We start from the raw sequence: 56,966 nt of genomic DNA, 5'->3' as shown, positions 1-56,966 counted from the left end.
GCCCGCGCCGATAGGCCCCGTAGGCGATCGCACCACCGACCAGCGCATAGAAACCCCAGGCGAACGGCCCCCAATGGAAGATCGTCTGCGCCAGGGAATCCTTCATCGCGTTGACCGTCTCCGGTGCTGCCGAGAACCCCGGAGGAGGGTCCACGAAGAACGACAGCGGCTCCAACGGCCCGTAGAACAGCAGCCCGATGCCCATTCCCGCGGAGAAGAGCATCGCCACCCACGACGTGGTGGAGAACTCCGGTTTCTCGTCATCGGCACCGAGCCGGATGCCACCTGTCCGGCCATACCCGACCACCAGCATGAATCCGAGCACCACGATTGCTAGTGCCGAGAAGAGCCATCCGAATCCCTGTGTCTCCCACGCCAGCAGGTAACCGCCGACGGCAGAGAGGTTCTCCGGCGCCACCAGCGCCCAGATCACGACACCGAGCACGAGCACTCCGGCCGTCACGAAGACGGCGACGTTGGTGGAGAACTTCCTGCCGGTGTGCTCCACGCCGATACCCGGGATCAGCGCAGGGTGGATTCCGCGCCCCAGCGCCGGGTCGTTCACCTCACGTATGACTCGGGCAACCGCCCGGGGTGGTACGGGTGGCTGGTCGCGCGTGGTCATCGAGGTCTCCCCGGTTACGTATCAGTCGTTCGTCACGTATCGTCTTCGCCTCCACGCTAAGGGGATTGCGCGGCGTAGGCTAGGTGGCTGTCGTGACCTCAGAAGGGTCGCGGCCGATTCGGCCGCCATCATGCGGCATCCACCACCCGAGCCTGGGAGCAACCGAAGTGCCTGGAGAAAACCTCACCCGCATCGAAGCGCAAGAGCGCCGGGCGATCCTCGACACGCAGTCGTACGAGGTCATCCTCGACCTGACGACCGGCGCCGAGGTGTTCCGTTCCACGACGACCGTGCGCTTCACCGCCACCGAGGGCGCGGCGACGTTCATCGACCTGATCGCCCGCGACGTGCATCGCATCACGCTCAACGGTCGCGACATTCCCACGTCGGCATTCGCGGACTCCCGCATCGCTCTGACCAACCTCGCTCCCGAGAACGAACTCGTCGTCGACGCGGACTGCCTGTACACGAACACGGGCGAGGGCCTGCACCGCTTCGTCGATCCCGTCGACGGCGAGGTGTACCTCTACTCGCAGTTCGAGGTGCCGGACTCCCGCCGTATGTTCGCGGTGTTCGAGCAGCCCGACCTGAAGGCGACGTTCCAGTTCACGGTCACCGCGCCCGCGGCGTGGAAGGTCACCTCCAACTCCCCCACACCCGACCCCGCACCCGCGGGCGAGGGGAAGTCGACATGGGAATTCGAGCCCACCCCGCGCATCTCCTCGTACATCACCGCGCTCATCGCCGGACCCTACGAGGCGACCTACTCCGAGCTCACGAGCGCCTCGGGCCGCGTCATCCCGCTCGGCATCTTCGCGCGCAAGAGCCTCTGGCAGTACCTGGACGCCGACTACATCTTCGAGAAGACCCGCCAGGGCTTCGCGTACTACGAGAAGAAGTTCGACTACCCGTATCCCTTCGCGAAGTACGACCAGCTCTTCGTCCCGGAGTTCAACGCGGGCGCGATGGAGAACGCGGGCGCGGTGACCTTCACCGAGGTGTACGTCTTCCGCAGCAAGGTCACCGATGCGGTCAAGGAGCGCCGGGTCGTCACGATCCTCCATGAGCTCGCGCACATGTGGTTCGGCGACCTCGTGACGATGAAGTGGTGGAACGACCTGTGGCTGAACGAATCGTTCGCCGAATGGGCCTCCACCATCGCCACCGCCGAGGCGACCGAGTGGACCGAGGCCTGGACCACCTTCAACGCCATGGAGAAGACCTGGGCCTACCGTCAGGACCAGCTTCCCTCGACGCACCCGGTCGTCGCCGAGATCCGTGACCTCGAGGACGTGCAGGTCAACTTCGACGGCATCACGTATGCGAAGGGCGGCTCGGTCCTCAAGCAGCTCGCGGCGTGGGTCGGCATCGACGAGTTCTTCGCCGGCGTGGGCGCGTACTTCACGAAGCACGCCTACGGCAACACGGTACTGGCGGATCTGCTGACGGAGCTCGAGGCCACGAGCGGTCGCGAGCTGTCCGGGTGGTCGAAGAAGTGGCTCGAGACGGCAGGTGTCAACACGCTGTCACCCGCCGTGGCCGAGGGAGCTGACGGCCGCATCACCTCTTTCAAGATCGTCCAGACCGCCCCCGCCGATTACCCCACGATCCGGCCCCACCGGCTCGGCGTGGGGTTCTACACCCTGGGCGCAGGTGGCCTCGAGCGGACTCACGCCATCGAGCTGGACGTCGACGGCGATCTGACCGATGTCCCCCAGCTCGTCGGTCAGGCGCGGCCGGACCTCATCGTCCTCAACGACCAGGACCTGGCGTACGCGAAGATCCGGCTCGATGAGCGTTCGCTCGAGACGGCGATCGGGCACCTCGCGAAAATCACAGACCCGCTCGCGCGATCGCTGGTGTGGGGTGCGGCGTGGGACCAGACCCGTGACGCCGAGGCGTCCGCGTCGGACTACGTCGACCTGGTCTTGGGCAACATCGGGTCAGAGACCGAGTCGACGACCGTGCGCACCACGCTCGCGCAGCTCCTGTTGGCGGCAAACTCGTACGTCGCGCGCGACCGCCGCGAGCTGTCGCGCGCCAAGGTCGCCGACGGACTGTGGGCGCTCGCCCAGTCCGCGGCAGCCGGCAGCGACAGCCAGCTCCAGTTCGTGACGGCCTTCGCCAGTGCGGCGGCCACCCCCGCCCACTGGGCAACGGTCAAGGATCTGCGCGCGGGCACCGTATCGCTCGACGGCCTGACGATCGACACCGACCTGAGCTGGCAGCTGCTGGTCTCCCTCGCCGCCGGCGGCCTCGTCACCGAGGCGGAGATCGATGACGCGCTCGCGGACGACAACACGGCCAAGGGCGGCGAGTTCGCCGCACAGGCCAAGGCAGCGCTCCCCCACCCTGCCGCCAAGGCGGCCGCGTGGGACTCGCTCGTGAAGAACGCGAACCTGCCCAACACGATCGTGCGCTCTGCCGCGCTCGGGTTCGTGCACCCGGCCGGACTGGAGCTGCTCGACGAGTTCGTCGATCGCTACTTCGACATGCTGCTGCCCGTCTGGAACTCCCGGTCGTACAAGATCGCCGAATACCTCGTGCTCGGCCTCTACCCCGCACCGCTGGCGAATGCGCGGCTGCGTGACGCGACGCGGGCGTGGCTGGCGGAGAACGCAGACGCCGCCCCGGCTCTGCGACGCATGGTCGCTGAGAATCTCGCCGGTGTCGAGCGGGCGCTGTCGGTGCAGGAGCGCGACGCGCTCTGATCTCACCGGGGTCCGCGCGGCATCCTCCGTCCGGACCCCGTGAGATCGGTCGCATCACGGAAAGGCGCGGAACGATGACCCAGGACAGTGCCCCGCAGGAGCAGTCGTTCTTCGAGGCCGTGGGCGGACACCAAACCTTCGTGCGGCTCGTCGATGTCTTCTATGCGGGCGTGGCCGACGACGAGGTGCTGCGCCCCATGTACCCGGAGGAAGACCTCGAACCCGCCAAGACGCGCCTGGTGATGTTCCTCGAGCAATACTGGGGCGGACCGACCACCTACAGCCAGAAACGTGGGCATCCGCGCCTGCGCATGCGCCATGCGCCGTTCCACGTGAATCCCGATGCCCGCGACCGGTGGCTGCAGCACATGCGCAACGGTGTGGATGCCCTCGAGCTCTCACCTCTGCACGAGGAAGTGCTCTGGGACTACCTCACCCGCGCCGCGATGGCGATGGTGAACACGTTCAAGCCGACCGGCATCGGGCCCTCGGCCCAAGGGCGCACCGATATCCCGCTCTCGTCGGAGGACTGACGGCACGCACGCCGGTCAGCGCGCCGATCCCGTTCCGCGCACGGGCGTCAGACCACTGCGCACCGTCGTGCGCGTCAGAACGTGCCCCCGACTCAGGCTCAGACGCAGCCACGGGCCGCTCTCGCGGACCTGCGCACGCTCGTCTCCCACGATGAAGCCCATCGTCAGCGCAGCGAAGGCCGAGCCCAGCGGCAGCCCGTCCAGTGCGGAATCGGACTCTCCCCACACACGCGCGCGCGTCGCGCGGACAGCATCCTCCCCCGCATCACGCGGGACACGGTCCGACACAGCCGCCATCCCCCATTGCGCCCGCGACGCGATCACCGATGCCTCGAGCGCGCCGCGCTCACGCCATCCTCCGCGCGGCGGGGAGATCCCCGCCCACGTCGCGGTCACCGCCGTCTCGGGCAGGGCGACCGCCGCCGTCCCCTCCGACCGGAGTGATGCCGCAGCCACCGCGAAATCGCACTCCAGCTCCGGGTCGATCGGAAGAATGCGCATGGCCAGCACCGTAGGAGTGGCCTCCATGAGCCCCCGCGGCGCGAGGACTGCGGCCGACATCACCAGTGCCCCACTGCTCGCCTGCAACCGTACGGCCGCATCCTCGCCCAGACGCGCCGCTCTCCCGGCGAAGACGATCGCGTCGCTGGCGGCCTCCGCATCCGGAAAGCGGAGGGAAGAAGGCATCCACCTAGACTACCGGGGTGAGCTCCGCCCCCTTCGACCCGCATGCCGCGCTGCTGTCGGCGCTCCAACTCTCGGCCACATCCGCGCGCACGACCGAAGACATCTTCACCGCCGTGTCACTGCCGATGCCCGGCGGCCGCATCTTCGGTGGACAGGTCCTCGCCCAGGCCGTCGTCGCAGCGTCGCGGACCATTCCCGATGACCGACCCGTCCACTCCATGCACGGCTACTTCCTTCGCCCGGGGGATGCGACGCAGGGTGTCACCTTGTCCGTGGACCGGATCCACGACGGACGCTCGTTCTCGACGCGTCGCACACAGGCCTTCCAGGACGGTGTTCCGATCTTCTCGATGATCGCGTCCTTCCAGGTCGAAGGCCCCGGCCTCGAGCATCAGGAGCCGATGCCGGCCGGCATCCCGCGGCCCGACGCCGTTTCCGCCCCCGAACCGGCGACGCTCCATCCGATGTCCCAGCGCGTCCTGGACCAGAGTCCCATCGAGACCCGGCACGTCGAGGGCACGATCTTCAACGAGGTGCCCGCCCGCGCGGCGCGCCAGCACGTGTGGCTACGCGCGCGCACTCGCCTCCCCGACGACCCTGCCGTCCACCGCGCAGCGCTGGCGTTCATGAGCGACATGACCATTCAGGAGCCGGTGCTGCGCGCCCACGGTGTGCCGTGGGCGCAGCCGCGCCTGCGCGTCGCGAGCCTGGACCACGCCATGTGGTGGCACCGCGATGCGCGCGCCGATGAGTGGCTGCTGTTCGCGCAGGACTCGCCGAGCTCGCGCGGTGGGCGCGGCCTCGCACACGGCCGCCTCTACACACAGGACGGGATGCTGGTGGCCACGGTCGCGCAGGAGATCATGGCTCGCGTCCCCGATCCCGAGTGAACGGCGACGCTCAGCGGCGCCGGAAGGTGGGTGCGGCGCAGAGGTAGGGTTCCCACGCCGCGCGCGCGGCGGCGGGCAACCGCTGCGGTGCCCCCGTGTCCGCGTCCACCACGACAGCGGTCGCGCTGGCGGTCACATACTTCACCTGCGGGACGTGGCGCTCAGGCGGATATACCTCGTAGCAGACGTCGACGCTGGATCCCCCCATGTGGGAGAACCACAGCTGCACGTCGATCGGGTCGCGATGGTAAGGGATCGGGGCGTGGTACTCGATCTCTTGTCGCGCGATGAGCATCATCATCGGTGCGCCCTGGGTCGCGTCGATGACCGCGGTCGGCGGTGCGCTCTCCCCCGGCGCAGGCGTCCAGAAGGCGCGGATGCGTGCCTCTTCGAGGATCTTCAGGATCGCCACGTTGTTCACGTGGTTGAAGGCGTCCAGGTCGCCCCAGCGCAGTGGCATCGGCAGATGCAGCCGTGCCCCGTCCGGAGTCTCAGTCACGTGTGAGCTTGCGATACGTCGAGCTCGCGCGGTTCAGAGCCTCGGGACCGAGGCGCTCGGCCTTGTTGCGCTCGTACGCTTCGAAGTTGCCCTCGAACCAGTACCAGGCATCGGGCGTCTCATCGGTGCCCTCATAGGCGAGGATGTGCGTCGCGATGCGGTCGAGGAACCATCGGTCGTGGGTGATGACCACCGCGCAGCCGGGGAACTCGAGGAGCGCGTTCTCCAGAGACTGGAGGGTCTCGACGTCCAGATCGTTCGTGGGCTCGTCGAGGAGGAGCAGGTTGCCGCCCTCCTTCAGCGTGAGCGCGAGGTTGAGACGGTTGCGCTCACCACCGGAGAGAACACCGGCCTTCTTCTGCTGATCCGGGCCCTTGAAGCCGAACTTCGACACATACGCGCGGGAGGGGATCTCGGTCTTCCCGACCGTGATGATGTCCAAACCGTCCGACACCACTTCCCACAGGGTCTTCTGCGGGTCGATGTTGGCACGCGACTGGTCGACGTAGCTGATCTTGACCGTCTCGCCGACCTTCAGATCTCCGCCGTCGAGCGGCTCGAGTCCGACAATCGTCTTGAACAGCGTGGTCTTTCCGACACCGTTCGGGCCGATGACGCCGACGATGCCGTTGGGCGGCAGGCTGAAGCTGAGCCCATCGATGAGCGAGCGCCCGTCGAAGCCCTTCTGCAGCTTCTTCGCCTCGATGACGATGCTTCCCAGACGCGGGCCAGGCGGGATCTGGATCTCTTCGAAGTCGAGCTTGCGCGTGCGCTCGGCTTCGGCCGCCATCTCCTCGTACCGGGCCAGCCGCGCCTTCGACTTGGCCTGGCGGCCCTTGGTGTTGGAGCGCACCCAGTCCAGCTCGTCCTTGAGGCGCTTGGCGAGCTTGGCATCCTTCTTGCCTTGCACGTCCAGACGCTCGGCCTTCTTCTCGAGGTAGGTCGAGTAGTTGCCCTCGTAGCCGATGAGTCGGCCGCGGTCCACCTCGGCGATCCATTCGGCCACGTTGTCGAGGAAGTACCTGTCGTGGGTGATCGCGATGACCGCCCCGGGGTACTTCTGCAGGTGCTGCTCGAGCCAGAGGACGCTCTCCGCGTCGAGGTGGTTGGTGGGCTCGTCCAGCAGCAGCAGGTCGGGCTTCTGTAGGAGCAGCTTCGTCAGCGCCACGCGGCGCTTTTCGCCACCGGACAGATTCGCGATGTTCGCGTCACCGGGCGGGGTGCGCAGGGCGCTCATGGCCTGCTCGAGCTGGGAGTCGAGGTCCCACGCGTCAGCCGCGTCGATCTCCTCCTGCAATGTGCCCATCTCCGCCAGGAGGGCGTCGAAGTCGGCGTCGGGGTCGCTCATCAGCGCCGAGATCTCGTTGAACCGGTCGACCTTCGCCTTGATGGCGATACCGTCCTGGATGTTCTCGAGTACCGTCTTGGACTCGTCAAGCTCCGGCTCCTGCATGAGGATGCCGACCGTGAAGCCCGGGCTGAGCTTGGCCTCGCCGTTGGACGGGTGATCGAGCCCCGCCATGATCTTCAGGATCGTCGACTTTCCGGCACCGTTCGGACCGACCATGCCGATCTTCGCGCCGGGCAAGAACGCCATTGTGACGTCATCGAGGATCAGCTTCTCGCCCACTGCTTTGCGGGCGCGGACCATCTGGTAGATGTATTCAGCCATAGCCGCTCCAGTCTACGGGGCGGCGGCGATGCCCTTCGGCGCTACCAGTCGATGACGCGCGTCTGGCCGAGCAGGCATCCGCCGGTGGCCAGGCCGTCCAGCACCGCGGTCACCGGCTCTGTGATGGTGGGGCCGACCTGTCCCACCAGGCACTCGTCACCCCATCGGACCGAAAACTGGATGTTGTCCGCGGCGATCCCGATCGAGGTCTCGTCGGGGGTGACTTGCATGGCCGCCTTCTCGAATCCGGCGGCGACCAAGGCATCGACGTACGCGCGGCCCTGATAGCGCGCATCGGTGCCCCAGACAGACCAGACCACATCGGTGAAAAGCGACAGCTCTGCCGCGGCGTCTTCGGCCGCGGGAGTGGTCGTTTCGGTCGGTGAGGGCGTGGTCGTCGGCGTGGGCGCCGCGGTAGCCGTCGGCGTGGGAGTGGGCGTCGCGGCCGAGCAGCCGACCAGCACCCCGATCATCACCAACGTCGAAGCACCGAAGGCGATGAACGGAAGCTGCCGAACGGACTTCCCACGATGAGCGCGCACCCGGCGAGTCTAGGCTGCTTCCGACCCCGATTCGCTGGGAGGCCGCCGAACTCAGAAGGGCGTGGTCTCCGCTTCTGCGGACGCCGTCACCGCTGGCGCCGACCAGCTCTCGTTCTGGTCGTCGGCGGGCGCCACGCCCGGGCGCGCTCCGACCTGTCTGCTGTACTCACTCGTCCCCCACCGCAGGTTGTGGCCGACGGCATCCGCGGTGATCTCGACGTCCGTTCCGCGTTTTCCACCCGCTTCCCAGTCGCGGATCCGCAGCCGACCCGTCACGACCACGGGATCGCCCTTCCTCACGCTCGAGGCGACGTGCTCTGCGAGCGTGCGGAATGCGGACACGGCGAACCAGTTCGTGCCGTCGTCGACCCACTCACCGGATGCGCGGTCGAGTCGGCGCTGCCCACTGCCCACGCGGAAATTGACGATCGCCACGCCGCTCGGCGTGACCCTCAGCTCGGGTGTAGCCGCGACGTTCCCCGTCACGGTGATCGTGTCTGTCATCTCTTCCTCTCCGGCGGGAGCGGTTCCCGGCCGCAGCACCCAGCGTGGGACCGGCGGAGCGAGCCGCGCCCGAGACCGGCCGCCGCACCGCGGGGCACGGCGGCCGTGGTGGCTGGGGAGGAGGATCAGGCGCGCACGTACGACGAGAACCGGGCGCGCACCTTGTTCACCTTGGGGACGGCGACCGCCAGGCAGTACCCCTGCGTCGGGTTCTTCGCGAAGAAGTCCTGGTGGTACTCCTCGGCCGGGTAGAACTCGCCCAGCGGCTCCATCGTCGTCACCAGGTCGCCGTCCCACCACTCGCCGGCGCGTGCCTTCGCCGCCTCGAACAGGTCCCGCTGCTCCTGGTCTGCGGGGAACATCGCACTGCGGTACTGGGTGCCGATGTCATTTCCTTGACGGTTGAGCTGACGCGGGTCGTGCATCGTGAAGAAGGCGTCGAGGATCACATCCTCGGGGATCACCGTCTCGTCGAATGTGACGGCCACCGCCTCGGCATGGCCCGTCGTGCCCGTGCAGACCAGCTCGTAGCTCGGCGCCGGCACCGCGCCTCCGACGTAGCCGGACACGACAGCAGTCACTCCCCGCAACGACCGGTAGGCGGCATCGAGGCACCAGAAGCATCCCCCCGCCAGAACGAACGTACGCATGTTCTCTCCTTGCTACCGGTGGTCAGACCGGTCACGTCTGTGTCAACACGGTGACCCGCGGCGGTGTTCCCGTCACACCGGCGCACTCCACATGTCTCGGATGCCGACCGGGGCCTGGCGCACCACGCTCGGCCACACGCGCGCCAGAACCTCGACCCCGGCGATGAGCTCCTCGGGCGGGGCGGTGAACGGAATGCGCAGGTGACGGTCGTTGCCTCCCTCAAGAGCGAAGCGCGGACCGGCGGAGAGGAGGACGCCCTCGGCCCGCGCTCCCATCACGAGTGCCGAGCTGAGCGGGGCGTCCAGCTCCACCCAGAGGGCGACGCCACCGTCGACCTGCGTCACCTGCCATGCGGGGAGTCGGTCTCCGAGCGCCGCGACGACCGCGTCGCGTCCGGCGCGCAAGTAGGCGGCCCGGTCGCGGACGATGTCGCCGAGCACGGGAATGAGCCGCAGCGCGACCGACTGTTCGAACTCCGGCGTCCCCAGCTCCCGAGAAGGTCGGGCGACCACCAACCTGTCGATCAGCTCGGCGTCGGCACGGATCCACCCGACTCTGAGCCCGCCCCAGACGGTCTTGCCCAGGGAGCCGATGCGGATCACCGAAGACTCGGAGGTGGGGACGAACCCCCGATCGCGCGGTCCTCGATCGATGTCGAGATCCGCCGTCGTCTCATCGATCAGGAGCATCGTCCCGGTGCGCTCGGCCCACTCCAGCACGGCCGCGCGGTCGTCGGCGGTCATGCTCCGTCCGGTCGGGTTCTGGAAATCCGGCATGAGGTAGGCCAAGGCCGGTCGCGTACGGAAGAAGAGCTCCGTCAGCCGCTCGAGATCCCAGCCGGTGTGCGTGGCGACCGGGACGCCGATCAGCCGGGCACCGGCGAGACGGAAGGCGTCGGCGGCGTGGGGATACGTAGGCGTCTCGATCACCACACGATCGCCGCGTGTGATCAGCGCGGTGGCCAGCAGATGGATGGCACTCTGGGCACCCGTGGTCACCATGATCTGTCCGGGGCTGGTGGGAATACCCCGCGATCGATACTGCTGCGCGATCTGCTCACGCAGATCCGCACGACCGAGCACGTCATAACCTGCCCGTGCGGTGAGGGTCACGGCATCCGCCGCCGCCAGCGCAAGGTATCCGGCAAGGCCCGGCCACGCCGGTGGACTGGCCTGCTGCAGGTCGATCATCCCGACCTCGGGTGCGGCCGTCGACTCGGCGCTGCGCCGCAGGGGCAAGGTCACGCTCCCGGATCCTCGCAGACTGGAGATGTGTCCGCTGTCCCGCAGGCTCTGGTAGGCGGTCGACACCGTGCTGCGACTGAGGCCGAGCGCCGTAGCCAGCTCGCGTTCCGCCGGCAGAACCGTCCGCGGCGCGATGCGGTTGTCGAGGCACAGGATCCGGATGCCGTCGGCCAGCGCCTCGTACGCGGGTTCACGCGTGCGCCATCCGCCGAGCGCCGCCGTCAACGCTCGAGCCGACATCCGTGACTCCATGCCACCCACCCCTGATTGGACTGCTTCAGACAAACCAGTTCTGTCGAGATCCTGACATGACGACGAGATCGGCGCAACAAGCCGTCGCGGACTGGACCAGTACCCTGGAAATACCGCCCCCCGTAGCTCAGTGGATAGAGCAGGAGCCTTCTAATCTCTTGGTCAGGTGTTCGAATCACCTCGGGGGGACCAGGATCCTCGTGTCGGGGGCGCGTCTAGGATGGTCGCCATGGCCTCGAGCGAGAACGACCGACTGGTATGGATCGACTGCGAGATGACGGGCCTCGACCTCGCCGTCGATGAGCTGGTCGAGATCGCCGTCGTGGTCACGGACTTCGAGTTGCGCCCGCTCGACCCCGGGTTCTCCATCGTCATCACTCCGGATGCCTCCGCGCTGGAGAACATGAACGACTTCGTGCGGGACATGCATACGAAGTCGGGCCTGATCGACGAGATCCCCCGCGGCGTCAGTGCGGCCGAAGCGGAGTTCGAGGCGTTGGAGTACATCCAGCGCTTCGCTCCCCTCGAGGGAAAGGCACCGCTGGCGGGGAACACGATCGGGACCGACCGCATGTTCCTCGCCAAGTACATGCCGCGCATCGATCGCTGGCTGCACTATCGCAACGTCGATGTCTCGAGCGTGAAAGAGCTCGCCCGCCGCTGGTACCCGCGCGCCTACTTCAACGCACCTGCCAAAGACGGCGGGCACCGCGCCCTGGCCGACATCAACGAGTCGATACGCGAGCTCGCGTACTACCGCAGCATCGTCTTCGTCCCCCCGGTCGGTCCGACCAGTGACGAAGCACAGGCCGCGGCTGCTGCCGCGGTGGCGACGTACGCCTCCTGAATGTGAGAGAATCTTTCAGTTGCCCGTTCGCGGGCACATGGTGGGTATAGCTCAGTCGGTAGAGCACCTGGTTGTGGTCCAGGGGGCCGCGGGTTCAAGTCCCGTTACTCACCCCATTTACCTGGTACTCCGCGATACGCACGGGGGTGGCCGTGATCCAGATGGATGCTGAGGCCTTCGAGGCACTCGTCGTCGAAGAGCTGGACGCCCTCCCCGATGACATGGTCGACGGTCTCGAGAACGTCGTGTTCGTTGTCGAAGACCGCGGCGAGGACGGGACCCTCGACCTCCTCGGGCTCTACGACGGCTGGTCGCTCACCGAGCGGGAGCGCTACGGCATGGGAGAGCTTCCCGATCGGATCATCCTGTATCGCGAGGCCCACCTGGCCGTCTGCGCCGATCACGCGACTCTGCGCGACGAGGTCCACACGACTCTGGTCCACGAGATCGCCCACTTCTACGGCATCGACGACGCGCGGCTTCACGAGCTGGGATGGGGCTGAGATGAGTACCTCCACCCTGCCGGTCGAGTCGACCGCGACGACTGCCATCCCCGACCAACCGTGGCAGACGGTGGTCTGGAACGACCCGGTCAACCTCATGAGCTACGTCACCTACGTCTTCCGCAGCTATTTCGGCTACGCGCGCGAGCGTGCGGAGGCGCTCATGCTCGCCGTCCATCACGATGGTCACGCCGTCGTGGCCGAGGGTGCACGCGAGACGATGGAACGACACGTCCAGGCGATGCACGACTTCGGCCTGTGGGCGACTGTGCGAAAGGCACCGCAATGACCCCATCGATCCTGCTCGAGGTCTCTCGCATCGAGGTGCTCCATCTGCACCAGATGACACAGCAGTTCATCGAGGTTCTCGAAACCACGACCGACTCTGCCGGAGACGCCGCGGTCCGACGCCTGGTGCCGGATGCCTACCAGGAGGACGACGCGGCCGCACGGGAGTTCCGGCGTCTCACCGAACGCGAGCTGCTCGACCGTCGGCTCGCCGACGCACGGACGGTCCTGGACGCGCTCTCGCCGGAGACTCCCCCGTCTCCCGTCGCCGCCGCCGACCCCTCGCTCACCGAGGGCGTCGTGCTCCATCTGGATGGCGAGCTCTCCGCCGCGCTGGTGCGAACCCTGTCGGCGATCCGACTCGTGCTCGCCACCCGACTCGGGATCGACGACGAGGACGACCACGACCCCGATGATCCGCGGTTCGGGATCTATGACTGGCTGGGGTATCGGCTCAATACGCTCGTGCAGGCCATCGATTCCGAGGACTGACCTCCCCAGGGATGCGACAGCCCTCCTAGGGAATGGCCCACACGAGGGTGGCCGACGCTGGCGGATCGTCCCGCTCGAGGTGCCGATCCTCCTGTTGCGCCCATCGTTCCCAGTGGGGTCGATATGTCTCGCCGTCGCGCGCGAGTGCGCGCTCCCGCCGCGACTCCAGCGGCGACTCCATCCACACCCTCACCTGCGCGAACGGTGCGGTCTGGGGCGTGAGGATGCCCGATCCCTCGACGATGAGCGAACGCGCCGCGTCGACCCGGTGAATCTCGGCCGGGCGGGACGCCGCCCAGTCCCAGCGCGGCCACGTACCGTCTTCCCCGCGCGCGAGTGGAGCGAGAACGCCGTCCCGCACGATACCCACCCCATCGTCCAGCCCGTCCCAGCCGGGATAGAGCGAATCGAGCCTGAGGAGCTGAACGTCGCCCCCGACCGGCCAACTCTGGACCAGCGCGTCCGCGAGCGTCGATTTTCCTGCGCCGCTGCGACCGTCGATCAGAACGATGACCGGTGCGGGGGCGAACGGGGCCGCCTGCGCGAGAACCTCGGCTCGTGCGCTATCGATGGCGGATCGGACCGGATCGCTACTTCTTGAGGACGCGGATGACACGGATCAGGACCCGTCCCGCCACCCAGACGAAGGGGATCGCCACCGCGAGAAGCGAGACGAGGTTCGGTTCGAAGCGCAGATCGTCGCCGCGTCGGATGTATGCACCGACCGGAATGGCCGCACCACCCGCGCCGCCGCCGCCGTTGCCGTCGACGTCCGAGCCGCCGCCGTAGCCGGTCCACGAGAGCGCCACCGGGATGATGCGGATGCCATCGACATCCTGCTGTTCGCCGTAGACGCCCTTCACGCCGAAGGATGCTGCTTGCTTGCCGATGTCGATCGCGAGATTGGGCATGACCCCACGGTACCCGGATGGGGCGAGCGGGGACAGAGTCAGTCCTGGGCGGGACGTTCCTTGGGCAGCCGCGGACTCGTGGGCAACGACCCTCCGCTGCGTTCGGTCAGGAGCGTGGCGCGCGTGACGACCCCGCGACCGAACCTCTCCACGGCGCTGTCGACCGCACCTTCCAAGCGCCGCCACTCCTCGTCGTCGTCCCAGAGCTGCATCATGCCGCCGCCGGCCGACGTCAGGCGCTCACCGCGCACACCGATCAGACGGACGGGCTGATCGCGGTCGATGCCGTCGAATAGCTCGCGCGCGACCTCGCCGATCCGGTGGCCGACGGCGGTGGGCTCGGCGAGAGAGCGGGAGCGCGACAGCGTGGTGAAGTCCGCAAGACGCACCTTGAGGGCGACAGTCCGCGCTTCCCAACCCTCCGCTCGAAGTCGAGCACCGACGCGGTCCGCGAGCCGACGGATCTCGGAGCGCAACACGGTGGGGTCCGCAATGTCGGTGTGGAACGTCTCCTCGTGGCCGACGCTCTTCTCGATGTGCGTGGTCTGTACCTCTCGCGCATCCCGACCGTGTGCGAGATCCCACACGCGCTGTCCCATCGCCTGACCGAGAGTGCGATCCAGCAGCGTGCGCGGCGCATCGAGGACATCTGCGACCGTACGGATGCCGCGGGCTTCGAGCGCCTCGGACGCCTTGGGCCCCACACCCCACAGCGCTCGCACCGAGCGCGCTGCGAGGAAGGCATCTGTGTCGGCGTCGGCGATGATCAGCAGACCGTCGGGCTTGCTCATGGTCGAGGCCATCTTCGCGACATGCTTGGTCGCGGCGGCGCCGACGCTGCATGTCAGTCCCGTCTCGCTCCTGACACGCTCGCGCAGCATCCGGGCGATCACGCCCGGAGAACCCCAGAGCCGGCGCGCGCCACGCACGTCGAGGAAGGCCTCATCGATCGAGACCGGTTCGACCAGCGGGGTGATTCCGCGGAAGATCTCCATGACTTCGCGGGACTTCGCGACATAGCGATCGAAGTGCGGCGGCACCACGATCGCGGACGGGCACAGCCGAAGGGCCTGACCGACCGGCATCGCCGCGCGCACGCCGTAGGCACGCGCTTCATAGGAGGCGCTCGAGACGACAGAGCGGGACTCGGGCGCGCCGATGATCAGGGGCTTGCCGCGCAGTGACGGATCATCGAGCACCTCGACGGCGGCATAGAACGCGTCCATGTCGACGTGCAGGATGCCCGCACCGGTGTCGTCCGCGTCCGCGGGAGACACCAGGCGGTTTCGTCCGTCGCCTCGCCCCACGTTCCCATTCTCCCGCTCGCCGCCGACATCCCGGCGGCGAGCCGGTCACGATCAGCCCTGGCCGGCGCGCTCGAGGATGAGTTCGCGCACACGCGCCGCGTCGGCCTGACCGCGCATCGCCTTCATGACCGCGCCGATCACCGCGCCGGCGGCCTGGACCTTGCCGTCCTGGATCTTGGCCAGCACGTCGGGCTGCGCGGCAAGAGCCTCGTCGATCGCGGCGATCAGCGCACCGTCGTCCGAGACGACGGCGAGCCCGCGCGCGTCCACGACCTGCTGCGGCGTCCCCTCGCCCGCGATGACGCCCTCGAGCACCTGGCGGGCGAGCTTGTCGGTGAGGGTGCCGGCATCAATCAGGGCCTGCAGAGCCGCCACATCGGCGGGTGAGACGAGCTCGGCTGCCTCGCGCTCCTGTGCGTTGGCGATGCGGGCGATTTCACCCGTCCACCACTTGCGGGCCGCGGCGGGCGCGGCACCGGCCGCGATCGTGGCCTCCACCTCAGTGAGGATTCCGCCGTTGGCGACATCCTGGAACTCGAGATCGGTGAAACCCCACTCACCCTTCAGACGCCGACGGCGCGCGACCGGGGCTTCGGGGAGCTCGGCGCGCAGACGCTCGATAAGGTCATCGGCCGGCTCCACGGGAAGCAGGTCCGGCTCGGGGAAGTACCGGTAGTCATCGGCATCCGACTTCGGCCGACCGGGCGAGGTGGTGCCGGTGTCCTCGTGCCAGTGACGGGTCTCCTGGATGATCGAACCGCCATCGGCGAGAATCGCGGCCTGCCGCTGGATCTCGTACCGTACCGCGCGCTCGACCGAGCGCATCGAGTTCACGTTCTTGGTCTCGGTGCGCGTGCCGAACGGTGCCGGCTGCTCACCGGGGGCCGTGCGCGGCCGCAGCGAGACGTTCGCGTCGCACCGCAGGTTGCCGCGCTCGAGCCGCGCCTCCGAGATACCCAGCGCCCGGACGATGTCGCGGATGGTCTGCACATACGCACGCGCGATCTCGGGAGCGCGAGCCTCGGCTCCGACGATCGGCTTGGTGACGATCTCGACGAGGGGAACGCCCGCACGGTTGTAGTCGACGAGGGAGTACTCGGCACCCTGGATGCGACCCGTGCTCCCCCCCATGTGCGTGAGCTTTCCGGCGTCTTCCTCCATGTGCGCGCGCTCGATCGGAACCTCAATGAGGGTTCCATCCGCCAACTCCACCTCGACCGAGCCCTCGAAGGCGACGGGCTCGTCGTACTGGGAGATCTGATAGTTCTTGCCGAGGTCGGGGTAGAAGTAGTTTTTGCGCGCGAACCGGCTTGACGGCGCGATCGAGCAGCCGAGCGCCAGTCCCAGACTGATCGACGAGCGCACCGCCTCTTCGTTCACGACCGGAAGGGCTCCGGGAAGACCCATGTCGACCGGGGCGACGAGGGTGTTCGGGGCCGCCTCGTGGTTGTCGGGGTGGGCGGGGTTTCCCGCCGCCGAGAACATCTTCGTGCGCGTGTTCAGCTCGACGTGCACCTCGAAGCCGAGCACCGGCTCGAACAGTTCGAGAGCACGATCGAAGTCCATGAGCTTCGCCTTGGCCATCATGCCCGTCCTCCCAGGATGGGGGCGCGGTCCAGGATCGGACCGCCCCAGCTGTCGACGAGCAGCGCCTCCAGCGCTGCGGCCACGCTGTACAGGCGTGCATCCTCGCGCGCGGGCGCGAGGAACTGGATGCCCACGGGCAGCCCGTCATCGGCGGACAGACCCGACGGCAGCGAAATGCCGGGCACCCCGGCCAGGTTCGCGGGGATCGTCGCGACGTCGTTGAGGTACATCTGCAGCGGGTCCTCGACTTCGCCCAGCCGGAACGCGGTGGTCGGCGCCGTGGGGGTCGCGATGACGTCCACCGACGCGAACGCCGTGTCGAAGTCGCGCTGGATGAGGGTGCGCACCTTCTGGGCGGACCCGTAGTAGGCGTCGTAGTAGCCCGCGGACAGGGCGTAGGTCCCCAGGATGATGCGGCGCTTGACCTCGTCACCGAAGCCGGCATCGCGGGTGGCGGCCATGACGTCCTCCACGGTTCCGCCGGGGACGTCCACACGCAGGCCGAAGCGGACCGAATCGAACTTCGCGAGGTTGCTGGATGCCTCCGCCGGAAGGATGAGGTAGTACGCAGCGACCCCGTACTCGAAGTGGGGCGCGGACACATCGACGATCTCGGCGCCGTGGGCCGCCAGCAGATCGAGCGACGCACGGAAGGATGCTGACACCCCGGCCTGGAAACCCGAGTCGGGCAGCTCGGAGATGACGCCGACGCGCAGACCCTTCAGGATGTCGCCGCGTGCGCCGTCACGGGCGGCCGCAGCGAACGAGGGCCAGGCGTACTCGAGCGAGGTCGAGTCGTGCGGGTCGTGCCCGCCGATCACGTCGTGCAGCAGTGCCGAATCGAGCACGGTACGAGAGACCGGACCGACCTGGTCGAGGCTGGATGCCAGCGCGATCGCACCGTACCTGCTCACTCCGCCGTAGGTGGGCTTCAGACCGACGGTGCCGGTCACGTGCGCGGGCTGACGGATCGACCCGCCCGTGTCGGAACCGAGGGCGACCGGCGCTTCGAACGCGGCGACCGCGGCAGCCGATCCACCACCGGATCCGCCGGGGATGCGATCCAGATCCCACGGGTTGTGGGTGGGGCCGTACGCCGAGTGCTCGGTCGAGGACCCCATCGCGAACTCGTCCATGTTCGTCTTACCCAGCGGCACCAGGCCGGCGGCGCGGGCACGGGCGACGACGGTCGCGTCGTACGGCGACATGAAGCCCTCGAGGATCCTCGATCCCGAGGTCGAGGGCATGTCGGTGGTGACCAGGACATCCTTGATCGCCAACGGGACACCGGCGAGTTCGGAGAGTTTCTCGCCGGACACGCGACGCCGGTCGATGTCGGCGGCGACCTCGACGGCGCGCTCGCTCACGTGCAGATAGGCGTGGACATCGGCATCGACATCCGCGATGCGATCCAGGTGCGCCTGCGTGGCCTCGACGCTGGAGAGCTCGCCCGAGGCGAGGGCGCCCGACAGCTCGGCGGCACTGAGCCGGATGATCTCTTCGCTCACTGTTCCTCCCCGAGGATCGCGGTGACGCGGAACCGGCCGTCAGCGGCATCCGGCGCGTTCAGCAGGACCTGTTGCGGCGTGAGCATGTCGCCCGGGACGTCCTGGCGGTACACGTTCTGCAGCGGGATCGGGTGGCTCGTGGCCGGGATGTCGGGGGTGGCGACCTGGGAGACCTTGGCGATGTTGTCGACGATGGCATCGAGCTCACCGGTCAGGCGTTCGACCTCCTCGTCACTCAGCCGGATTCGGGCGAGCACACCGAGATGGCGCACGAGATCGGGGGTGATTTCAGACACCAGACCATTCTAGGCGGGCCGGCTTCGCGCCCCCGGCGCGACCACGTTCACCCTAGGCTGGGCGCGTGACGACGTACGACCCTCCTCGCCCCTGGATCGCCAGCTACGCCGCCGGTGTTCCCGCCGACCTCGACCCCGTCTCCGGATCCCTCGTCGACATCGTCGCCGCATCTGCGCGCGACTACCCCGACGCGGTCGCCCTGCAGTTCTTCGGACGTGAGACGACCTATCGCGACCTCGACGAGCAGATCTCCCGCGCCGCCGAGGGGCTTCACACGCTGGGTGTGCGCGCCGGCGAACCCGTCGCCATCGTCCTCCCCAACTGCCCGCAGCACATCGTCGCGTTCTACGCGATCCTGCGGCTGGGCGCCATCGTCGTCGAGCACAATCCGCTGTACACGCCGCGCGAGCTGCGCACGCAGTTCGAAGACCACGGCGCACGGCACGCGATCGTCTGGAGCAAGGTCGTGTCCACCGTGCAGGCGTTTCCGAAGGATCTCCCGCTGCAGTCGCTCGTCTCCGTCGACATCACGCAGTCGATGCCGCTCGGGATGCGATTGGCCCTCAAGCTGCCGATCGCGAAGGCACGCGAGGCACGTACCGCGCTGCACGAGAAGGTGCGCGGGACCACATCCTGGGAGCACGTGGTCGGCAGCGCACCGCTGCCCGATTCCCATCCGCGCCCGAAGACGGACGATGTCGCACTGCTCCAGTACACGAGCGGCACGACGGGAACGCCGAAGGGCGCCGTACTGACGCACCGCAACCTGCTCGCCAACGCCGCTCAGGCCCGTTCGTGGGTGCCGGAGATCGTGCGCGGCGACGGATGTGTCGTCTACGCCGTTCTGCCGATGTTCCACGCCTACGGCCTGACGCTGTGCCTGACCTTCGCGATGTCGATGGGCGCGCGGCTCGTGCTGTTCCCGCGCTTCGATCCGGACATGGTGCTGGATGTCACGAAGAAGCATCCGGCGACCTTCCTCCCCCTCGTTCCGCCGATCGCGGACCGCCTGCTGAAGGCGGCGAACGAGAAGGGCGTCTCGCTCGAAGGGACAAAGGTGGCGATCTCGGGCGCCATGGCGCTGCCGCACGAGCTCGTCGTGCCGTTCGAGGCCGAGAGCGGCGGGTACCTCGTCGAAGGGTACGGCCTGAGCGAGTGCTCACCCGTTCTCATGGCCAATCCGGTCGCAGACAACCGCGTGCCGGGGACGGTCGGGCTGCCGCTGCCCGGGACCGAATGCCGGGTCGTCGACCCCGACGAGCCCACGCGGGATGTCCCCGCGGGTGAACGCGGCGAGCTGGTCGTGCGCGGTCCCCAGGTCTTCTCGGGGTACTACGGCAAGCCCGAGGAGACCGAGAAGGTCTTCGCCGGCGAGTGGTTCCGAACCGGAGACATCGTGACGATCGACGACGCCGGCTTCGTGCGCATTGTGGATCGCATCAAAGAGCTCATCATCACGGGCGGTTTCAACGTGGCTCCGACCGAGGTCGAAGGCGTCATTCGCCAGCACCCGCAGGTTGCCGATGTCGCCGTCGTCGGCATCCCGAGCGATCGCTCGGGCGAAGAGGTCGTCGCAGCCGTGGTGCTGGAGGCGGACGTCGACGAGGTCGACGTCGAGGCGATCCGCGAGTTCGCCCGCGGCATCCTCACCCCCTACAAAGTCCCTCGGCGCATCTTCGTCGTCGATGAGCTCCCCACGTCCCTCATCGGCAAGGTTCTGCGGCGCCAGGTGCGCGAGAAGATCCTCACTCTGGTCTCCATCGACTGACGGGTCGGCCGGCGGTCAGTCCAGTGCGTCCGGCCCCTGCTCGACGAGCACGCGGAACTGCGCAGCATCGAGGATGCGGATCCCCAAAGACTCCGCCTTCGCGAGTTTGGAGCCGGCCCCGGGACCTGCGGCGACGAAATCGGTCTTCTTGGAAACGCTCGATGCGGCCTTGCCACCGGCGGCGATGATCGCTTCCTGCGCGCCCTCGCGGGTGTAGCCCTCCAGCGCGCCGGTCGCGACGACGGTGAGGCCTTCCAGCACTCCCCCGGTCGTGGCGGCGGCGCCCGGCCCCGGGTGTCCGGGGGTCGCCAGCTGCGCGCCCGCCGCCACCCACTGCGTGACGATCTGCTGGTGCCAATCGATCTCGAACCAGTCGATGATCGCATCGGCGATGGTGCCGCCGACACCCTCGACGGCGGCCAACTCCTCGCGGGAGGCTTCTCGGATGGCCCGGACCGAACCGAACCACTGCGCCAGAGCGCGCGCGGCGACAGGTCCGACATGCCGGATGTTCAGCGCGACGAGAAACCGCCAGAGTTCCTTCGACTTGGCCGCGGCGATGTTCGCAAGCAAGCCGGATGCCGCCGCAGAGAGGATGCTCGTCTCATCACCGTCGAACGGCCCGGTCGGATCGAACCGCGGATCCGGCTTGGACGCGCTCTGCGGCTCACCGGGGGCCGGCGCATGCCGTTGGCGGCGGAACGGCGACCGCGTGTCGACGCTGCCGTCCTCCAGCAGTCGAGGCAGCCCCGTCTCGGCCTCGCGCACGACGACGTCGATCGGGAAGAGGTCGCGAGCGGTGAGGTCGAACAGTCCGGCTTCGGTGACCAGCGGGGGCGTTGCGGGAACGAGCGGCTGGGTGAGCGCCGCCGCCGACACTTCACCGAGTCCCTCGATGTCGAGCGCGCCGCGCGAACCGAGGTGCTCGACCCGGCCGCGCACCTGGGCGGGGCAGGAGCGGGTGTTGGGACATCGCAGATCGATGTCGCCCTCTTTCGCCGGCGCGAGAGGAGAGCCGCACTCGGGGCACTCGGCCGGCATGACGAAGGCGCGCTCAGAGCCGTCGCGCAGCTCCACCACCGGGCCCAGCACCTCGGGGATGACATCCCCCGCCTTGCGGATGACGATCGTGTCGCCGATGAGCACGCCCTTGGCCTTCACGACATCCTGATTGTGCAGGGTCGCCTGGCGCACGACACTCCCGGACACATGGGCAGGCGCCATCACGGCGTAGGGCGTCGCACGACCCGTGCGGCCGACGGAGACCACGATGTCGAGCAGCGTCGTGTTGACCTGCTCGGGCGGGTACTTGTACGCGATCGCCCACCGCGGCGCACGACTGGTGGCTCCGAGCTGCTCGTGCAGGTCGAGCTGGTCGACTTTGACGACCACGCCGTCGATCTCGTGTTCGATGTCATGGCGGTGCTCGCCGTAGTGCTCCACATATGCCAGGACACCGTCGATGTCCCCGGGAGTCGCGAAGAAAGGACTGGTGGGCAGGCCCCACTCCGACAACAGCGCGTACACCTCGCTCTGGGTCACCACCGGAGGATCTGCCCACGCGCCGATGCCGTGCACGTAGAGCCGCAGCGATGCCAGCCGAGCCAGTCCCGCTTCGAGTTCCAACCCGCTCTTCTTGTCGAGCTGCTGGCGCAGTCCGCCGGCGGCGGCGTTGCGGGGGTTGGCGAACGCGGCGAACCGCCGTTGCGCACTGGCGCGGGCCTTGTCCTCGTCGAAGACCCGCGCCCGCGCGCGCGTCTCGTCCACGACGCGGTCGCGAAGCGCGGCTTGCAGCGAGTTGAGCTCCTCGAATTCGGCAACGGGAATGAAGACCTCGCCCCTCACCTCCACGATCGCCGGATGTCCCACACCGGACAGACGCTGCGGGATTCCGGCGACCCGCAGCGCGTTGACCGTGACGTCCTCCCCCACGCGCCCGTCACCGCGTGTGGCCGCCGAGGTGAGGACGCCGTTCTCGTAGCGCAGGCTGATCGCGAGCCCGTCGATCTTGAGCTCCGTGAGCCAGCGCGCCGCACCGCCCGCGGCGGTCTGCGTCTTCTGACACCACTCCGCGAGCTCCTCCGGAGAAAAGACGTTGTCCAGACTCAGCATCCGCTCAGCGTGTTCGACCGGCGCGAACATGGATCCCTCGGCGGCCCCCACGGTCTGGGTGGGCGAGTCTTGACCCTGCAGCACCGGATGAAGCTGCTCGAGATGCTGCAGGCGATGCATCCATCCGTCGTAGGTCGCGTCGTCGACCACCACGGCGGTGTCGTCCCCGTAGTACGCGTCCCGCGCCGACAGGATGCGGTCGGTCAGCGCGAGCGCTTCTTCACGGGCATCGGCCAGCCCCGGGTCGTCGACGGGAGTGGCATCGGTCACGCCCCTCAGTCTAGGAGCGGGTCCCGACACCGCGGGCGCCGCTCAGGCCGAGACCGGGACCGCGGACTCGGTGCGATCGATCGTGAACTGTCCGAGCACCCGCGTGCCGATGTAGAGCACGGCGGTCTGGCCGGGCGCAACGCCGTCGAAGGGCTCGTCAGGCTCGACCAGGATCACGCCGTCGGCAAGCTCCGCCGCGGCCGGCACGGGGTCGGCGTGCGCCCGGATCTGCACGTCGCAGCGGAAGCGCGCCACCTCGGGCGCACCGCCTGTCCAGCTCATCCGCTCTCCCCCGATGCGCGCGGTGGCCAGCGCCTCCTTCGGTCCCACGACCACCGTGTTGGAGACGGGACGCACCTCGAGCACGAAGCGGGGCTTCCCATCGGGCGCGGGAACACCCAGCTGCAGTCCTCGACGCTGCCCGACCGTGAAGGCGTGCGCACCCTCGTGCGAGCCCACCACGGCGCCGGTGCGGTCCACGATCTCGCCCGTCGCAGTGCCGACCTTCTCGGCCAGCCAGCCGCGCGTGTCGCCATCCGGGATGAAGCAGATGTCGTGGCTGTCGGGTTTCTGTGCCACGGTCAGCCCGCGGCGCTCGGCCTCCGCCCGCACCTCGGCCTTCGACGGCGTCGCCCCCAGTGGGAAGTAGGTGTGGGCCAATTGGTCCGCGGTCAGCACTCCCAGCACATAGGACTGGTCCTTGGCCTGATCCGATGCTCGGTGGAGTTCCCGCCCCTGCGCGCCCTCGACGAGCGTCGCGTAGTGTCCCGTGCAGACGGCGTCGAAGCCCAGCTCGACCGCGCGCTCGAGCAGCGCAGCGAACTTGATCTTCTCGTTGCAGCGCATGCACGGATTCGGCGTGCGCCCCGCTCGATACTCCTCGACGAAGTCGTCGATGACATCCTCGCGAAAGCGCTCCGAGAAGTCCCACACGTAGAACGGGATGCCGAGCAGATCTGCTGCGCGCCGAGCGTCCATCGCGTCCTCGATGGTGCAGCAGCCGCGACTACCGGTGCGCAGTGTGCCGCCCGCCCGGGAGAGCGCCAGGTGTACTCCGACCACGTCATGACCGGCATCCACGGCGCGCGCAGCGGCGACGGCGGAGTCCACTCCCCCACTCATCGCCGCCAGAATTCGCATGGAACCAGTCTACGAGCGCCTTCCTGAGCCGGCCCCGCGTGCGCGAGCCACCGCCTCGGGAAGCGCTGCGGCGAGCGCCGCGACATCGGCGGGGGTCGTGGTGTGTCCCAACGTGATGCGCAACACCTCCCTGGCGGCCGTGGCGTCGTGCCCCATCGCGAGCACGACATGTGAGGGCTCGGCCACGCCCGCCTGGCAGGCGGAGCCCGTGGAGACGGATATCCCCGCCTGGTCGAGCAGGAACAGGAGCGTCTCCCCCAGTGCACCAGGGAAGTGCAAATGGGCGTTTCCCGGGATGCGCCGCGTCGGATCGCCGAGCAGTCGCGCATCGGGGATCGTCGTGGTCACCGCGCTCACGAGCCCGTCGCGCAGCGCCGCCAGCCTGCGCGCTTCGGTCTCGCGCTCGGCAAGGGCGATCTCGGCGGCTGCGGCGAAGGCGACAGCCCCGGCGACATCCTGCGTCCCGGCACGCAGCCCGCGCTGCTGGCGGCCGCCGTGCAGCAGCGGCGCGATCCGGGCGGACCGTGCCACGGCGAGCGCGCCCACCCCGACGGGAGCGCCGATCTTGTGTCCGGCCACACTCAGCGCGACGAGCCCCGCACCCGGAGCAGCGTCGGCACGCCACTGCCGGAACGAGACCGGCACATGGCCGAATGCGGCGACGGCATCCAGGTGCAGGGGGACCCCGGCATCTGATGCCGCGCGGGCGAGCCCCGCCGCGTCGTTGAGCGTGCCGACCTCGTTGTTGGCCACGAGCGCCGTCGCCAGGGCCGCACCCGACAGCGCGTCGCAGAATCCCTCGTGACCGATGCGTCCGTCGACATCCAGCGGGACGGGGAGGATCTGAGCCCCCTGGGACGCCGCGAGCCACTCGACCGAATCGAGCGTCGCGTGATGCTCTCCGTCTGGAAGGACGATTCCCGTCGTTCCCGGCAGGCGCGAGGTCCACATCCCCTTCAGTGCGAGGTTGATCGATTCCGTCCCGCCCGAGGTGAACACGATTTCCGCCGGATCCGCCTCGACAAGCGACGCGAGACGCTCTCGGGCTTCCTCGAGCGAACGGCGCGCCACTTGTCCCGAACCGTGGATGGAGGAGGCATTGCCGACCTCGCGGGACGCCTCCAGCCAGGCCGCGGCGGCCTCCGGGCGCAGCGGCGCGCTGGCCGCATGATCGAGGTAGATGGTCATCGCATCCAGCGTGACAGAATCCGCCCGACCGCGGGTCGAGGTCCCGTCATCTGCCGGACGCACAGCGCCGGTATCGTACCCACATGACGGTGACCCCCCAGGCAGCGCAGTCCGTTCCCGGCCTGCTCTCTCCCCACCTCGACGACCTCGGCGTCACGATGCACGACGGCATCGGGACGCTGCGGCTGTGGTCATCGAATGCCAACGCGATCGAGTTGCAGATCTTCGACCCGGACGACCACGACTGGGTCATCGAGAGCGTCCCGCTGGAACCGGCCGGCCGCGGCGTATGGACGGTGCGCACGCCGACATTGCGCCCGGGCGCTGTCTACGCCCTGCGGGCCGACGGCCCTCACGCTCCGGGGAACATCTTCGACCGTTCCCGGGCTCTCCTGGACCCGTATGCCCGTGGGGTGGTGTCCACAGGATTCGAGCACTGGCGATCGGTGGTCGTCGACGAGTCCTTCGATTGGGGAGGCGTCGCAAAGCCCGGCACCCCGATGGATCGCACCGTCATCTACGAGGGACACCTCAAGGGCCTGAGCAAGCGCAACCCCCGCATCCCCGCACAGCTGCACGGGACCTACGCGGGACTGGCGCATCCGGCGACGATCGAGCATCTACTGGATCTCGGGGTCACGGCGGTCGAGCTGCTGCCGATCCACGCGTTCGTCTCGGAGCCGCGCCTGCTCGAGCACGGGCTGACGAACTACTGGGGATACAACACCCTGAGCTTCTTCAGCCCGCATGCGCCGTTCGCGACACGGGACAGTCGTCGGCACGGCCCGGCGGCCGTGTTGCGCGAGGTCAAGGGCATGGTCAAGCTGCTGCACCAGGCGGGGATCGAGGTCATCCTCGACGTCGTCTACAACCACACCTGTGAGCAGGGCGTCACCGGTCCGCGCACCAGCCTGCGGGGACTCGACAACCGCTCGTACTATCGCCAGCAGCGTGACGGCGACTACATCGACGTCACCGGGTGCGGTAACTCCCTCGACACCGCCACTGACGCCGCCTCCCGGTTGGTCCTGGACTCGCTGCGCTACTGGGCGAGCGAGGTCCAGATCGACGGCTTCCGCTTCGACCTCGCGACCACGCTCGGCCGCGACGCACAGCACGAGTTCGACCCACAGCATCCGCTGCTACGAGCGATCATCGACGACCCCGCACTGTCGGACGTGAAGAAGATCGCCGAACCGTGGGATGTCGGTATGGGTGGATGGCAGACCGGAAACTTCGGGGACGGATGGGCGGAGTGGAATGACCGCTATCGCGATCGCGTCCGCAACTTCTGGCTCAGCGACATCGAGTACACCCGCCATCATTCGGTCGCTCCGGTCGGCGTGGGTGGCTTCGCGACGCGTCTGGCAGGCTCCGCCAACACTTTCACCGCGGAGCGTGGCCCGCTCGCGAGCGTGAACTTCGTCACTGCACACGACGGCTTCACTCTGCACGATCTGGTCAGCTACAACGTGAAGCACAACACCGCCAACGGTGAGGACAATCGCGACGGCGCCGATATGAACCGCTCGTTCAACCACGGTGTCGAGGGGCGCACCGAGGATGGGCTCGTGCTCGCCGAACGCCGCAAGGCGATGCGGAATCTGATGGGCACGCTGCTGCTGTCTGCGGGCGTCCCGATGATCACCGCGGGAGATGAATTCGGCCGCTCGCAGGGCGGCAACAACAACGCCTACTGCCAGGACTCGCCGCTGACCTGGCTCGCGTGGGAGCACGAACCGTGGCAGCGCGACCTCTTCGCCCACGCGCGACGGCTGACGCAGCTGCGCCGCGAGAATCCCGCCCTGCGCCCTCGCCGCTTCGCGAGCGCGAAGCACCGTACCCCGTCCGCCTCGGTCATGGACTGGTACGACCAGCACGGCGAGACGATGTCCGGTGAGCAGTGGGCAGACCCCGAGCACCGCACGCTGCAGTATGTCGCGGCATCGACCCCCGAGCACGAGGCATTCAACCGCATCCTGCTGCTCGTGCACGGCGATGAGCGCCCGATCGACGTGACCCTTCCCGACATCGAGGGCGTGCGCTCCTATGCGCTGCTGTGGTCGAGCGCCGATGAGGCCCCCGCGCCGCAGGAAACCCACTTCCCGCCCGGCGCGGTCGTGCCTCTCATCGGCACCACCATGATGCTGTTTCGCGCGGATGCCTGACGGGCACGACATCAGCACGACGTGGACCCGCCGAGGGGACTGGATGCCGAGCCTCGACGCGGTAGGTTCGTGACTGTGAGTGCGTCGATGTCCGACTCCCAGCCCCACCCGTGGCGCAGCGCCGCCGCCATCCCGGTGCGCGAGCTCGTCGCCGCCGACTCCGACACGCTCACCGGCCGCATTCCCCTTCTTGACCCCACCCCGCACGTCCCCGGCGGCTTCACCCCGAAGGCCTTCTGCGGCGAAGTCGTGCCGTTCGGCGCGACGTCCTTCCGGGAGGGTCACGACCGTATCGGCGTCCACCTGCGACTGCGGGCACCGCTCGGGGACGTCTCGCTGCACCGGCTCACTGCGGCTGAAGACGGCTTCGACCGCTGGCACGCCTCCGTCGCCCTCCTGGAGGAGGGCACCTGGCACTTTCGCTTCGAAGCGTTCGCCGACGACTTCCTCACCTGGCAGCATGCCGCGCATGTGAAGATCGCCGCGGGGGTCGATGTCGACCTGATGCGCGAAAGCGGCGCACTCCTGCTCCTGCGCGCCGCGAAGCAAGAAGACCGGCCCTCGGGCGAGCGCAAGGCGCTGCGCGCAGCGGCCAGGGCCCTGCGCTCCCACGACGTTTCCGACCCGCTGACGATCGTCGATGACCCGGAGCTCGCAGCGTTCTTCGCCTCCCGGCCGCTCTTCTCCCTCTTCTCCGTCAGCGACGAACTGCCGCTGCGTGTCGAACGCGAGCGTGCCGGCGTAGGTGCCTGGTACGAGTTCTTCCCCCGCTCCGAGGGCGCTCGGGTACACAAGGACGGGTCGATCACGAGTGGCACGTTCCGCACGGCGGCCGCACGCCTGCCGGCCGTGGGTGCGATGGGCTTCGACGTGCTCTACCTGCCGCCGATCCATCCGATCGGGGCCACCAACCGCAAGGGCCCGAACAACACGCTCGTCGCCGGTGCCCACGATCCCGGCTCGCCCTGGGCGATCGGCGCAGCCGCGGGAGGACACGACACCGTCCACCCCGACCTCGGCACCCTCGCCGACTTCCGGGCCTTCGTCCGCTCGGCGCGTGCGGAAGGTATCGAGGTCGCCCTCGATCTCGCGTTGCAGGCTTCGCCCGACCACCCGTGGGTGCACGAACACCCCGAGTGGTTCACGCAGCTGCCCGACGGCTCCATCGCGTACGCGGAGAACCCGCCGAAGAAGTACCAGGACATCTATCCGATCAACTTCGACAACGATCCGGTCGGCATCCGCGCGGAGGTTCTGCGCATCGTGCGGCACTGGATCGCTCAGGGTGTGCGCATCTTCCGCGTCGACAATCCCCACACCAAGCCGCTGCAGTTCTGGGAATGGCTCATCCGCGAGGTCACCCGCACCGACCCGGACGTCATCTTCCTCGCCGAGGCCTTCACCCGTCCTGCGCCGCTGCACGGCCTGGCCAAGGTCGGCTTCCAGCAGAGCTACACCTACTTCACCTGGCGCAACACGAAGGAGCAGCTCGAGGAGTTCCTCTCCGGCCTCGCCCACGACACGGCCGACTTCCTTCGGCCCAATCTGTTCGTGAACACGCCCGACATCCTCACGGAGTACCTCCAGCACGGGGGACGCGCCGCGTACACCGTGCGCGCCGCGATCGCGGCGACCGCGGCGCCGACCTACGGCGTGTACGCCGGCTTCGAACTGTTCGAAAACGTGGCCCGCCCCGGCTCCGAAGAGAACATCGACAACGAGAAGTACGAGTACAAACCGCGCGATTGGGGGGCAGCCGAGCAGGCCGGCGACTCGCTGGCACCCTTCCTGACCCGTCTGAACGAGATCCGTCGGGCTCATCCCGCGCTTCGACAGCTCCGCAATCTCTTCATCCACTGGAGCGACGACGACGCGATCCTCGTCTATTCGAAGCACCTGGATGCCAGCTACTCCTCCGATGACACATCGGACACGATCATCGTGGTGGCCAACCTCGACCCGCACTCTGTGCGAGAAACCACGGTCCATCTCGACACGCGCGTCTGGGGAGTCGACCCCGGCACCCCGTTCACCGTCGTGGACCTCGTGACCGGGGCGGAGTGGACGTGGACCGATCACAACTACGTGCGCCTGGATGCCTTCCACACGCCGGTGCACATCCTCTGGATCAAGGGGGCACGATGAACTCGCCCGTACCCGCACTCCTCGACAACGGTCTGCTCGAAGCCGTGTCGCAGGGCCGCCACCACGATCCGCACAGCGTCCTCGGCATCCATCCCGCAGGCAAAGGGCGGTGGAGCATTCGGACTCGCCGCCCGCTCGCGACGACGGTGACCGCCGTCTTCGACTCGGGCAGGCACCTGCGCCTCGAACACGTCCACGCCGGCATCTGGGAGGGAAGTTTCAGCGGCTCCCGTGGTCCGTACCGCATCGACACCACCTACGACGACGCGCCGGTGTTCCGTGCCGACGACCCGTACCGCCACACCCCCACGATCGGCGAGCTGGACCTCCATCTGATCCGCGAGGGGCGCCACGAGGACCTGTGGCGCGTCCTGGGGTCACACGTGCGCACGAGCGACCACAGCGCCGGCACCTCATTCGCCGTGTGGGCACCCAACGCGCAGGCCGTGCGCGTCGTCGGCGACTTCAACGCGTGGGACGGCCAAGGTCATGCGATGCGGTCGATGGGCTCCTCGGGCATCTGGGAGCTGTTCATCCCCGCCATCGACGACGGCACCTGTTACAAGTACGAGATCCTGGGTCCCGACGGCCAATGGCGCGAGAAGGCCGATCCCATGGCGCGTCGGGCGGAGACGCCGCCGGCGACGGCGTCTGTCGTCACCGCGAGTTCCTACCGATGGGGCGACACGGCGTGGCTCGCGCAGCGTGCGAAGGACCGCCCCGTGAATCTGCCGATGTCGGTGTACGAGGTGCACTTCGGATCATGGCGCGAGGGACTCTCCTACCGCGAGGCCGCCGACCCGCTCATCGAGCACGTCACGAGCCTCGGATTCACGCACATCGAGTTCATGCCTCTCGCTGAGCACCCCTTCGGGCCCTCCTGGGGTTACCAGGTGACCGGCTACTACGCGCCGACGAGTCGATTCGGCTCTCCCGATGACCTGCGTTACCTGATCGATCGCCTGCATCAGGCGGGCATCGGCGTGATCATGGACTGGGTCCCCGGACACTTCCCCCGCGACGCGTTCGCGCTGGCGCGTTTCGACGGCAGCGCGCTGTACGAGCACCCCGACCCTCGACGCGGTGAGCACAAGGACTGGGGCACCCTGATCTTCGACTACGGGCGCAATGAGGTGCGCAACTTCCTCGTCGCGAACGCCCTGTACTGGTTCGACGAATTCCATGTGGACGGCCTGCGCGTGGATGCGGTGGCCTCCATGCTCTACCTGGACTACTCACGCAACGACGGCGAGTGGACGCCCAACATCCACGGCGGACGCGAGAACCTCGAGGCCATCCACTTTCTCCAGGAGGTCAACGCGACCTGCTACAAGAAGTTCCCCGGCATCAGCATGATCGCCGAGGAGTCGACGAGCTTCCCCGGGGTCACGGCTCCCACCGACCGCGCGGGGCTCGGCTTCGGGTTCAAGTGGAACATGGGCTGGATGAACGACACGCTCGAGTACATCAAGCGTGATCCGATCCACCGCCCCTACCACCAGGGTGAGCTGAGCTTCTCGTTCGTCTACGCCTTCAGCGAGAACTTCATCCTCCCCATCAGCCACGATGAGGTCGTGCACGGCAAAGGGACCCTGCTGGATCGGATGCCCGGCGACCATTGGTCGCAGCTGTCGACCATGCGGGCCTATCTCGCCTACATGTGGGGGCATCCAGGCAAGCAGCTGCTGTTCATGGGCCAAGAGTTCGGGCAGTACTCGGAATGGACCGAAGCGCACTCGTTGGACTGGTGGCTGCTGGAGCGCGAACCGCACCGCCGCCTTCAGGACTTCGTCGGATCCCTCAACGCGACCTATCGGAAAAACACACCGCTGTGGGCACGCGACAATGACCACACGGCGTTCTCGCGCATCGGCGCGCCGCACTGGGACCCGAGCGTGCTGGCGTTCACCCGAAGGGACTGGGACGGCAACACGGTGGCAGTCGTCTGCAACTTCTCCGGCTCAGCGCTGCGTCATCATGCCCTCGACCTCCCGCAGGCAGGCGTGTGGCGCGAGATTCTGAACACCGACGCGGCCGAATACGGCGGCGCGGGTCTCGGCAACATGGGCATGGTCGTCGCCCAGGACGGTGGCCGCGCGGAGATGGTCATTCCGGCGCTGAGCACGGTGTGGCTGCGCCACGAACCCCAGGCACGCATCCCGTCGCCCACCTCGGGCTGAGCCCGCGTCAGAACAGCAGCGATGCGAAGCGGCTGCGCGCGCGCCCCACGCGGGGGTCCTCGTCGCCGATGACCCCGAACAGCTCCAGGAGCCGCTCGCGTACCACGGGACGCTCCTCCGGCTCGAGAGCCGCGAACAGATCGAGCAGGCGATCGAACGCGTCGTCCACGTGACCGCCCGACAGATCGAGATCGGCGACGAGTAACTGGGCCTCGACGTCGTTCGGCGCGGCGGCGGCTGCGGCACGCGCTGCCTGCAGATCGGCGCCCTGCACCCGCGCAAGCAGCTTCACCTGACCGAGCCCCGCGCGCGCCTCATCGTCGCGCGGGTTCTCGGCCAGCGCCGCCTCGTACGCGGCGGCGGCCGCCACGTAGTCGCCCTCCTCGATCGCGGCGAACGCCGCCGCCATGTGGGGCGGCAGCGGCGGCTCCTCGGGAGCTGTCTCCTCGGGGGCGGCAGCGGTCGAGAGTGACCCGGTCACGCCGTTCTGCGCTGCGAGCTGCAGCAGCTGCGCGAAGACCTCACGCGCCTGCTGCTCGGGAACGGCGCCGTTGAACAGCGGCACGGCCTGGCCACCGACGAGGGCGACGACCATCGGGATCGACTGCGCACGGAAGGCCTGTGCCAGCTGGGGATTGGCGTCGACGTCCACCTTGGCGAGCACCACCCGGCCCGCGTGCTCGAGCACGATCTTCTCCAGGACCGGGCTCAGCTGCTTGCACGGCCCGCACCACTCCGCCCAGAGGTCGACGACGACCGGGACGGTCTTGGAGAGCTCGAGCACCTCAGGGAACATCGCATCGGTGACATCCATGATGAGGCCCGGGGCGTCCTGCGCCCCCGGGGCTCCTGCGGAGGGCGAGGGAGTGGACGGACGATTGCGCAGCGATGAGAGGTCGACGGCACCGCGCAGTGCGGCTGTCTGATCAGGAATACTCACAGCACCGATCCTTCCAGAATCGCGCTGGAATAGCCGAGCAGCTGGATCTTCTCGGTCGAACCCGCGGCCGGCACATAGAAGAACAGCTGGTCGCTGAACGTCGTCGAGAATCCGGTGGACGACTGATCGGCCCCGGCGAGCGTCTTCACCGTGTCGTTGCCTTCGAGCTTGATCACAGCGTCTTCGTTGGTGGGAGTCACCGTGTCGGTTTCATAGACGTTCACCGCCACGATCGCCCCGCTCTCCAGCGTCGCGATGGCGAACGGTGCCGCGTCGCCCGCCGTCGCGGAGAAGTCGAGGGTTCCCGTCTCCGCGCCCGTCTCGTTGAACTCGTCCAAGCGGGTCTGCCGGTCCGCGGCGACACTCGCGCGGAACTGGTCCTCGCTCTCGAACAGCGCGGCGTACTCGCTGCTGTCACCGTTGGTGAGGACGTCCGCGTACGCCGCCGCGAGCTCGTCCGGCGGGATCACGAGGAATGCCGAGTGTGGGGCGAGAAGGCTCGCACCGATGTACGGCGGCGCCAGCTCCGGAAGCAGGGTGGATGCCCCGAGATTCGCGTAGTAGCTCAGGCGATACTCGGACCACGCGTCCTCTTGGGTCAACACCATGATCGTCGACATGTTGGTGTCGGCGTCGTTGGCGATCGCCAGGAACGATCGCGGCCAACCATCGAAGGCCTGCGGCAGCACGACCTGGAGCGGATCATCGGGCACGACCTCCGGAGCGGCGTAGTCCGCGATCGCATCCCGCAGCGTGTAGTTGGTCTCGCGCACCGCCAGCGTCGGACCCGTCAGCCTGGTCGCGGCGAGCGCGGCATCCGTGTCGGTGTCGGCCTGCGCGACGGTGGCGGCGACACGGGCGACGATCTCCTGCGCCTGCGCTTGCGTGACGGCAGGCTGCTGCTGCCCCTCGGGGACGATCACCGAGGCCGTGGGGCTCGGCGACTGCGTGGGAATCAGGTCGGGCCAGTCGTCGGCTGTGCAGCCGACCAGGGACGCGACGACGACGCCGGCGAGGGGAACGGCCGCCAGGGTGCGTGCACGACCGGTGATCGAGCGTCGCGGTCTGCCGGCGCTGATCACGCCCTTGTCGCCATCGGTCTGCGCCAGGTCGATGGGCTCGGTCGGTGGCAGTGGCAGCCCCTTACGGCGCGGGCCTCGAGAACGCCGTACGTGGCGGATACCCAGCAAGTACAGCAGCACACCCACGGCCATGAGGATGCCGCCGCCGACGATGAGGGGTCCTGCCCAGGGCGTCGCGTTCTCCAGCGGCCAGGTGATCGTCACCTTCCCGGGCACGGGTTCGGTGCCGTCCGAAGCCACGATGATGCTCAGGTCCTCACCGAGCTGCAACGGAGCGATCACGGCGCCATCCCCGGTGTACTGGTCGTACCAGAGGTCGGATCCCTCGGGGTTGCGCGTCGGTTCGGTGCCATCCTCCGTGGTCGTCTCCGCATCCTCAGCGACGGCGACGGGCTCCGGTTCGATGACCTCCGTGGTCAGCACTCCCTCGTCGTCGACGCTCACGCTGCTGTAGGTCACGTCGGAGAGCCAGGCCTGGACATCGGACGTGCGGCCGTAGGCGGCAAACACCGTGCCGTCGCCGATCACACGGACGGTCTGCGTTCCCGGGAGCGAGTTCAGCACAGTGCCGGGAATGACGGCGTACGCCGTGTCGTCGGCGATCTCGACCTCGGATGTCGTGGACCGCGGCGGCTCGAAAATCGTCCGCTGCGCGATCCCGGCACCGATCATCACGGTCGCCAGCACCAGCGCGACCACAGCCCAGACAAAACGCACGAAACACCTTCCTCGGCGCGCCGCGGGTGTCCACGCGCCGGAAACTCGACATTTCAGACTAGCGAACGAGACCTGAATGTCCCCAGAGAGCAGCGACGCGACCTCGGCGCGGCACGGTCGTCACGACTTCTGGGGCACCACGCCGTATCCTGACTGCCAGGCACCCGCCACGACAGAAGACGAGGTCTCGTGAAGATCCAGAGCCCCTTCCGGACCGCGTTCCTCGCCACCCTGGGCGTCGGGCTCGGTCTGCTCCTCATATCCAGCGTGCAGAGCCTGTCCTCGATCCTCCTGTACGTCGGAACCGCGCTGTTCCTCGCCCTGGGGCTTGAACCCATGGTCTCGTGGTTGGTCCGGCACCGCCTGCCGCGGTGGAGCGCCGTCCTGGTGACGATCCTCATCCTCCTCGCCGTCTTCGCCGGGGTCATGCTGATGATCCTCCCGATCATCATCGACCAGATCTCGCAGTTCGTCGCCGCCGTGACGCGCATCTTCCAGAATCCTTCGTGGCCGGACGAGCTCAAGGACTGGCTCACGTCGGTCTTCCCGACACTGCGCGTCGACGACATCTTCGCGTACATCGAGGAGTGGCTGGCCGGCCTCGATTTCGCGTCGATCGGCGGATCCATCGGCGGCAGTGTCATCGTGCTCGGCGCGTCGATCGCGGCCGGTCTGTTCGGCGCGTTCATCGTGCTGATCCTGACGATCTACTTCACTGCCTCGATCCCCTCGCTCAAGAAGGCCGTCTACCAGGTGGTCCCCGCGTCGCGTCGCTCACGCTTCGTCGACCTGTCGGAGCAGATCACCGATTCCGTCGGGTACTACGTCATCGGCCAGGTGACTCTGGGACTGATCAACGGCACCCTGTCGGCGATCTTCCTGTCGATCATCGGCGCCCCCTTTCCCGCCGTCCTCGCGGTGGTCGCCCTGCTGTTCTCGCTGATCCCGCTCGTGGGCACACTCACGGGATCCACCATCATCGTTCTGGCGTGTCTCATCCCGGGACTCGGCTCCCCCACCACGGCCCTCATCGCCGCGATCTACTACCTGATCTACATGCAGGTCGAGGCGTACGTCATCTCCCCACGCATCATGAGCCGCGCCGTGCGCATCCCCGGCGCCGTCGTCGTGGTCGCAGCCCTGGCCGGCGGTGCGTTGCTGGGCCTGCTGGGTGCGCTGATCGCGATCCCCGTCGCCGCGAGCATCATGCTCATCTATCGCGAGGTGTTGATCCCGCGGCAGAACGACCGTTGAGTCGACTACTGCGTAGCCGCGAGTGAGCCATGCCACTCCACCGGCAGAGGGAGCGCGTCGGGGTTCACCGCCGCGACGATCTCGGTGAGGACGACACGTGTGTAGGTCTCACCGACCCAGAGGTGCTTGGCGCCGTCCACCCCGATCACCGTGGCGTCAGGGATGACAGCGAACCTTTCGCGTGCTTCCTCCGGACGCAGGTAGTCGTCGAACTCCGGCACCAGCACGATGACCGGTCGTGGGTCCTCGGCCCAGGCGGCGACCTCGGCCGGCGTCGCTCGGTGCAGCGGTGGGGAGAGCAGGATGATGCCCTCCACGTCGTGCTCGGCAGCGTACTTGAGCGCCAGCTCGGTGCCGAAGGACCAGCCGACGATCCACGGTCTGGGCAGGCCCCGCTCGCGGACGAAATCCATGGCGGCCGCGACATCCCATCGTTCGGCTTCGCCACCGTCGAACGCACCCTCGCTCGTCCCGCGCGGCGAACTCGTCCCCCTCGTGTTGAAGCGCAGCACCGCCAGATCCGCGAGAGCGGGCAGACGCGCCGCAGCCTTGCGGAGGATGTGGGAGTCCATGAACCCGCCCGCGGTGGGGAGCGGATGCAGGGTGACAAGAGTCGCCGAGATCCGACCCGACTCTGGTAGAGCCAGCTCACCGACGAGGGTCAGCCCATCTGCCGTGCGCAACTCGATGTCCTCGCGTCGCGCCGGCAGGGTCACCGCGCCCCTGATCTCCATCTCAGCTGATCCTCCAGCAGTGTGTGTGCCAATGGCGGCGTGCGGCGAGGTCCGCCGCATCGCCCAGTACTCCGTCAGCGCGCCACGTGACGACGTGCGCCGTGCCCGGACCGATCACCCGGGTGCATCCGGGGCAGGTGTAGCTCTTGGTCGCTGCGCTCGCAGTGACCGGTTGTACCGTCCACTCCGTGCCGCGCCGGGTCTCGGTTCTCTTCCACCCCGCGAGCATCCGCTCGAAGCCGTCGCCGGCCGGGCGCTCCGGGCGTCGTCGGTGAGATCGTGGCATGGCGGAGGCGGCGGCGCTCACCACCAGTGGTTGTTGATCCAGAAGTTGTACGCGCCGGCCCAGCTGCCGTAGCGGCCCACCGCGTAGCCGTTGGCCCAGCGAAGATTGTCGACGGGGTCGTATCCGTTGCCCGGCACCTTGCTGCACGGCAGCGCCTGCACGAGCCCGCATGCCCCGGAGCTGCGGTTGGTCGCATTGGGGTTCCAGCCGCTCTCACGCCCGACGATGTAGTCGACGTAGCCCCAGTCGCTCTCGGGAATGCCGGCGGCTGCCATCCACTCGGCCGGGCTCCCGCCTCCGCTGTAGTACAGCACCGTCGCCGCGGACGCCGCTGCGGCGACAGGTTCGGGGGTCGGGGTCGGGGTCGGGGTGACGTAGACCTGGTAGCCGTCCCGGTCGAGATCGACCGCGTCGGTCGACTCCTCACCGGCGACGACGAGCGATTGCGCGTCCACGATCGAGCTCGCGTACAGCGAGACCGACGCGGGCGCATCGTCATCGGCGGCCGCCAAGGCCATGCCCGTCGGGCCCGCCGAGACCGCGACGAAGCCGATCGCGGCGAAGGCGGCGACCACTCCGAGCACACCGCGCTTCTTCGACCAGTGGACCCGCGGAGCCGGGGGCCGTGGGGTCGGGGCGGGCGCGGTCGAAGAACGCGGCGTCAACTCGCTGTGACGCCGCGCGGGGGCGGTGTCTGGCCGGTCCGTCTCACTCACAATGCTGCAATTCTACCGACGCCAGTCTGAGAACGAGGTCCGTGACTCGTCGAGTGGGCTACTCGACGGCGAGCATGACCTCGACGACGCTGTCCAGCAGCGCGTCCACTTGCGCCTCGCGGTATCCGCCCCGCTGCATCTGGAAAGCGACGGACCTCACCTGGGCGACGTTCGCGCCGCTGCCGGCCTGCAGGTATCCCGAGATCTTGTCCATGACGAAGTCCACCTCGTCGACACGGTAGCCATAGCGGAGCGCCCCGACGCGGTCGAACCGGCGCTTGCGAGGGCGTCCAATCCGGTTGAGGATCGTCTGTGCCTCTTCGCGGGCTCGGGTGACCCAGTCGTCAGGGCCAGAACGGGCGATCGCCTGTTCCCGCTCGCGCGCCGCGAAGGCGTCCTCGAGGCGCGTCAGCGCGGCATCCACGGCGGCGATGTCGTACCCGCGACGGACGACCGGGAATCCCGCGGCGCGGACATCGCCCGATCCGAGCGCGACCTCGTCGGGTCGCTCGAATGCCTCTCGCGCATTGCCGAGGAAGGCCTCCACCGCGGCACGCTCATAGCCCTTTCGCCCCCGGCCCGCCAACGGGAACAGGGGTGCCGGCGCGGCCTCGTCCGCTGCAGCCTCCTCCACGCCGGTCGATGCCGCGTCGTCCACGCGGACCGCGAGAGAGGACGTCTCATCGGCGGCGCCGGGTTCGGTGATCGGAGAATCAGAAGTATCTGTCACGACGTCCCCAGGGGCTGGAAGAGATAGTACAAGGCGAGCGCTGCCGTCGCCGAGGGCAGGATCGAATCGAGCCGGTCAAGGACACCGCCGTGGCCCGGCAGCCAGGAGCTCATGTCCTTGACGCCAAGATCGCGCTTGACCATCGACTCACCGAGGTCGCCGAGCGTCGCAGTGAGCAGGATGACGATGCCGAAGATCGCACCGGCCCACCACGGGATGTGCAACAGGAAGATCGCGAGCAGGACGCCGGCGGCGACAGCTCCCACCACGGCCCCCGCAAAGCCCTCCCAGGTCTTGTTCGGGCTGATGCGGGGTGCCATCTTGTGGCGGCCGAAGCTGAGACCCGACGCGTAGGCGGCCGTATCGGCCACGACGGCCACCGCGATGAAGCCGATCACCCACCACTCGCCGGCGTCCTCCCGCAGCAGCAGCATGCACATGCTCGCGAGGAAGGGCACGTAGACCACGGCGAAGGTTCCGGCGAGCACGTCGGTCGCCACCGCGCCGTAGGTACGGCCGTCTGCCGCGACCATCTGGGCGACCAGGCGCCACACCACGACCACGGCGAGGGAGACGAACAGCGCCACCCACTGCAGCCACAGGTGCGCGAACGCCGCCGTGGGGATGAGGAGCACACCGGCGGCCAGCTGCGGGATGACGTCGATGCGACGGCCGGCACCGCTCAGGGCACGGGAGAGCTCGAAGCTGCCGAGCAGAACCGCCGCAAGCGCGAGCGGCACGAACAGCCACTTGATGAAAACGAGCGACGACAACACGATCGCACCGATCGCGACACCGATGACGATGGCGAGGATGAGATCGCGACCGGTGCGCTTCTTGAGGCGCTCGTTGGCCTCTTCGAACTCAGCGCGCGCATGGGCGACCTGCGACTCGAATTCACTGCGCGCCGACATCATGTGCGCATGGAACGCCGAGCCGCCCTCCGGCGCCGCTCCGGCCGGATCGGGTGCGGCCGCGCCGCGATCAGGGCTCTCGTCCGCCATGGCGACAGCTAGACCTCGAGCAGTTCTGCTTCTTTGCGCTTGAGCGCCTCGTCGATGAGATCGACGTGCGCGCGCGTGATGGTGTCGAGCTCCTTTTCCGCGCGGCTCAGCTCGTCCTCGCCGAACTCCGTTTTGAGCGCGTCCAGATCGTCCTTCGCCTTGCGTCGGATGCCGCGTACGTGAACCTTCGCGTCCTCGGCCTTGGTGCGCACCAGCTTGACGAACTCCTTGCGGCGCTCCTCGGTCAGCTCAGGCATCGTCACTCGGACGATCGTGCCGTCATTGGTCGGGTTCGCGCCGAGGTTGGGCATGTCTCGGATAGCCTGTTCGATCGCCTTGAGCGCCGACTTGTCGTAGGGCGTGACGATCAGGGTTCGCGCCTCGGGGTTGTTCAGCGAGGCCAGCTGGTTCAGCGGAGTCGGGGAGCCGTAGTAGTCGACCATCACGCGCTGGAAGAGCTGCGGATTGGCCCGACCGGTGCGCACCGTTGCGAAGTCGTCCTTGGCGCCCTCCACGGCTCGGTCCATGCGGGCTCCGGCATCGGTCAAGACATCCGCGATCACGGTGATTCCTCCAGGGTGTTCCGAAGTGTCCAGTCTAGTCCGCGCGTCACGCGGCGACGGTGACGCGCGTTCCGATGGGCGCGCCGAGCAGCGCGCGGGTGACGTTGCCCTCGGGCTCCATGCCGAACACCCGCATGTCCATGCCGTTGTCCATGCACAGGCTGAAGGCGGTCGAATCCACGACCTTGAGGCCCTGCTGCAGCGCCTCCCGGTAGGTGATGGTGTCGATGCGGGTCGCCGTCGGGTCGGTGCGCGGATCGGCGGTGTAGACGCCGTCGACGCCGTTCTTGGCGACCAGAACCTCCGTGGCGCCGATCTCGAGCGCGCGCTGGGCGGCCACCGTGTCGGTGGAGAAGTACGGCAGTCCCGCGCCCGCACCGAAGATGACGACGCGACCCTTTTCCATGTGACGGGTCGCGCGACGCGGAATATACGGCTCGGCGACCTGGGTCATCGAAATCGCCGACTGCACGCGGGTCGCAGCTCCTGCCTGCTCGAGGAAGTCCTGGAGTGCCAACGCGTTCATGACGGTTCCGAGCATGCCCATGTAATCGGCACGGCCGCGGTCCATGCCGCGCTGGCTGAGCTCGGCACCGCGGAAGAAGTTGCCGCCGCCGACGACGACGGCGATCTCGACGTCGTCCACCGCCGCGGCGATCTCGCGCGCGATCTGGCTGACGACATCGGGGTTGACCCCGAGCTGGCCGCCGCCGAACGCCTCACCGGAGAGTTTCAGAAGGACGCGTCGGCGCCCGGTCGATTCATCGGTCACGTCGTGATCCTTCCGTTACGTGTACAACCTAGCCGAGAGCATGCGAAGGGGCCCGCATCACACGATGCGGGCCCCTTCACAGAACCTCAGGCTCCGACCTTGAACCGGGCGAAGCCGGTGAGGGTGAGGCCGGCGTCTGCCGCAACCTTCGCGACGCTGAGCTTGTTGTCGCGCGCGTAGTCCTGGTCGAGCAGCGAGACCTGCTTGAAGAACGCGTTCACGCGTCCCTCGACGATCTTGGGCAGCGCCGCCTCCGGCTTGCCCTCGTTGCGTGAGATCTCGGTCACGATCTCGCGCTCCTTCTCGACATCGGCCTCGGGGACCTCATCGCGACTCAGGAACGAGGGGTTCGCGAACGAGATGTGCTGCGCGATCGCACGAGCGGTCTCGGCATCCTCACCCGTGTAGGCGAGGACGACACCGACCTGCGGGGGCAGATCCTTGTTGGTCTTGTGCAGGTAGATCTCGAAGGAATCGCCGGAGAGCGTGCGTACACGGCGCAGTTCGACCTTCTCGCCGATGATGGCCGCGTCGTCAGAGATGACCTGCTCGACGGTGCTGCCCCCGGCCGGTGCCGCCAGCGCAGCCTCGACCGAGTCGGCCGAGACCGCCGAGGCGGCATCCAAGACCTTCTCCGCGAGCGCGGTGAAGCGCTCGTTCTTCGCCACGAAGTCCGTCTCGCAGGCGAGCTCGATCAGAGTGACCTTGCCGTCGAGCTCACGCGCGGCGATGAGGCCCTCGCTGGTGGAACGGTCGGCGCGCTTGGCATTGCCCTTCGCGCCCTTCAGACGCAGGATCTCAACGGCCTTCTCGACGTCTCCGTCGGCCTCTTCCAGCGCCTTCTTAGTGTCGACCATGCCGGTGCCGAGCTGCTCGCGCAGCGCCTTGATGTCGGCGATCGTGAAGTTTGCCATGGGTGGCAGCTCCTTGTTCGTGGTGAGTTCTCATGGATGCTCCGGTGGCGCGCATGCGCCACCGGAGCAGTGTGTCTATGCCTTCTGAAGGTGGGTGGACCTCCAAGAGGCGTGCGGCTTACTTGGCTTCGGCGGCGGCCTCAGCGCCGGCGGCGTCTGCGGCCGACTCGGTCGCAGCGGTCTCGACCTCGGCGACATCGGTGACGACGGGCGCACCCTGCTCGAGCAGCTCGCGCTCCCACTCGGCCAGCGGCTCAGCCGACTCGGCGGACTCTGCGGCGGCGTCGGGCTGGTGACGCTGGATGAGACCGTCAGCGGCGGCGTCGGCCACGATGCGGGTGAGCAGGCTCACCGAGCGGATGGCGTCGTCGTTGCCCGGGATCGGGAACTGGAATTCGTCGGGGTCGGCGTTGGTGTCGAGGATGCCGATCACCGGGATGCCGAGCTTCTTGGCCTCATCGATGGCGAGGTGCTCACGCTTGGCGTCGACGACCCAGATCGCCGAGGGGGTCTTCTGCAGGTTGCGGATACCGCCCAGCGACTTGTGAAGCTTGTCGAGCTCACGCTTCTTGATCAGAAGCTCCTTCTTGGTGAGCCCGCTGACGGCCGGGTTCTCGTAGTCGAGCTCCTCGAGCTCCTTCATGCGCTGCAGGCGCTTGGAGACCGTCGAGAAGTTCGTCAGCAGACCGCCGAGCCAACGCTGGTTGACGTAGGGCTGGCCCACGCGCGTGGCCTGCTCGGCGATGACTTCCTGCGCCTGCTTCTTCGTGCCGACGAAAAGGATCGTGCCGCCGTGGGCCACCGTCTCCTTGACGAACTCGTAGGCCCTGTCGATGTACGTGAGCGACTGCTGCAGGTCGATGATGTGGATGCCGCTGCGCTCCGTGAGGATGAAGCGCTTGACTTTCGGGTTCCAGCGGCGGGTCTGGTGTCCGAAGTGCACGCCGCTGTCCAGCAGCTGGCGAATGGTGACGACGGCCATGGCCGTGCTCCTTTTCTGACGCGAGGGCGTCTCTTGCGGTTGTGTCGCCGATCGGCGGATCGGGCTTCCTGGTACCCGGCACGCTCCCGCTCGGCGGAATGTCCGCCGAGACCGTGGGGAGAGATGCCACCCGGAAGACCCGGGCTGTGGGCACGCGTAGTCATCCCGACAAGCGAGATGCCCTCTCAGTGTACCAGCGACCGCTCCTCCCCCGCGGCCGTGCTCCGTCCGCTCTCCCCAGCATCGCGCGCACGCGGATCCGGCCCCGCTCCGCGATGGACGATGGCGCCATGTTCACTCCCCGAGGACGCATCCACCTCGTCGCCGTCTCGCTGATCATCGTCGGTATGGCGTCGGGCCTCACCGCGAGCGCCGCAGCCGCTTCCGCGCCGACATCCGCATCCCTGACCGTCACGTCGTCCCGGAGTGCAGACGCGGCATTCACGGACGGATGGGTATGGCCCGCGACCGGCTTCCGACTGGCGCGCCCCTACGTCGCCCCCGCCCATCGCTATGGCCCCGGCCACCGTGGCATCGACCTGCAGCTTTTCGAAGACCTGTCGGTGTATGCACCGGCGGCAGGTGTCGTCGCCTTCGCCGGACCTGTCGCAGGTCGTGAGGTGGTCACCGTCGACCATGGCAGCGGTCTGGTCACCTCGTTCGAGCCCGTGACCGCCATCGTCCGTATCGGTGACGCCGTCGAAGCGGGCGAGCGCATCGGTGTGCTCTCGTCGGGCGGACATGCCGGTGACGGGATGGTGCACGTCGGACTGCGTCTCGACGGCGAGTACCTCAACCCGCTCGTGATGCTCGGCGGCGTTCCCGGGTCCGTGCTCCTGCCGTGCTGTGAGTGAGGCTCAGCCGATCGCGTTGCGGTCGCCGTTGTCGCTGACCAGTCCGATCTCGATCGCGGACACAGAGTTGTCGTTGCCGTTGAGGGTGACGGCACCGATCGATCCGTCGGAGGCGATCCCGTTGCGGTCCCCCGCGATCGTCATCGTGCCGATGGCTCCGGTCGCGATCCCGTTGTCGGTCCCTTCCAAGCGGAGCGTATCGATATCGCCGAGGGTGATGTCATTTGCGGTCCCCTGAATGACGACGCTCCCGAGCGCCCCGTCGACGATGACGAGCAAGCGGCTCCCGGCGATCGTGAGCTCGGCACAGTCCCCCGTCACCGTGAACGACTGATCATCGCCGGCCAGGGTCGCAACGCCCGAAGCGCAGAACTCGGAGCTGGTCGGAGAGGCGGACGGCGAAGCGGTGATGCTCGCCGTGGGAGTAGGAGTGGGAGTGGGCGATACCGGAAGCGGAGTAGGGAGCACCGTGAGGCGAACCTCGGGCGTGCTGCTCGCACACCCAGACAGTGCAAGCGCAACGGCTGCGAGCGCGATCGCGATCCTGCGCTTTCCGTGAAGCATGCCGCCAGCCTAGGACGATCAGGCCCGCGGATGCGCCAGGCGGTATGCACCAGCGAGCCGCTCGCTGCTGACGTGCGTGTAGATCTGGGTCGTCCCCAGGCTCGCGTGCCCCAGCATCTCCTGCACGGCGCGCAAGTCGGCCCCACCGTCGAGCAGGTGCGTCGCGCCCGAGTGGCGCAAAGCGTGCGGACCAGCGGCGTCACCGAGCACGGGGGCGAGCTCGCGCGCGACGACGTCGTACACCGCGCGCGGCCCCACCCGCGATCCGCGCGCACCGAGGAAGAGAGCTCCGCTCGGCGCCGTAGTGGCGCGATCGACCAGCGTGGGACGACCGCGCACGAGATACGCCTCGAGAGCGCGTGCAGCGGCACCGCCGTACGGAACGATCCGCTCCTTCGCGCCTTTTCCCCAGACACGAGCCGTGCGATGCGTGCGGTCGAGGTCATCGATGTCGAGCCCGCACAGCTCCGACACCCGCAACGCCGATCCGTACAGCACCTCGATCATCGCGTGGTCGCGCAGATCGAGCGGGTCCCCCTCGGCGGCGCGTGCGGACATCCGGTCCAACACATCGGTGAGCGCATCCGCGGCCGCAACCTTCGGGAGCGATGCGGGACGCTTCGGACTGACCAGCCGCAACGCCGGATTGGCAGTGATCGCCTCGTTGTCGAAGGCCCAGGAAAAAAGGGCCCGCGTCGCGGCTGCTCGGCGCGCGAGCGTCGAACGCGCATCGCCGTGCTGGGCACACACCCACATCCATTCGCGGAGCGCCTCGAGATCGATCTCCGCCAGCGGCAACGGCCCGATCACGGCGCAGAGGTTCTGCAGGTCTGACCGATACGCACGCACGGTGGCGGGCGCGAGCCGGCGCACACTCGTGAGGTGCACACAGAACGCGTCGATCGCCTCGGGCAGATTCACCTTCCCAGCATGCCGCCTCGCGATCGACGCGAACGGCGGATGCCACGGCGTGGCGGCGCTGCGCACCGCGTTACGCTCTCCGCCAGCCGCTCCCCTCTGCCAACGCCCTCCCGTCGAGCGCGAGCAGCCCCAGCGACGAACGGACCTCGGAGATCGACATTCCGCTGCGGCGAGCGAGCTCCTCGACGGACCGGGGCGCACGCGTGCTCAAGGCATCCAGCACCCGACTCTCGTCTCCGACGCGGTCACCGTCCCCCGGCGCTGCCGCGCCCGGGCCGGCACACCATCCGATGAGCTCGCGCGCATCGTCGGCCGAGGTCACGCAGATGGCATCCAGCTCGCGCAGCAAGCGATGGCAGCCCGCAGACGCGGCGCTCGTGACGGGGCCCGGCACCGCTCCGAGCGGCCTTCCCAAGGTCGCCGCGTGGTGGGCGGTGTTCAGCGACCCGCTGCGCCACCCTGCCTCGACCACGACGGTGGCCTGGCCGAGGGCCGCGATCATGCGGTTTCTGGCCAGAAACCGCCACTTGGTGGGGGCTGTGCCCGGCGGGACCTCGGACATGACTGCGCCGCCCGCGCATATCCGCTCGATCAGATCCGAATGCCCACTCGGGTACGGACGGTCGACTCCGCCCGCCAGCAGCGCGATCGTCATGCCACCGGCCGCGAGCGCGCCACGATGCGCCGCGCCGTCGATGCCGTATGCCGCACCCGACACCACGGCGACCCCGTGCCCGCCGAGGCCGGACGCGAGCTGACCGGCGACATGCTCCCCGTATTCCGTCGCCGCCCGAGCCCCGACGATGGAGACAACCACGCCCTTTTGCGTCTAACGCAGGTTCGGGTGGCGTTCTAGGTGTCGCTGATCGTACAGGAGGGGTCCGGGGCACCTGGTGATAGTGCGGATCGAGTTGCGCTCGTACCGAGCGTTCGCGTTAGATGCATAATGTCTGCGTTTGATGGGAGCTATTCGGGTGGTTTCGGGGCCGGTGGCGCACGGTGTTGCGGGGTTATATCTGGCCTCGGGTGTCTCGTTCCTGCGCGCGGAAGAGAGCGTCTTCGAGGCGATGATGACGGGGTGGCGTGCGCAGCTGCTGGGCGGCCGCGCGCTGGGCGAGGACTACGTGACCGCGTCGGCTCGGGCGGTGCGGCAGTTCCACGCGCACGCGGGATCGTGGCCGTGGCTGTGGTCGGCGGGGCTGTTCGATGAGTGGATGCTGGACCTGGTATCGGTGCGGCAGTTGGCGCCGTCGACGATCCGCAGCTACCAGCAGGCGGTGCGGCAGTTCTGCGACTATCTGACCTCGGAGCATTACGGCTGGGTCGCCGAATGCGAGCAGCGGTTCGGGACGCACCCGGTGCAGGTCTGCCACGACTGGAACACGACCCGGCATCTGCAGGACTACGAGGGCCATCCCGGCCGGCGTCCGTTGACCCGGGACGAGCTGCAGGCGCTGTTCGATCGCGCCGATGAGGAGGTCGAGCGGTGCCTGGCGAGCGGCCGCAAGGGGGCGTTGCCGGCGTATCGGGATGCGGTGCTGCTGCGGGTGACCTACGCGTGGGGGCTGCGGGCGAACGAGGCCGTTCATCTGGACGTGACCGACTTCTACCGCAACGCACACGCGCCGGAGTTCGGCGAGTTCGGGATGCTGCACGTCCGCTTCGGGAAGGCGTCCAAGGGCGGTCCACCGAAGCGCCGCTCGGTGGTCACGCTGCGGGATTGGGCAGTGGAGGCGGTGCAGGACTATCTGGAGAACGTCTGGCCGTTGATGCGGCCGGATGGCGAGCGGGCGCTGTGGTTCTCGGAGCGAGGCACGAGGCTGCGCACCCGGGAGCTGTCGGACCGGTTCGCGGCCTACCGGGATGATCTCGGGCTGGATCGGGTGTTGTCGCCGCACGCGTTGCGGCACAGCTACACGACGCATCTGATCGAGGAAGGCGTGGATCCGGTGTTCGTGCAACGCCAGCTCGGGCATCAGCACCAGTCGACGACGTCGATCTACACCGGGGTCAGCGGGGACTTCGCGAACAAGATGATGCGGGATGCGTTGCAGCGGCTGCGGCCGCGGGAGGAAGGAGCGGTCTGATGAAGGTGATCGGGTATGAGTGGCGGCTGCGGGAGGTGATGGCCGCGTCGGGGATCTTCGCGACCTCGAGGCTGGTGCCGCTGCTGCGGGAGCGCGGGATCGAGTTGTCGGCGAGCCAGATCTACCGGCTGGCGACGGAGAAGCCGGAGCGGCTGAACATGCACGTGCTGGTCGCGCTGATGGACATCTTCGAGTGCAGCGCCGACGACCTGGTCCGCAAGGTCGACCTGGGCGCATCGGCGGCCGCGACGGGCACCGACGGCGAGGACCACTCGGCAAGCGGCGCGGCGACGCTGCGGGAGAAGGGCCTGCGTCCGCCGCGGGCACGCGTGCTTCCCACCGATGGGTGACGATGTCCGCGGCGACCTGGTCGCGGTCATTGCCGAGGTGGAGACAACCGTCCCGCGAGATGTCGTCCGCCAGATCGTGGATCGCATCATCGTCCAGGAACCCGCAGGGCGGCGGCTGCTCGCACAGCTGCGCGCTGACCCAGGGATGCTGACGGCGGGATCGTCGAGGATCCCGCGACAGTTGGATCGCATCCTGCTGGAGCTTGCCGCCGCCGGCGGAAGCATCGTTCGCCCGCCGGGTTGCGCGCGCTGCAGCCGGGTCGTGCTGCTGAACTGCCGGGACGGTGAGGATCGGATCTGCGAGGCCTGCGGCCGGGCCCGGCTGGACGTGATGATCGACTGCGTCGAGTGCGAACGGCCTGGGCAGCGTCGGCATGCGCAGGTGGCCGACCGGGCCTACTGCCGGTCCTGCTGGACGGCGCTGCAGGAGGTCGCGGACGAGCGGCTGGACCGGTTCGTCGCCGACCACATCCCGGGCGGGACGCTCCACATGATGCTGACGGCGACCGAGGGGATGAAGGCGGATCGCACACTGCGGCTGGCATTGGAATGCGAGCTGTTCGGCGTCGGATGGATCGCCGACCCTCCGGCGGCGTCGGTGTTGTTCGCGAGCTTTTGCGAGCGGCTGCGTGAGCTCGGCGCCGATCTGCCGACGCTGTCCTGCGGGCATTGCGGGAGGGTCGGGAGGCTCCCGGACCGGCTCGAGGGGCGGATCTGCTGCGGCGCCTGCTACAAGGCGGCGCACCGCGCGGTCTGCGACGGATGCGGCAGCACCGCCCACTTGGAGCTGCGGCTCGCGAACGGGGACCGGCTCTGCCAGGCCTGCACGAACCAGCTGCCGGAGTCCTCGGCGACCTGCATCGGCTGCCGGAACCATCGGCTGATCGCGGTGCGCACCCCGGACGGGCCGATGTGTTCCAGTTGCCGCGCCGCGCCGGGCGCCGATATCTGCACGGTCTGCGGCACCTCGGGCCGGTGCCGGTTCCCCGGCACCGAGAAGGCGGTCTGCTTGCGCTGCTACGCCGCCGCGCGCGTGGACGTCTGTCATCGTTGCGGGAAGGAACGGGAGTGCCGGTTTGCGGGCACGGCGAAGGCGATCTGCACGACGTGCGCCCTGCTGCGCAAGCCGTGCTCGGTCTGCGCCCGGGTGGTGCTCCCGATCCGGCACACCCCGGACGGAGAGCCGCTCTGCTGGCACTGCGCCCCGCACATCCTGGAGGCCTGCATCGGCTGCGGCCGCGACGCCCGGGTCAGCGCCCGCACCGATCAGGGCCCGCTCTGCCAGCGCTGCGCCAGGACCAGCCCGCTGATGTTCCGCGACTGCCGACGCTGCGGGACGCACGGCCGGCTGCATCACCGCCGCTGGTGTGATCGCTGCTACGCCCACGACAAGATCCGCGAACTGCTGCCCGACGATGTCGTGGCGGCCGATCCGATCCTCGCCGCCTTGCGGGACCGGTTCCTGGCCGCGGACGAACGGCGCACCCTCGATGCGTTCCGCCGCAACGTGACGGTCGCGAAGTTGCGTGACGCGCTGCGCAGCGCGGATCCGCTGAGCCACGAACTGCTGGACCGGCTGGGCACGCCGGGATCGACCGCGCCCGTCCGCGCGCTGCTGGTCGAGCATGGCCTGCTGCCAGCGCGGGACGAGCAGCTGGTCCGGTTCGAGGCGTGGTGCCGGGAGAAGTCGGAGGCGATCGCGGACCCCGATCATCGCCGCCTGTTCGACCGGTTCGTCCGGTGGCGTCATCTGCGGCAGCTGCGCGAGCAGCACAACTCCGTCGGGCGCCGGCAATCCGACGGGCGACGGCAGGAACTGACCCAGGTCCTCAGCCTGCTGGACTGGCTCACCGCACGCTCGGAGTCCGTGACGATGCTGGATCAGGCGCGGCTGGATCTCTGGCTGCTCGAGAGGCCGAGGGCTGCACGCCGCGTCGCGGCGTTCCTGGAATGGGCCGCCCGCAACGGCACCTGCCCCCGCCTGCAGGTGGTTCCGCTGACCCGCACCGCGAACACCCCGACCGGCGCGAGCGTCGACGAACGCTGGGAGCTGCTGGGCCGGGTGCTCACCGCGCACGACGGCGACCCGCGGACCCGGCTGGCAGGCGCCCTGCTGCTGCTGTTCGGAATCCCGGTCGCCCGACTGCACTTGCTGCGCGTCACCGACATCACCGCTGCCGACCCGGTCACGATCCGTCTGGGCGCCGACCCGTTGGAGCTTCCCGCGGAGATCGGGCAGCTCGCGATCGCCGCCCGCGAGCACCGCGACGCGCCGCGGCTTCTCACCGACGCCGGAGAAGCGGACTGGCTGTTCCCCGGCCAGCATCACGGCGCACCGCTATCCCGCGACTCCCTCACCGACCGGCTGGCCAGGTTCGGCATCCGCGCCCGGCATGCCCGCGCCGGCGCGCTGGCCTCCCTCGCCCAGCAGCTGCCCGCGCCGGTGATCGCGCGGCTGACCGGACTGCACATCGTCGCCGCGACCCGCTGGGCGGAGGCGGTCACGGCCAGCAACGCCCGCTACAGCGTGCTCACCCGCTGATCCGCGGCCGCGGCAGACTCGAGGGCATGAACGATGAGCTTCCCCCGCAGATCCAGGCGATCGCCGACCGCACCGCGGACGGCTGGGCGCCGGCCATCGACGTCGGCCCGGGATGGTTGGATCTGCTCGCCCGGCTGGACCAGCGGCTCGCGGAGATCTCGCCCGGCTATCTCGTCGAGCAATGCAAGACGAAGTTCGGCACCCTCCGCTACTACGCGCGCCCCGAAGAGGACGACCACATCGACGCGGCCGGGTTCGCGGCCGCCATCCGGGAAGCCGAGGACGACAGCGCCACCGTCTGCGAGGACTGCGGCCAGCCGGCCGGGCAGGTCACGATCCGAGGGTGGGTCTGGACCCTCTGCCCCGTCCACGTGCAGCAGCGGGCGAACCCGTCCGGCATGTCGGCCAGGTGATCCATCATGGATGACATGACCAATCTGGATGCACTGATCCCGCCGCACGAACCGGCCGAGGACACCCTGGCGTTCGCGGGCAAGGCCGCGCTCTCCATGGTTCCCGTGGTGGGCCCGCTGGCCGCCGAGACCCTCGCGCACGCGCTGGAGAGTCGGCAGGCCGAGCGGCAGCACGAGTTCAACGTCGCGATCGCGCGGGCCCTCACCGACGCGACCTCGCGGCTGGATGAGGCGGCGACGATCGAGGACATCGTCGGATCGGACGAGTTCATCGCCGCTGTCACCCGAGCGCAGCGCGCCGCGGCCGAGACCGCGAGCCGGCAGAAGCGGCAACGGCTGGCCGCGGCGGTCGCCAACGGCGGCTCGTGGGCGCCGTTCTCGGCCAGTGAGCGTGAGCAGTTCACCCGACTGGTCGACGAGTTCGACCAGCTGCACGTCTGGCTGCTGCACTACTTCACCGACCCCACCGGCTGGCTGCAGTCCCGCGGCCTCTACGCCCAGCACGCGAACCTGATGATGGGCGGCATCGACGGGCCGTTGGGCACCGCGCTCGGCGTCCCGCAGAAGGTCTGGAGCGGCCCGGTCGGTCAAGCCGCCGCGGACCTGGACCGCGCGGGCCTGGCCTCCATCCCGCTGACCACGATGATGACCCCGCAGGGCATCTTCGCGCCGCGCACTTCGCAGAAAGGCAAGCGGTTCCTCGCGTTCATCAACGAGCCCGACTCCCTGGCCGCGGACCCGCCCGCCTCCCTGTGATGACGACCGGGCCGATCGAGGCCGACGGGCTCCCGCCCGGCCGGAACTGCCCGGCCTGCGGCGAACCGCTCGAGCCCGGTCACATCGACGACACGCTGCAGATGCCAACGTCTGGTTCGGCGCGGTGCTGCGCGGCGACATCGACGAGATCGTGCTCGGCGAACGCAGCAACCTCCAAGACAACGCGGTGATCCACACCGAGGCGGGCAACCCGACGATCATCGGCGCCGACGTCAGCATCGGCCACGCCGCCGTCGTGCACGGCTGCGTCGTCGAAGACGGATGCCTCATCGGCATGAACGCGACCGTGCTGAACGGCGCCGTCATCGGCGCGAACTCGCTCGTCGCCGCGGGGGCGGTGGTGCTCGAGGGAACCGTCGTTCCGCCGCGATCGCTCGTCGCGGGCATCCCCGGCAAGGTGCGGCGGGAGCTCACCGACGAGGAGGTCGCCGGGCTGCTCGGCAACTCCGCGCGCTATGTGCCGCGGTCGAAGATCTACCGCGCGGCCGAGGTCTAGAAGACCGCCGCGAGGTCACCACCAGAACCTCGCCCACCCCGAACCTCCGTCATCGATCCCCGGATGCCCGGGCGCATCCAATCCGGCGACCTCGCGCACCAGGGCGGCCAGCCTCGCGGGCTGCTCGTATGTGACGAAGTGCCGGGAGCCTTCGATGGTGCGAGTCTCGTAGCCCAGCCGCCGCAGCTCTCTCGCAACATGGTGCCTGGGCGCAGCCGACCGAGACCCCGTCGTGACCACGCATCGGGGTCCCCCGACCGGTCGACGTCGAGGCTGAAAGCTGCGGAACATGGCGATCTCCTTCGCCGTCGTCGCGTCGACGTCTCCGTGGTCATCGAGCAGGTCGACCGACCACCTCCTGCCATAGAGCGCCTTACCCACCGCTGTCGTCCCGCCACGGCGAAAGGCCTCGGCGGTCGGGGAGAGAAGGTCCGGCACCAGGTTCCCCGCCGCCGGCTCATGGAGGACGAATCCATGGCACGCGGCACCCATGCCCGCGAGCGCGAGACCGAGGGTTGCCCCGCCTGACATCCCCACGATGACCGCGCCCGCCGCATACTCGGCCAGCCACTCGATCTCGTCCTCCAACCGACCGGTCTTCGGGCGACGAAGCGCCCGAAGCTGTGGAATCAAGCGCTTCAGAGGATCCCAGACGGCAGGTGAGGCCGCGACCCCGTGAACCGCGAGGATCGGGACGTCGTCAGCTGGCATCGGCCGCCCTGTTGAGATCATCGGCCGCCGCGGCCATATACGAGCGCCACCCGCCGTACGCGGTGATGTCACGCGCTCCCTCGAGCGCCGTCGGATCGCAGACGAATCCGTGGACGGCGGTGCCGTCGTCGAGCTCGAGCGTGCCGATCGCCAACGGTGCACTCACACCGCGGAGAAAGGACCCGACGGTAGCAGTCGGAAGCCGATAGACCTCGACCTCGATACGAGCGCCTTCTCGTAGATCGGTCACCAGCCCGGGACGTCGCGGCTCGTCGCCGGGGAGCGCGTAGAGCCGGTACCGGGGTGCGGTCATCGTGCGCCGGCTCAGGAGCCCGCCGCGATCGGTGATTTGGTGATGAAGTCCGAACCCCTCGAGATGGGCGCCGACGACGGCGACCTCCATCAGCGAGTCCTGGTCGACCGCATCCGCGAGCGCCGACGCCAGCCCTGCGAGTTCCTGGTCGGCACCGGAAGGCCCATGAAGGGTGACACCGAAGGGGACGTGCGCCGCCGTACTCCCCGCCGGGACCGCGATGGCGCACATGTCGAGCAGGTTGGTAAAGGTCGTGTAGGTACCCAATTGCGCGTTGAGTTCGACGGGGTCAGCGCGCATCTGCTCGACCGTGTAGGTCTTCGTCACCGTGGGAGTGAGCAGAGCATCGACCGAACGGAGGATGTCATCCGCCTCCCGCCGCAACTCCCACACGCGGTGCATACTCGACCAGACCTGTGCGGCCGACATCGCACCGGCGCCCGCCAAGATCTGGCGCACGACCGGGTCGACGTCGTCTCGGTCCTCCTCGAGCGCGACCGAGACGGCGGTCGCGCGCTCAGCAAGCCACGCACCGCCATACAGGTGACGACCTGCCTCGAGAAGCGGGGTGTAGTCGATCTCAACCAGTTCGGCTCCGGCTCGGACGAGGTCGGCACGGACCCGACTCCACGCGTCCTCCTCGCCACGCTCGCCCCATCCGGCGACAACCTCAGGCACGCCCAGGCGGACTCCGGCGAGCGAGACCGAAGCAACCCGGGCGGAAGGAACCGGGAGCGGGCGCGACCAGGGGTCCTGATCATCGAAGCCGGCGATCACCTGAGCCACGATGGCTGCGTCGGCAACCGAGTTCGCCATCACCGAAACGCAATCGAGCGACCGGCACGCCGGCACGACACCGCGAGTGCTGACAAGGCCCACACTCGGCTTGAGACCGACGACCCCGTTCAACGCCGCGGGAACGCGCCCGGACCCCGCGGTATCGGTCGCCAGAGAAAACGCAACCAGGCCCGCCGCAACAGCTACCGCGGATCCTGATGACGACCCGCCGGAGATGAGGGAGCTATCGTGGGCCGAGGAGGGCGTCCCGTAAGGAGAACGGGTACCGTTCAGACCGGTAGCGAACTGGTCCAGGTTGGTCTTGCCGACGAGGATCGCGCCTGCCGCGATCAGGTCGCGAACCACGGGTGCCGACTGCTGGGGGCTGTAGGCGAAAGACGGGCACGCCGCCGTCGTCGCCCACCCCTCGACGTCCATGTTGTCTTTGACCGCGAAGGGGATGCCCCAGAGCGGAAGACGATCGCGATCGGCAGGATCGAGTGCTTCAGCATCTCGGACGAGTCGATCGGAGACCGAGATCCAGACTCCGTCACGTCCTCGCGCATCGATCGCAGCCAGAGTGCGCTCCGCCACATCGCGAGGTGTGCAGGTTCCCCGCCGGTACGCGGAGTGGAGGCGGGCGATCTCCATGCGAGGAGAGATCACCGCGCGGATCCCTTACCGAACGCGTCATCCAGCGCCGACGACTCCGCGACCGCACCGAAAACACCCCCCTGCATGGTGATCATCTTCAGCGCCGCCTCGTAGTTTCCGTGATCGGTGGCGCCTGTGCAGTCACTGAGCAGAAGGCACTCGTAGCCGCGATCGTTCGCCTCCCGCATCGTCGTGTGCACGCAGACGTCGGTTGTGATCCCCGTCAGAATCAGATGAGTGATCCCCCGAGTGCGCAAGATCACGTCGAGATCGGTTCCGTAGAACGCCCCCTTGCCAGGCTTGTCGATGACGATCTCGCCCACGAGAGGTGCCACTTCGGGCACAATCTGCCACCCGGGTTCCCCGCGTACGAGGATGCGTCCTCCCGGTCCTGACGACCCGATCTCGGCACCGATCTGCTGCGAGCGCCAGAGTTTGTTGGGCGGGCAGTCCGAGAGATCCGCCCGATGACCCTCGCGAGTATGGATCACCTGGAGGCCTGCCGCGCGAGCGGAACCGAGGATCCGCGCTGTGGGCGCGAGTCCGCGTCGGGTGAGTGTGAGGTCGTACCCCATGCGGTCGACGTAGCCACCGACCCCGCAGAAGTCCACCTGCCAGTCGATACACAGGAGCGCGGTCGACTGGGCGGAGAACGTTCCGTCGAACGGCCACGCGTACGGTGTGGCCGCTACCGGCCCGAATCTGCTCGTCATCGCCTCGTCTCACCTCCGCCCGTGGGTTCCTGCCACACCACCGTCACCGGACCTCCTCCAGGTGGCCCTTGGTTCTCGGCGCCTCCGGAGACGTAGATCGATGTGCGCCCGAACACCCCCGCTAGAAGGCCTCCTACGGCCGCGCGCGCGTGTCGTGTCGACGAGAGGTCGGTGTCGGTGAGCATCGTGTGCCGTAACCCTCGGATCCGCCCGTCCGGACTCGCCTCGGCCTTCGCGAAGACCTGCACGATGGTGCCGCCGGCGGCTCGGATGCGATCGCGGAGCGCGACGATCTCCTCCACGTCGATCGCGTCGTGCATGACCACCGTCTCAGCGTTCAGCTGTCCGCCGGGGTCGAGTCGAGACCCGAACGCCAGCACGAGGCACCGGTCGAGCTCGATACCGGCGGAAGCCGAAGCGACCGCCGACCAGACAGAAGGATCGCCTGCGAGGCCTTGGTCCGCTTCGACTCCGCCGATCTCTCCGCACGCGAGCGCGACGCCCAGCGAGCTAGCCGCTCGGGATCGCGCCATCGATAGGTAGGGATCATCCGTCACGGCCCCGCCTCTCGCTGACACGATCTGCTCGGTCGTCAGCAAAGGGCATTTCACGAGCACCATGTGGGCGTTGCGTGGATCAAAGCCTCCGTTGCGGCACGCTTCGAGCGTCGCCGCAGCGACCGCGTCGACCTGCTCTCGGCGCCCGAGCCCTTCGACAGATAACCGAGGGGTCTGCGCGAACCCCGCCGCAAGTCGCCCGTTGCCTGATGTCGAACCCTCCGAAACCACGGTGACATGCGGGCTGAGGACTCCCTCAGTGCCGCCCGACATGACGGTCAACGCCGGTTCCGAGAGCCCCTCGGTCCAGGCGCGAGTCGCGAGAGCCCGGCTGAAGTCGTTAACGCCGCCGTTCCCCTCCGTCTTTCCGATGACGGCAAGGACCCTTCGCCCGAACACCCTGTCGACCGGGGCGTCGTCGGGGGCAGCAACCGGCACGACCGTCAGATCGACATACATCAGCGCGTCCGGTCGTCGGCCGGGAGCGATTCCGCACCCAGCGCGGCGAGGACGGAGTCCGATGAAGCGACAGCCGCGAACAAGCCGCCCTGCATCGTGAGGATCTCGATCGTCTGCAAGTGCCGGGCGCGATCGGTCGCGGCCGTGCAATCCGACAGCACGAGTACCTCGAACCCGCGATCGTTGGCCTCCCTGATTGTGGTCGACACGCAGACATCGGTGGTCAACCCCGTAATCAGCAGATCGGTAATCCCCGCCATGCGCAGAATGTGCTCGAGGTCGGTGGCGTAGAACGCACCTTTGCCGGGCTTGTCGATGACCGTCTCACCCGCAAGCGGGGCCAACTCGGGGATGATCTCCCACCCAGCCTCGCCTCGAATCAGCACGCGTCCCAGAGGCCCGACGGACCCGATCTCGACCCCCTGACTGGCGGAACGCCACCTCTTGGTGTCGGGCAGATCAGAGAGATCGGGGCGGTGCCCTTCTCGCGTGTGGATCACCGTCAGCCCGAGTTCGCGCGCCCGCCCAAGCACTCTTTGGGTGGGTTCTATCGCCGCACGGGTCAGGCTGATGTCATAGCCCAGCGAATCAATGAATCCACCGCTGCCGCAGAAGTCGACCTGCCAGTCGATGCAGAGCAGAGCCGTGCGCGTGAGATCGAGTTGACCGTGCCACGGCCAGGCATAGGGATCCGCCTGGATCGCCTGCGGTGTTGTCGTGGTCACTATGACTCCCTTGCTCACCTCGATCGTATACGACCTACCGGAGAGGGCCGGCGTCGGAGTGTTACCGCCGTGTTAAACCTCAGCGACGGATGAGCTCGTCGAAGAACGCAAGGTCGCCGAGGACGTGCTCGCGCATGAGATGAGCCGCGGCCTCCTCGCCGCCGAGAATCGACGCGCAGATGTCGCGATGCTCATCCCACGACCCGGCAGCGCGCGCAGCCAGCTCCGCTCCGAATATCCAACTGAGGCGGCTGCGCAGCGTCCTCAGCATCTCGACGAGTTCTCGATTTCCGGAAGCAATCGCCACCGTGTCGTGGAATCGCTCCACCAGCTCCGAATGGCGCTCGGGTTCGGTCACCGGGTCGAGGGTGCTGCCCTCTTCTGTAAGAGATCGAAGTTCGCGTGCCATCGCCCCTCCGTGGGCAGCCGCGGCAAGCCGCGCCGCCATCGCCTCGAGTTCGGCGCGGATCGCGATGAGCTCGCGGGTGCCCGATGACTCGGGCTGGGCGACTATTGCACCCTTGTATTTGCGCAACTCGAGAAAGCGCTGCTGCTCCAGCACCTGAAAGGCCTCGCGCACGGGTACTCGGGAGACGTCGAAATCGGAAGCAATCTCCTCCTCGCGAAGCCGGCTGCCGGGAACGTACGAGCCATCGATGATCCGTCCCCGGATCGCGGCGGCAATCACGTCGCGCAGGGGAAGCCCAGCACGAGAAGCCATGCTCCTCACTCTAGGGACCAACCCCGCCAGATGCCGAGTTCCGGTCGCCTCAGCTGGATGCTCCCCCGCTTGCGGACGATTCCGCCTCCGTCGCGTCCAGTCGCGCGTTCAGCCCGT

The 56,966-nt window shown here is 68.3% G+C and carries 56 protein-coding genes, 2 tRNA genes and 1 pseudogene (2 of these 59 only partly in view); 21 read left to right on the top strand and 38 right to left on the bottom strand.

The window, feature by feature from the left end; all coding sequences use genetic code 11:
* Positions 1-625, bottom strand: partial view of a BCCT family transporter gene (locus ABD206_RS03145; protein WP_344069134.1) — the start only. It extends 1,370 nt beyond the left edge of the window; 625 of the gene's 1,995 nt are visible here — the first part of the coding sequence; the start codon lies at positions 623-625; the stop codon falls past the left edge of the window.
* Positions 626-792: 167 nt separating this feature from the next.
* Between ABD206_RS03145 and pepN the strand changes: the two genes are divergently transcribed.
* Positions 793-3,336 carry an aminopeptidase N gene (gene pepN / locus ABD206_RS03140; protein ID WP_344069131.1) on the top strand — a complete coding sequence of 848 codons (2,544 nt, stop codon included), beginning with the start codon at positions 793-795 and terminating at the stop codon, positions 3,334-3,336.
* A 74-nt stretch (positions 3,337-3,410) separates the two neighbouring features.
* On the top strand, positions 3,411-3,869 hold the full coding sequence (locus tag ABD206_RS03135) for a globin (RefSeq protein ID WP_344069128.1): 459 nt from the start codon (positions 3,411-3,413) through the stop codon (positions 3,867-3,869).
* 15 nt (positions 3,870-3,884) lie between these two features.
* Here ABD206_RS03135 and ABD206_RS03130 read toward each other — a convergent pair whose 3' ends face one another.
* Positions 3,885-4,556 (bottom strand): DUF8185 domain-containing protein, encoded by a 672-nt coding sequence (locus ABD206_RS03130; protein WP_344069125.1) that lies wholly within the window; start codon positions 4,554-4,556, stop codon positions 3,885-3,887.
* Positions 4,557-4,573: 17 nt separating this feature from the next.
* Here ABD206_RS03130 and ABD206_RS03125 point away from each other — a divergent pair, with 17 nt between their 5' ends.
* The gene (locus ABD206_RS03125) at positions 4,574-5,446 is read left to right on the top strand and encodes an acyl-CoA thioesterase (protein WP_344069122.1); all 873 of its coding nucleotides are present in this window, start codon (positions 4,574-4,576) and stop codon (positions 5,444-5,446) included.
* Between the two features lie 10 nt (positions 5,447-5,456).
* On the opposite strand, the gene ABD206_RS03120 is transcribed toward ABD206_RS03125, so the two are convergent.
* From ABD206_RS03120 to yczR, 6 genes are all read right to left on the bottom strand, one after another.
* A complete protein-coding gene (locus ABD206_RS03120) occupies positions 5,457-5,906 on the bottom strand; it encodes an acyl-CoA thioesterase (RefSeq protein ID WP_344071396.1) in 450 nt (149 codons plus the stop codon).
* A 31-nt stretch (positions 5,907-5,937) separates the two neighbouring features.
* Complete coding sequence (ettA, locus tag ABD206_RS03115) at positions 5,938-7,617, bottom strand: energy-dependent translational throttle protein EttA (protein WP_344069119.1); 1,680 nt, start codon at positions 7,615-7,617, stop codon at positions 5,938-5,940.
* Between the two features lie 41 nt (positions 7,618-7,658).
* Positions 7,659-8,159, bottom strand: coding sequence for a DUF6993 domain-containing protein (locus ABD206_RS03110; RefSeq protein WP_344069116.1), 501 nt, complete (start codon positions 8,157-8,159; stop codon positions 7,659-7,661).
* A 51-nt stretch (positions 8,160-8,210) separates the two neighbouring features.
* Positions 8,211-8,663 carry a single-stranded DNA-binding protein gene (ssb, locus tag ABD206_RS03105; protein WP_344069113.1) on the bottom strand — a complete coding sequence of 151 codons (453 nt, stop codon included), beginning with the start codon at positions 8,661-8,663 and terminating at the stop codon, positions 8,211-8,213.
* Positions 8,664-8,788: 125 nt separating this feature from the next.
* A complete protein-coding gene (msrA, locus tag ABD206_RS03100) occupies positions 8,789-9,313 on the bottom strand; it encodes a peptide-methionine (S)-S-oxide reductase MsrA (protein WP_344069110.1) in 525 nt (174 codons plus the stop codon).
* A gap of 72 nt (positions 9,314-9,385) precedes the next feature.
* Positions 9,386-10,798 carry a MocR-like transcription factor YczR gene (gene yczR / locus ABD206_RS03095; RefSeq protein ID WP_344069107.1) on the bottom strand — a complete coding sequence of 471 codons (1,413 nt, stop codon included), beginning with the start codon at positions 10,796-10,798 and terminating at the stop codon, positions 9,386-9,388.
* 128 nt (positions 10,799-10,926) lie between these two features.
* Here yczR and ABD206_RS03090 point away from each other — a divergent pair.
* The 6 genes from ABD206_RS03090 to ABD206_RS03065 all read left to right on the top strand — a co-directional run bounded on the left by ABD206_RS03090 (position 10,927) and on the right by ABD206_RS03065 (position 12,940).
* A tRNA-Arg gene (locus tag ABD206_RS03090) sits at positions 10,927-11,002 on the top strand.
* 37 nt (positions 11,003-11,039) lie between these two features.
* Positions 11,040-11,657, top strand: a complete 618-nt coding sequence (orn, locus tag ABD206_RS03085) for an oligoribonuclease (RefSeq protein WP_344069104.1) — start codon at positions 11,040-11,042, stop codon at positions 11,655-11,657.
* A gap of 40 nt (positions 11,658-11,697) precedes the next feature.
* Positions 11,698-11,773, top strand: a tRNA-His gene (locus tag ABD206_RS03080).
* A gap of 45 nt (positions 11,774-11,818) precedes the next feature.
* Positions 11,819-12,160: a metallopeptidase family protein gene (locus tag ABD206_RS03075; protein WP_344071394.1), complete on the top strand. Its 342-nt coding sequence runs from the start codon at positions 11,819-11,821 to the stop codon at positions 12,158-12,160.
* 1 nt (position 12,161) lies between these two features.
* Complete coding sequence (clpS, locus tag ABD206_RS03070; protein ID WP_344069101.1) at positions 12,162-12,449, top strand: ATP-dependent Clp protease adapter ClpS; 288 nt, start codon at positions 12,162-12,164, stop codon at positions 12,447-12,449.
* Positions 12,446-12,940, top strand: coding sequence for a DUF2017 family protein (locus ABD206_RS03065; RefSeq protein WP_344069098.1), 495 nt, complete (start codon positions 12,446-12,448; stop codon positions 12,938-12,940). The genes clpS and ABD206_RS03065 overlap by 4 nt, the downstream gene beginning before the upstream one ends.
* Positions 12,941-12,965: 25 nt before the next feature.
* On the opposite strand, the gene ABD206_RS03060 is transcribed toward ABD206_RS03065, so the two are convergent.
* From ABD206_RS03060 to gatC, 6 genes are read right to left on the bottom strand one after another with little or no spacing between them, the layout of a single operon-like run.
* A complete protein-coding gene (locus ABD206_RS03060) occupies positions 12,966-13,556 on the bottom strand; it encodes a nucleoside/nucleotide kinase family protein (RefSeq protein ID WP_344069095.1) in 591 nt (196 codons plus the stop codon).
* Positions 13,531-13,851, bottom strand: coding sequence for a hypothetical protein (locus tag ABD206_RS03055; RefSeq protein WP_344069092.1), 321 nt, complete (start codon positions 13,849-13,851; stop codon positions 13,531-13,533). The genes ABD206_RS03060 and ABD206_RS03055 overlap by 26 nt, the downstream gene beginning before the upstream one ends.
* A 38-nt stretch (positions 13,852-13,889) precedes the next feature.
* Positions 13,890-15,158: a DNA polymerase IV gene (locus ABD206_RS03050; RefSeq protein ID WP_344069089.1), complete on the bottom strand. Its 1,269-nt coding sequence runs from the start codon at positions 15,156-15,158 to the stop codon at positions 13,890-13,892.
* Positions 15,159-15,209: 51 nt separating this feature from the next.
* Positions 15,210-16,742: an Asp-tRNA(Asn)/Glu-tRNA(Gln) amidotransferase subunit GatB gene (gene gatB, locus ABD206_RS03045; protein ID WP_344071393.1), complete on the bottom strand. Its 1,533-nt coding sequence runs from the start codon at positions 16,740-16,742 to the stop codon at positions 15,210-15,212.
* Entirely contained in the window at positions 16,742-18,253 is a 1,512-nt protein-coding gene (gatA, locus tag ABD206_RS03040; RefSeq protein WP_344069086.1) for an Asp-tRNA(Asn)/Glu-tRNA(Gln) amidotransferase subunit GatA, read from the bottom strand. The genes gatB and gatA overlap by 1 nt, the downstream gene beginning before the upstream one ends.
* On the bottom strand, positions 18,250-18,549 hold the full coding sequence (gene gatC, locus ABD206_RS03035; RefSeq protein WP_344069083.1) for an Asp-tRNA(Asn)/Glu-tRNA(Gln) amidotransferase subunit GatC: 300 nt from the start codon (positions 18,547-18,549) through the stop codon (positions 18,250-18,252). Before gatC ends, gatA begins: the two co-directional genes overlap by 4 nt.
* Positions 18,550-18,614: 65 nt before the next feature.
* Between gatC and ABD206_RS03030 the strand changes: the two genes are divergently transcribed.
* Positions 18,615-20,318 carry a long-chain-fatty-acid--CoA ligase gene (locus ABD206_RS03030; RefSeq protein ID WP_344069080.1) on the top strand — a complete coding sequence of 568 codons (1,704 nt, stop codon included), beginning with the start codon at positions 18,615-18,617 and terminating at the stop codon, positions 20,316-20,318.
* Positions 20,319-20,333: 15 nt separating this feature from the next.
* Here ABD206_RS03030 and ligA read toward each other — a convergent pair whose 3' ends face one another.
* Genes ligA through ABD206_RS03015 form a run of 3 tightly spaced genes read right to left on the bottom strand, consistent with a single transcriptional unit; the run spans position 20,334 to position 25,028 of the window.
* On the bottom strand, positions 20,334-22,700 hold the full coding sequence (gene ligA, locus ABD206_RS03025) for an NAD-dependent DNA ligase LigA (protein ID WP_344069078.1): 2,367 nt from the start codon (positions 22,698-22,700) through the stop codon (positions 20,334-20,336).
* Positions 22,701-22,742: 42 nt separating this feature from the next.
* Entirely contained in the window at positions 22,743-23,840 is a 1,098-nt protein-coding gene (gene mnmA, locus ABD206_RS03020; RefSeq protein WP_344069075.1) for a tRNA 2-thiouridine(34) synthase MnmA, read from the bottom strand.
* Positions 23,841-23,849: 9 nt separating this feature from the next.
* A complete protein-coding gene (locus tag ABD206_RS03015; RefSeq protein WP_344069072.1) occupies positions 23,850-25,028 on the bottom strand; it encodes a cysteine desulfurase family protein in 1,179 nt (392 codons plus the stop codon).
* Positions 25,029-25,111: 83 nt separating this feature from the next.
* Here ABD206_RS03015 and glgX point away from each other — a divergent pair, with 83 nt between their 5' ends.
* From glgX to glgB, 3 genes are all read left to right on the top strand, one after another.
* Positions 25,112-27,196, top strand: a complete 2,085-nt coding sequence (gene glgX / locus ABD206_RS03010) for a glycogen debranching protein GlgX (RefSeq protein ID WP_344069069.1) — start codon at positions 25,112-25,114, stop codon at positions 27,194-27,196.
* Between the two features lie 87 nt (positions 27,197-27,283).
* Positions 27,284-29,341 carry an alpha-1,4-glucan--maltose-1-phosphate maltosyltransferase gene (locus ABD206_RS03005; RefSeq protein ID WP_344069066.1) on the top strand — a complete coding sequence of 686 codons (2,058 nt, stop codon included), beginning with the start codon at positions 27,284-27,286 and terminating at the stop codon, positions 29,339-29,341.
* Entirely contained in the window at positions 29,338-31,521 is a 2,184-nt protein-coding gene (gene glgB / locus ABD206_RS03000; protein WP_344069063.1) for a 1,4-alpha-glucan branching protein GlgB, read from the top strand. Before ABD206_RS03005 ends, glgB begins: the two co-directional genes overlap by 4 nt.
* A 7-nt stretch (positions 31,522-31,528) precedes the next feature.
* Here the strand turns inward: glgB and ABD206_RS02995 are convergent, their stop codons facing one another.
* Both ABD206_RS02995 and ABD206_RS02990 read right to left on the bottom strand, forming a co-directional pair.
* A complete protein-coding gene (locus ABD206_RS02995) occupies positions 31,529-32,461 on the bottom strand; it encodes a tetratricopeptide repeat protein (protein ID WP_344069059.1) in 933 nt (310 codons plus the stop codon).
* A complete protein-coding gene (locus ABD206_RS02990) occupies positions 32,458-34,260 on the bottom strand; it encodes a DUF8094 domain-containing protein (protein WP_344069057.1) in 1,803 nt (600 codons plus the stop codon). The genes ABD206_RS02995 and ABD206_RS02990 overlap by 4 nt, the downstream gene beginning before the upstream one ends.
* A 189-nt stretch (positions 34,261-34,449) precedes the next feature.
* Between ABD206_RS02990 and ABD206_RS02985 the strand changes: the two genes are divergently transcribed.
* Entirely contained in the window at positions 34,450-35,514 is a 1,065-nt protein-coding gene (locus ABD206_RS02985; RefSeq protein ID WP_344069055.1) for an AI-2E family transporter, read from the top strand.
* Between the two features lie 5 nt (positions 35,515-35,519).
* Here the strand turns inward: ABD206_RS02985 and ABD206_RS02980 are convergent, their stop codons facing one another.
* The 9 genes from ABD206_RS02980 to rpsB form a co-directional block, all read right to left on the bottom strand.
* The gene (locus tag ABD206_RS02980) at positions 35,520-36,248 is read right to left on the bottom strand and encodes an alpha/beta hydrolase (RefSeq protein WP_344069053.1); all 729 of its coding nucleotides are present in this window, start codon (positions 36,246-36,248) and stop codon (positions 35,520-35,522) included.
* Position 36,249: 1 nt separating this feature from the next.
* Positions 36,250-36,534, bottom strand: a complete 285-nt coding sequence (locus ABD206_RS02975) for a hypothetical protein (RefSeq protein ID WP_344071392.1) — start codon at positions 36,532-36,534, stop codon at positions 36,250-36,252.
* Positions 36,535-36,551: 17 nt separating this feature from the next.
* Entirely contained in the window at positions 36,552-37,250 is a 699-nt protein-coding gene (locus ABD206_RS02970; protein WP_344069051.1) for an aggregation-promoting factor C-terminal-like domain-containing protein, read from the bottom strand.
* 58 nt (positions 37,251-37,308) lie between these two features.
* On the bottom strand, positions 37,309-37,980 hold the full coding sequence (locus ABD206_RS02965) for a DivIVA domain-containing protein (RefSeq protein ID WP_344069049.1): 672 nt from the start codon (positions 37,978-37,980) through the stop codon (positions 37,309-37,311).
* Positions 37,977-38,984, bottom strand: coding sequence for a phosphatidate cytidylyltransferase (locus ABD206_RS02960; RefSeq protein ID WP_344069045.1), 1,008 nt, complete (start codon positions 38,982-38,984; stop codon positions 37,977-37,979). The genes ABD206_RS02965 and ABD206_RS02960 overlap by 4 nt, the downstream gene beginning before the upstream one ends.
* A gap of 8 nt (positions 38,985-38,992) precedes the next feature.
* Positions 38,993-39,547: a ribosome recycling factor gene (gene frr / locus ABD206_RS02955; protein WP_344069043.1), complete on the bottom strand. Its 555-nt coding sequence runs from the start codon at positions 39,545-39,547 to the stop codon at positions 38,993-38,995.
* A 46-nt stretch (positions 39,548-39,593) separates the two neighbouring features.
* The gene (gene pyrH, locus ABD206_RS02950; RefSeq protein ID WP_344069041.1) at positions 39,594-40,319 is read right to left on the bottom strand and encodes a UMP kinase; all 726 of its coding nucleotides are present in this window, start codon (positions 40,317-40,319) and stop codon (positions 39,594-39,596) included.
* Positions 40,320-40,405: 86 nt separating this feature from the next.
* A complete protein-coding gene (gene tsf, locus ABD206_RS02945) occupies positions 40,406-41,233 on the bottom strand; it encodes a translation elongation factor Ts (RefSeq protein ID WP_344069038.1) in 828 nt (275 codons plus the stop codon).
* A gap of 118 nt (positions 41,234-41,351) precedes the next feature.
* Positions 41,352-42,215, bottom strand: a complete 864-nt coding sequence (rpsB, locus tag ABD206_RS02940; RefSeq protein ID WP_344069035.1) for a 30S ribosomal protein S2 — start codon at positions 42,213-42,215, stop codon at positions 41,352-41,354.
* A 290-nt stretch (positions 42,216-42,505) separates the two neighbouring features.
* Here rpsB and ABD206_RS02935 point away from each other — a divergent pair, with 290 nt between their 5' ends.
* The gene (locus ABD206_RS02935) at positions 42,506-43,069 is read left to right on the top strand and encodes a murein hydrolase activator EnvC family protein (RefSeq protein ID WP_344069032.1); all 564 of its coding nucleotides are present in this window, start codon (positions 42,506-42,508) and stop codon (positions 43,067-43,069) included.
* A gap of 3 nt (positions 43,070-43,072) precedes the next feature.
* On the opposite strand, the gene ABD206_RS02930 is transcribed toward ABD206_RS02935, so the two are convergent.
* The 3 genes and pseudogenes from ABD206_RS02930 to ABD206_RS02920 form a co-directional block, all read right to left on the bottom strand.
* Positions 43,073-43,633 carry a hypothetical protein gene (locus tag ABD206_RS02930; RefSeq protein ID WP_344069029.1) on the bottom strand — a complete coding sequence of 187 codons (561 nt, stop codon included), beginning with the start codon at positions 43,631-43,633 and terminating at the stop codon, positions 43,073-43,075.
* Between the two features lie 18 nt (positions 43,634-43,651).
* Positions 43,652-44,554: a tyrosine-type recombinase/integrase gene (locus tag ABD206_RS02925; RefSeq protein WP_344069026.1), complete on the bottom strand. Its 903-nt coding sequence runs from the start codon at positions 44,552-44,554 to the stop codon at positions 43,652-43,654.
* A 70-nt stretch (positions 44,555-44,624) separates the two neighbouring features.
* Positions 44,625-45,365: pseudogene (locus ABD206_RS02920) on the bottom strand (DNA-processing protein DprA); the annotation flags it as partial.
* A gap of 148 nt (positions 45,366-45,513) precedes the next feature.
* On the opposite strand from ABD206_RS02920, the gene ABD206_RS02915 reads away from it, so the two are divergent.
* The 6 genes from ABD206_RS02915 to ABD206_RS02890 are packed head-to-tail and all read left to right on the top strand — an operon-like array spanning position 45,514 to position 51,219.
* Positions 45,514-46,641, top strand: a complete 1,128-nt coding sequence (locus tag ABD206_RS02915) for a tyrosine-type recombinase/integrase (RefSeq protein ID WP_344069023.1) — start codon at positions 45,514-45,516, stop codon at positions 46,639-46,641.
* A complete protein-coding gene (locus ABD206_RS02910) occupies positions 46,641-46,991 on the top strand; it encodes a helix-turn-helix domain-containing protein (protein ID WP_344069021.1) in 351 nt (116 codons plus the stop codon). Before ABD206_RS02915 ends, ABD206_RS02910 begins: the two co-directional genes overlap by 1 nt.
* On the top strand, positions 46,984-49,533 hold the full coding sequence (locus tag ABD206_RS02905; protein ID WP_344069019.1) for a hypothetical protein: 2,550 nt from the start codon (positions 46,984-46,986) through the stop codon (positions 49,531-49,533). Before ABD206_RS02910 ends, ABD206_RS02905 begins: the two co-directional genes overlap by 8 nt.
* 26 nt (positions 49,534-49,559) lie before the next feature.
* Positions 49,560-49,946, top strand: coding sequence for a hypothetical protein (locus ABD206_RS02900; RefSeq protein WP_344069016.1), 387 nt, complete (start codon positions 49,560-49,562; stop codon positions 49,944-49,946).
* Between the two features lie 6 nt (positions 49,947-49,952).
* Positions 49,953-50,702, top strand: a complete 750-nt coding sequence (locus ABD206_RS02895; RefSeq protein WP_344069013.1) for a hypothetical protein — start codon at positions 49,953-49,955, stop codon at positions 50,700-50,702.
* Positions 50,703-50,748: 46 nt separating this feature from the next.
* Positions 50,749-51,219: a gamma carbonic anhydrase family protein gene (locus ABD206_RS02890; RefSeq protein ID WP_425561171.1), complete on the top strand. Its 471-nt coding sequence runs from the start codon at positions 50,749-50,751 to the stop codon at positions 51,217-51,219.
* 15 nt (positions 51,220-51,234) lie between these two features.
* On the opposite strand, the gene ABD206_RS02885 is transcribed toward ABD206_RS02890, so the two are convergent.
* From ABD206_RS02885 to ABD206_RS02855, 7 genes are all read right to left on the bottom strand, one after another.
* Entirely contained in the window at positions 51,235-51,930 is a 696-nt protein-coding gene (locus tag ABD206_RS02885; RefSeq protein WP_195691666.1) for an alpha/beta fold hydrolase, read from the bottom strand.
* On the bottom strand, positions 51,920-53,686 hold the full coding sequence (gene atzF, locus ABD206_RS02880) for an allophanate hydrolase (RefSeq protein ID WP_286932984.1): 1,767 nt from the start codon (positions 53,684-53,686) through the stop codon (positions 51,920-51,922). Before atzF ends, ABD206_RS02885 begins: the two co-directional genes overlap by 11 nt.
* Complete coding sequence (biuH, locus tag ABD206_RS02875) at positions 53,683-54,387, bottom strand: biuret amidohydrolase (RefSeq protein ID WP_228178108.1); 705 nt, start codon at positions 54,385-54,387, stop codon at positions 53,683-53,685. Before biuH (ABD206_RS02875) ends, atzF begins: the two co-directional genes overlap by 4 nt.
* Positions 54,384-55,403 carry a ring-opening amidohydrolase gene (locus ABD206_RS02870; protein WP_195691667.1) on the bottom strand — a complete coding sequence of 340 codons (1,020 nt, stop codon included), beginning with the start codon at positions 55,401-55,403 and terminating at the stop codon, positions 54,384-54,386. The genes biuH (ABD206_RS02875) and ABD206_RS02870 overlap by 4 nt, the downstream gene beginning before the upstream one ends.
* Complete coding sequence (gene biuH, locus ABD206_RS02865; protein WP_195691668.1) at positions 55,403-56,128, bottom strand: biuret amidohydrolase; 726 nt, start codon at positions 56,126-56,128, stop codon at positions 55,403-55,405. The genes ABD206_RS02870 and biuH (ABD206_RS02865) overlap by 1 nt, the downstream gene beginning before the upstream one ends.
* A 79-nt stretch (positions 56,129-56,207) precedes the next feature.
* Positions 56,208-56,849: a GntR family transcriptional regulator gene (locus ABD206_RS02860; protein ID WP_195691669.1), complete on the bottom strand. Its 642-nt coding sequence runs from the start codon at positions 56,847-56,849 to the stop codon at positions 56,208-56,210.
* Positions 56,850-56,898: 49 nt separating this feature from the next.
* Positions 56,899-56,966, bottom strand: the end of a protein-coding gene (locus tag ABD206_RS02855; protein ID WP_228178107.1) for an ABC transporter ATP-binding protein. It continues 748 nt past the right edge of the window; 68 of the gene's 816 nt are visible here — the last part of the coding sequence; the start codon falls outside the window, past its right edge; its stop codon occupies positions 56,899-56,901.

This window comes from Microbacterium sediminicola (assembly GCF_039531125.1).
GTDB classification, from domain to species: domain Bacteria; phylum Actinomycetota; class Actinomycetes; order Actinomycetales; family Microbacteriaceae; genus Microbacterium; species Microbacterium sediminicola.
Note: the sequence above shows the minus strand (reverse complement) of the source record. Positions and strands in the feature narration are given on the sequence as shown.

Excerpts from the sequence above, each read along its gene's own strand:
- ABD206_RS03135 (WP_344069128.1), top strand. The coding sequence starts at position 3,411 with ATGACCCAGGACAGTGCCCCGCAGGAGCAGTCGTTCTTCGAGGCCGTG.
- ABD206_RS03130 (WP_344069125.1), bottom strand. The coding sequence starts at position 4,556 with ATGCCTTCTTCCCTCCGCTTTCCGGATGCGGAGGCCGCCAGCGACGCG.
- ABD206_RS03120 (WP_344071396.1), bottom strand. The coding sequence starts at position 5,906 with ATGCCACTGCGCTGGGGCGACCTGGACGCCTTCAACCACGTGAACAAC.
- ettA (WP_344069119.1), bottom strand. The coding sequence starts at position 7,617 with ATGGCTGAATACATCTACCAGATGGTCCGCGCCCGCAAAGCAGTGGGC.
- ssb (WP_344069113.1), bottom strand. The coding sequence starts at position 8,663 with ATGACAGACACGATCACCGTGACGGGGAACGTCGCGGCTACACCCGAG.
- msrA (WP_344069110.1), bottom strand. The coding sequence starts at position 9,313 with ATGCGTACGTTCGTTCTGGCGGGGGGATGCTTCTGGTGCCTCGATGCC.
- yczR (WP_344069107.1), bottom strand. The coding sequence starts at position 10,798 with ATGTCGGCTCGAGCGTTGACGGCGGCGCTCGGCGGATGGCGCACGCGT.
- orn (WP_344069104.1), top strand. The coding sequence starts at position 11,040 with ATGGCCTCGAGCGAGAACGACCGACTGGTATGGATCGACTGCGAGATG.
- ABD206_RS03075 (WP_344071394.1), top strand. The coding sequence starts at position 11,819 with ATGGATGCTGAGGCCTTCGAGGCACTCGTCGTCGAAGAGCTGGACGCC.
- clpS (WP_344069101.1), top strand. The coding sequence starts at position 12,162 with ATGAGTACCTCCACCCTGCCGGTCGAGTCGACCGCGACGACTGCCATC.
- ABD206_RS03065 (WP_344069098.1), top strand. The coding sequence starts at position 12,446 with ATGACCCCATCGATCCTGCTCGAGGTCTCTCGCATCGAGGTGCTCCAT.
- ABD206_RS03055 (WP_344069092.1), bottom strand. The coding sequence starts at position 13,851 with ATGCCCAATCTCGCGATCGACATCGGCAAGCAAGCAGCATCCTTCGGC.
- gatB (WP_344071393.1), bottom strand. The coding sequence starts at position 16,742 with ATGGCCAAGGCGAAGCTCATGGACTTCGATCGTGCTCTCGAACTGTTC.
- mnmA (WP_344069075.1), bottom strand. The coding sequence starts at position 23,840 with ATGCGAATTCTGGCGGCGATGAGTGGGGGAGTGGACTCCGCCGTCGCC.
- ABD206_RS03015 (WP_344069072.1), bottom strand. The coding sequence starts at position 25,028 with ATGACCATCTACCTCGATCATGCGGCCAGCGCGCCGCTGCGCCCGGAG.
- glgX (WP_344069069.1), top strand. The coding sequence starts at position 25,112 with ATGACGGTGACCCCCCAGGCAGCGCAGTCCGTTCCCGGCCTGCTCTCT.
- ABD206_RS03005 (WP_344069066.1), top strand. The coding sequence starts at position 27,284 with ATGTCCGACTCCCAGCCCCACCCGTGGCGCAGCGCCGCCGCCATCCCG.
- glgB (WP_344069063.1), top strand. The coding sequence starts at position 29,338 with ATGAACTCGCCCGTACCCGCACTCCTCGACAACGGTCTGCTCGAAGCC.
- ABD206_RS02980 (WP_344069053.1), bottom strand. The coding sequence starts at position 36,248 with ATGGAGATCAGGGGCGCGGTGACCCTGCCGGCGCGACGCGAGGACATC.
- ABD206_RS02975 (WP_344071392.1), bottom strand. The coding sequence starts at position 36,534 with ATGCCACGATCTCACCGACGACGCCCGGAGCGCCCGGCCGGCGACGGC.
- ABD206_RS02960 (WP_344069045.1), bottom strand. The coding sequence starts at position 38,984 with ATGGCGGACGAGAGCCCTGATCGCGGCGCGGCCGCACCCGATCCGGCC.
- tsf (WP_344069038.1), bottom strand. The coding sequence starts at position 41,233 with ATGGCAAACTTCACGATCGCCGACATCAAGGCGCTGCGCGAGCAGCTC.
- rpsB (WP_344069035.1), bottom strand. The coding sequence starts at position 42,215 with ATGGCCGTCGTCACCATTCGCCAGCTGCTGGACAGCGGCGTGCACTTC.
- ABD206_RS02935 (WP_344069032.1), top strand. The coding sequence starts at position 42,506 with ATGTTCACTCCCCGAGGACGCATCCACCTCGTCGCCGTCTCGCTGATC.
- ABD206_RS02930 (WP_344069029.1), bottom strand. The coding sequence starts at position 43,633 with ATGCTTCACGGAAAGCGCAGGATCGCGATCGCGCTCGCAGCCGTTGCG.
- ABD206_RS02915 (WP_344069023.1), top strand. The coding sequence starts at position 45,514 with ATGGGAGCTATTCGGGTGGTTTCGGGGCCGGTGGCGCACGGTGTTGCG.
- ABD206_RS02910 (WP_344069021.1), top strand. The coding sequence starts at position 46,641 with ATGAAGGTGATCGGGTATGAGTGGCGGCTGCGGGAGGTGATGGCCGCG.
- ABD206_RS02905 (WP_344069019.1), top strand. The coding sequence starts at position 46,984 with ATGGGTGACGATGTCCGCGGCGACCTGGTCGCGGTCATTGCCGAGGTG.
- ABD206_RS02900 (WP_344069016.1), top strand. The coding sequence starts at position 49,560 with ATGAACGATGAGCTTCCCCCGCAGATCCAGGCGATCGCCGACCGCACC.
- ABD206_RS02895 (WP_344069013.1), top strand. The coding sequence starts at position 49,953 with ATGGATGACATGACCAATCTGGATGCACTGATCCCGCCGCACGAACCG.
- ABD206_RS02885 (WP_195691666.1), bottom strand. The coding sequence starts at position 51,930 with ATGCCAGCTGACGACGTCCCGATCCTCGCGGTTCACGGGGTCGCGGCC.
- biuH (WP_228178108.1), bottom strand. The coding sequence starts at position 54,387 with ATGACGAGCAGATTCGGGCCGGTAGCGGCCACACCGTACGCGTGGCCG.
- ABD206_RS02870 (WP_195691667.1), bottom strand. The coding sequence starts at position 55,403 with ATGTATGTCGATCTGACGGTCGTGCCGGTTGCTGCCCCCGACGACGCC.
- ABD206_RS02860 (WP_195691669.1), bottom strand. The coding sequence starts at position 56,849 with ATGGCTTCTCGTGCTGGGCTTCCCCTGCGCGACGTGATTGCCGCCGCG.